Consider the following 46,611-nt stretch of genomic DNA (forward strand, 5'->3'; position numbering starts at 1 on the left):
CGTCTTCCTGCATTTTGTACTCCTCTGTGATCAGGGCCAACGTCCGCTGTTGTCATACAGCTATCATGTCGCAGCGCGCGATGGCATCGAACTATTTCCTGCCGACACGTGAGCGGCACCGAATTGCTGATTGTTTCGGCCTGCCCCTGCTGTGCTGAGACTCTTTCAATCAAGAAATAAAAATTCGAGAAGCTTCATGGAACCGCATGCGGTCTTCGTTGTTTAGCAGCGAGAGGGCTACGATCTCAAACTGATGTGGAGAGAGTCCATGAATCCCCAGGCCATCTCAAAATTTGCCGCGCTCGTGGCGGTATGCCTGCTGGCCCTGTCGACGGCTGTCTACGCCGGCGGCAATGGTGGCAAGAACGGCAACGGCAACCGCAACAACGATGGCAACAGAAATCACCAAAACAACGATTCAAGCATCCTGCTGCCGTTCCACGACAACGGGTGCGCCGTTGGCAACAAGCCGCCGCCGCCGGGCGCGAATTGTACGAATCGAGACACGTCCTGGTAATCGGCAGCGGAAATTCAGATCATCGACTCATCGAAGGAGCCATCCGCGCATTGAAGGCGAATGGCTCCGATCCAATTGATGTTGGCTATTCCAGCTAAAGCCGGCCACGCCTAAGTTCGGCCTCCGGACTAATCCAGTACCCACCAATGACGCAAGTATGGCTGAATTCTCAGGATGGCTGGAGACGGCCTAGTCGATCGGCCGCAATTCTTTTACGGCTGTTACCATCGGGTTCATCCGTTTCACGTTCATGTTATCGTGTCGGTTGAGCATTTAAGGAACTGCTATTATCCGCTATTCTTTGTTGTAGACGGCTATGTTGCCGTGACACTGGGAGAACGCTGATGAAATCCCGACCTTTCTCAAGCTGTGTTGCGCTGGCTCTTCTATCTCTTCTCGCGCTGTCGACATCAGTATATGCCAGCAACGGTTGCGCTGCCGGCAACGACCCTCCGCCGGGGGCAAACTGCTTTGGCAGATGACGGCTGGACAAAATACGAGTGATGTCTGTTCGATGCGGCTGCCATGAGTATTCTCAAGCCCTCTTGATCAACTCCATCGCAGCCGCAGGGTTCTTGTCCTTGAAGCCGCTGATGACATAGAGAAAGACGTCTCGCGGTGATGGATCTGGTTGGTCGGCACCATATGTCGTCAGTCCCGCCGGGACTTTGCCGGAAGCCCAATGCTTTGCCCGCTCTGCCCAACGGTCGAGTTCTGCTGGGGAGTAGCCGTTTTCTTCGCTTTCCGATGTGCCCATGATGCGGACATAGGCGAAGGGCGCCGTGATATCGGCAATCTCGGGAAATTTCGAATCGCAGGAGGCGATTACCGCGACGCCATATTGGCGAACCAGGGCCACGAAATCAGGCGCGCAAAAACTCTCGTGCCGGACCTCGACGGCATGCCGGATCGGCCGGCCATCCACCGATTTCGGCAGCAATTTGAGAAAGGCCTCGAAATCGTCCGGGTCAAATTTCTTGGTGGCCATGAACTGCCAGTTGATCGGCCCCAGCTTGTCCTTGAGTTCCATGACGCCGCCGGTAAAGAATTTTTCGACCGATCCACCCGCCTCGGCCAATATCTTGCGATTGGTCGCAAACCGCGGCGCCTTCAGGGCAAAGACGAAATCGGCCGGCGTTTCATCATGCCATTTGGAAAAGCTTTCGACCTTGATCGAGCCGTAATAGGTGCCATTGACTTCGATCGAGCTAAGCTTGCTGGCGGCATATTCGAGCTCCCGCTTCTGCGAGAGCTTCTCCGGATAGAAGGGGCCGCGCCAGGGCTCGAAAGTCCAGCCGCCGATTCCGATGCGGATCTTGCCAACGTTGCTCATGGGTTCCCTCCTGTCCTGCCGATGCAATTTCTAGTGCCGGATCGCCTGTACCGCAAGCAACCCGAAAAGATTTCCCGAATGCCGGACGTTCTACAGAGGGCGCCGGTCACGATATGTCAGCATCCTCGTGCGCTGCGAGGAGTCCGATGCCCTTCTTTCGGCATCGACAAATCATCGAACTCAGGCTGACACCATGACGGAATTGTGAAAGATATTTCAGTCTTGAACAATATTTCCCGTTGCGCAAAAAAAATGCTATTGCATTGCACAAAGCGCGGAGTTTTGTGAATGTTCCTGCCCAAAAGCGATGATTATGATCGCCTGATCGGCGATTTCCGGTGGGAAATCCCTGAAAAATTCAACATTGGTCGGGCAGTGACTGATGACTGGGCCGAGCGCGACCCCGCCCGTTTGGCGCTGCAACATTATTCTGCCGACGGCAACCACCTCACGATGACCTATGGTGCGCTTCGGGATCGTTCAAACGCGTTTGCAAACGGGCTGGCCTCGCTGGGCATCAAACCGGGCGATCGCGTTGCAATCCTGTTGCCACAAAGTTTCGAGACGGTGATTGTGCATGTGGCGATCTACAAGCTCGGGGCTATTGCCCTGCCGCTGGCACTGCTGTTCGGTGCCGATGCGTTGGAATATCGGCTGAGGGATTCCGGGGCGGTGGCTATCGTCACCAACGAATTCGGTCTGGCTAAGTTGGATGGCATTCGCCAAGGCCTGACTGCCTTGGGCCATGTGATTGTCACCGGCGAAGGCGGGAGAGCCGGTTCAGTGGGGTTCGACAGCCTTTGTTCCAGCCATTCCACAGATTTCGAGGTGGTGGATACGTCGAAGGACGACCCGGCGCTGATGATCTATACGTCGGGCACGACTGGGCCGCCAAAGGGCGCTCTGCACGCCCATCGCGTGCTGCCGGGCCATGTGCCCGGTGTGCAGATGGCGCAGGAATTTATGCCGCAGCCGGGAGACAAGTTCTGGACACCCTCCGACTGGGCCTGGGCCGGCGGACTGCTCAACTGCCTGTTGCCGGGCCTGATGATGGGCGTGCCCTCCGTCAGTTCGGCGGCCCAGAAGTTCGACCCCGAACTTGCCTATCGCATCATGGCCGAGACCGGCGTTACCAATGCGTTCATCCCACCCACCGCGCTTAGATTGATGGCGTCCGTCAAAAATCCGCGCGAAAAATTCGAGCTGAAGCTCAGGGCGATCGGCTCAGCAGGAGAATCACTCGGCCGGGAGACCTACGAATGGTCCAGGCGTACGCTCGGCCTGACGGTGAACGAATTTTATGGCCAGACGGAATGCAATATCGTGCTTGGGTCGATGGTATCTCTCGGCGTCAGCAAAGCCGGTGCTATCGGCAGGGTCACCGCCGGCCATGAGGTAGCTGTTATCGACGAAAAAGGCCTTCCGCGCCCGGCAGGCGTGGCGGGTCAGATCGCTGTGCGTCGCCCCGACCCGGTGATGTTTCTCGGCTACTGGAACAATCCCGACGCCACGGCAAAGAAATTTATCGGCGATTGGATGCTGACCGGCGATATGGGCGTCATGGATCGCGATGGCTATGTCGAATTCTTTGGCCGGGATGACGACGTCATCACCTCATCTGGCTACCGGATCGGTCCGGCGGAAATCGAGGACTGTCTTCTGTCCCATCCCGCAGTGCAGCTTGCCGCGGCGGTGGGAAAGCCCGACCCGCTGCGCACCGAGATCGTCAAGGCCTATATCGTGCTCGCGGATGGCAATGCGCCGTCGGAGCTTCTTGCGGCGGAGATCTCTGCCTGGGTTAAGACGCGATTGTCGATGCATGAATATCCACGCGAGGTGGAATTCATTGAAGCCCTGCCACTGACAACGACCGGCAAGGTCATCCGCCGCATCCTGCGAGACAGGGCGATAGAGGAAAGCCGGATTCCTGAACCGATGCAGGCAAATCTCGGCTGACCGGAATATTCCATTCTCAGATCGGCGGGATATGCCCGAGAGGGAGAAGGCTCAGGAAAATCGCGCCCTTGCGCACCTCAAGCTTGACGGTCACGCGGTCCTTGCCCTTGGCGAGCCCCTTCAACAGTATCGCGACGCCGGATATCGTGTCGCCAGCCTTCGGAAACAGGCGGCGCAGGTTATTCTCCCAGAGGTCGAGTTTCTCCAGCGTCGTCATGAATGTCCCCGAAATCAGCCCATCCTCGTCGATGGTGAACGGGCCACTCATTTCGCCGTAGATACCTTCCGGCGTGTCGATCTTGAAACTGGTTAGCTGACCCGCCATGGCCTTGGACGCCAGCGGCGCCCCCTGGAGCAGTTCACCCTTGCCGATCAGCGTCAATTCGATGGAACTAGACAACGGCGACAACAACGTGGTTGCCGCACCCTCTGTCAGTGTGAAATCATGCGCAAGGACGGCGACTTCGAGATCGCCGTTGTTTTGCCGCACGTGAAACTGGCCGTCTTTCGACTTGGCGAAAAACGTATTGTCCAACATCGGCGAGCTAAGCCGGACGGAGGGAGCTGCAGCTTCGGCCGAAAACGTGCTGAGGCCGGAAAGTCCGGCCCGCAACGACGCCCGCAGCGTTTGCCATTGTGCGTCCACCGCGCTGCCGTCGCCGAAACTGACTTCGGCTGGCCCCTCCAGTTCGACGACTGCCGCGCCGGGATTGTAGATTCGGGCCGCGGCACGCATTGCACCAGCCGCGAGCGCGTTGCCGGCTGGCACGTCCTCGAGCGCAGTCTTGTCGCAGGTAAAGCCGATCAGGAACGGAAAGCCGCCGGTCGAAAATTTGTCACAGCGGATGTCGACGACACCCTGTCCGGGATGATTGAGAATGCCGCCGAGAAAAGTCTCGAATTTGCTTGCAACATAGAACCAACCGGCGGAATAAAGGACAACGGTGATCGCCACGATAATTCCCAGCAGCCGAATTTTACGGGCTGCCGGAGATAGTCCGGCGCTATCGCGCGTAGCCATACATTACTCCTTTGGATGGAATCACATTTTCACATGCCAATGCCTGCGGATATGGACGAATTTTGGGTGTTTGGCTATGGATCGCTGATGTGGCATCCCGGCTTCGAGTTTGAGGAGCGGCAGCTTGCGGTGGTGCGTGGCTATCACCGGGCGCTGTGCATCCATTCCTGGGTACATCGTGGAATCGAGACCGCCCCGGGCCTGGTACTGGGGCTTGAGCGCGGCGGCTCCTGTAAAGGTGCGGCGTTCCGCATTCACCTCGACAGCCGCGATGGGGTTGTCGACTACCTGCGCGAGCGAGAACTCGTCACCAATGTCTATCTGGAGCGGTTCATCCCGGTGCGACTTCCGGATGGTCGACGCGTCACGGCCATCACCTATGTCGCAGACAGAAACCACCGGCAATTTGCCGCCGGTCTCAGTGTCGATGCCGCAGCCCGCATTGTTGCAAATGCAGAGGGAAAATCGGGCCGGAACTCGGATTATGTGCTGAACACCGTGAGCCATCTGCGCGAACTCGGTATTCGCGATCAGTGGATCGAGGATGTTGCCGACAGGATGTTGGCCTATTCGGCCGCCGGCTGACCGGCGGCGCGGATAGCTTCGAGCCGGATGCGGGTGACCTCCGGCAACGGCACATGCGGATTGATCCGCACGGTTTCCATCAGCAGGTCGTCGCTCGCCTTTTCCGTCACTTTGATCAGATGCCGGAAGAACGTGGTCGCTGACATGCCGGGTTCGATCGGTTTCAGGATTTGGATCTTCACATGGCCGGGGTAGCGGAGGAAACTGTGCCGCTGCCAGAATAGGCCGGGATGCATCACGATTGGCACAACCGGTACCTTGAGATCCGTATAGAGCCGGGCGATGCCGAACTTGTAATCGGGCTCGTCGCCGGGCGCCTTTCGGGTGCCCTCGGGATAGATGATCAGCTCACGGCCGTCGGCAAGCTCCTCGTGGGCCCGTGCGACCATTTCGGGAATGGCGCGCGCCTTGGCGGCGCGATTGATCGGGATCATCCTCTGCTTGGCGGCATACCAGCCGAAAAGAGGGATCCATAGCAGCTCCCGCTTCAGAATGTAGACCGGATCAGGCAGCGTCGGGATCAGCGCGAACGTATCCCAGAAGCACTGATGCTTTGCCGAAATGATGTAACCGCCTTCCGGCAGGTTTTCGAGGCCGTCGATTTCGTAGGTCAGGCCGATGATCTTCTCGGCCAGCCAGAGATTGACGCGTGCCCAGTTCTTCGGGATCTTGTAGGCGATCTTGCGCGGCAGGAAGAAATAGATCGGCGTGAAGATGATCATCTGGACGATGAAGCTCACATAGAAGGCGAGCTGGAAGAGGCCGGAGCGCAGGTGGATCATGCCGAAGTCCTGGGTGAAAAGGAGTTTCCTGCTTAGCGGATCATGACGCCGAGGAAAAGAGCGGTTTTAGCGGCTGATGCCGGTCCAGTCGCGGCTCTCGACGAGCAGGAACTTCACATATTCCGACGCGAGGGTTCTCAGCAGCAACGGATTGGCAGCGATGTCCGAAAGCGACAGGTCGCTTTCCACCGGATACGGAATGAAGGTCGAATGGTCATCCGCACGGCGAATTTCCGCCAGGCTACGCGGCATGTGGTAATTGTTCGTGACGAGGATGACGCTTTTGAAATTATGGGCCTTGATCCAGCGAGTCGTTTCCGAGGCGTTGCCGGTGGTATCTACCGCTTCGTGCCCGATGTCGACGCAGCATTCGAATAGATTGGTAGAGCTGCGGGTGAGCACCCGGATATGGTTGCCCGTGGTGGCCGGATTGACGCCCGAAATCAGCAGCCGGGTCGCGGCGCCTTTGGCGAGCAGCTGAACGCCCTGGTCCACGCGCTGGTAGCCGCCCGTAAGCACCACGATCGCATCGGCCTTGGGATCGGCGGGAGGTTTCATGGATGCGACATGCTGGTAGAAAAGCAGGAAACCGCCGACAAAGGCGGCGAGCGCTGTTACCAGCACATAGCCAACCGAGCGCAGGAAAAAGCGCGCGAGCCGCATTGCGATGCCGGAGGACAGCATCCGCTCGCCATTCACCTCTTCCCGCATTTCGACGCCGCTCGTCATGATTCTTTCATTTTAATCAAACTTTAGGGCGTTATATAGGCATGTCTGGTTGAATGAGCTATTGCTGATATTGATCGAGGCGGCCGGGATCGGATCTGATATGATCGATCTCGTCGATCGTGCGCATCACCGTGAAGCGGGCGGTCAGCGTCGTCAGGGCAGCAATCACCATCATGGTCAGGAAAATGCCGGCATAACCCGTCCAGTCGATGGTGAAGGAGCCGAATAGAGCGGCTGCCTGATCGCTTTCCGGGGTGGCGATGGTGCTGGTCTGCCACCCGCCCGCGACCGCAAAGCTCAAGGCCGCGAGGAAGGCGCCGGCAAGCGAGCCCTTCAGCGATATCAGCAGGAAGTGTTTCTGGAATTCCTGGGCGACGAAGGACGATTCGGCCCCGACGAAGTGCAGCACTTCGACGATGTGCCGGTTGCCGGCCAATGCCCCGCGGGTGGCGAAAATCACCGTCAGCACCATGGCAAAGAACACCAGACCCAGCACCGCCGAGCCGATGACGACGGTTGTCCGCGCCATTGATACCAGCCTGTCGACCCAGGTGCGGTGGTCGTCGAGATACGCTTGTGGGATCTTCTTTTGCAAGGCGGCGCGCATGGCCGCGAAATCGGGCGGGTTCTGCTCGTCAATGGTGATCACCACCAACCGCGGCACGGGCAACTCGTCGATGTCGAGGCCAGAGCCCAGCCAGGGTTCCAACAGGCGTGCTGTGGCTTCCCGGTCGAGGATGGTTCCGGTCTTCGTTCCCACGAAGGACAGCGCCAGTTCCCGCGCGTCGAGCAGCGCCTTTTCCATGTCGAGCTTGTCGTCCGGCTTGATCTGCAGGGTGATTTCCCTGGAGATCTCGCTTGCCCATGAAGCCGCTGTCGAGCGGATGATGCTGACCGCACCGATGGTCAGGCAGGCGAGAAACGACATGATGATGATGACAGCCAGCAACGCGCGGCCCTGAACGCTTTGCTGTGGCACGATGGAGGCGGTGCGGCGCAGCGTGATTTCGCGGCGCTGCGGCTCCTTGCGGGCAGGCTCCCTGACGGTGTTCGTATCATTCATAGAGATCGAGCCGTCCGCTTGTCAGGATCATCCGCCGCGCCTGCACCTGGTCCATCAACGTCAGGTCGTGGGTGGCGATGACCACGGCCGTGCCGAAGCGGTTCAACTCCATGAACAGCTTGAGAATTCTTTTTGCCATCGGTGGATCGACATTGCCTGTGGGCTCGTCCGCCAGGAGCAGTTCGGGCTGGTCGATGAGCGCCCGGGCGATTGCCACGCGCTGCTTCTCACCGCCCGAGAGCACCGGCGGCAGCACGTTTATGCGGTCGCCCAGCCCCACCCATTTGAGCAGTTCGAGCACGTCGCTGCGGTAGGTCGACTCTTCCTTGCCGCGGACCCGCAGCGGCAGCGCCACGTTCTCATAGGTGGTCAAGTGATCGAGCAGGCGGAAATCCTGAAACACGATGCCGACCCTGCGGCGCAGCATCGGCAGTTCGGTCCGCGGGATCGTCGACATTTCGCGGCCGAAAACGCTGATCAGGCCACGGGTCGGCTTCAACGACATGAACAATAGCCGCAGCAGTGTCGTCTTGCCCGCGCCGGAAGGTCCCGTCAGAAACTGGAACGATTTCTTCGGAATATCGAAAGTCAGATCCTTGAGGATCTCCGGCCCCATTCCATAGCGCAGGCCAACATTTTCAAAATGAATCAATGTTTTGTCCAGTTCCTGCGCACGCAAGGGGATGTGTTAAGGCGCTGATTTGCGAAGCATTAACCATATCAGTTTACTTCTCGTAAACATCAAGTTCAATGGCGGCATTTACGGGCGGTTGCCCGCAATGCCCCGTCAAGCGAGGGGTAACCCATGCAGGCACGAAAGCAAACAGTGTTTCGCACCATCGATGCTGCAGATTTCCTGGTGCCGGAACCACAACGCCGCAGAGCAGCGGCAGCCGAGGCTCGCCGCGAGACAATCGAGGACGCCGTTTTCGAAGTTGTCGCGACGGGCGTGCACCGCGCCCGCGTCAACGACAATCCACGTCGTGGCGCGTCGTCCTCGTCATCGCCGGTCATTCTGCCTGTGCTGACTCAGATCGTTGTGCGCATGACGGCCATCATCGAGCGCCAGCTGCTGAAATTGTCGCCACAGGGCTTCATGCTGTTGCTGGGGACCGTGTTTCTCATGGTGTTCTGGGCGTTTGGCGGGTTTTCGGCGCTGAGTTCCAGCAAAGTGACGGCGGCACCCGAGGCATCCTTCTCGATTCGGGGTACTTCGTTTGCGACTGAGGATGCCAACGGCATGAAGGTGCTTGTCGTACGCGGCCAACTCGTCAACGACTCGGAGACAACGCGTGACGCACCTCTGCTGAAGGTGGTAAGCGTGGATGGATACACGATGTTCGGAACAATTGTGGTGCCCGTCGATGAAATCGGCCCCGGGGCAGAAATTGCATTTTCCAGCCGCTTCAAGCTTGATGGTGGAAAATCCGGCGATATCGAGATTATTCCTGCCGAGAAATGATGCGACTGGCGCAAGCATGTGTTAACGCTGGCGACAAACAGTTACCGGAGTTCCAGCATGCATGTCATTCGCGGCAAGACAATCGAACCGCTTTTCACGGCCGAGATGATCGCCAAGCGCAACGATGAAATGGCGGCGCAGATCGCGTCCGGCCCGATCAAGGACTTGCTCGTCATTTCGATTCTCAAGGGATCGTTCATCTTCGCGGCCGACCTCATCCGCTCGCTGCATCATGTGGGTCTGGCGCCCGAGGTCGAGTTCATCACGCTGTCCAGTTATGGCACAGGCACCGTCTCCAAGGGCGTGCGCATCATCAAGGATATCGACAGCGAAGTGAAGGATCGTGACATCCTGCTGATCGACGACATTCTCGAATCGGGCCGCACCCTCCAGTTCGCCAAGGACCTGATGTTCGAGCGCGGCGCGCGCCACGTTTCGATCGCCGTGCTGCTCGACAAGCACGACAAGCGCACGACCTCAATGGAGGCCGACTATGTCGGATTCAGGTGCCCTGACCACTTCGTTGTCGGCTACGGAATGGATGTCGCCTACGCTTTCCGGGAGCTGCCGTTCGTCGGAGTCGTCACCGGCGACGCGTGAGGAAGTGTAAAGATTTGAGCAAGCATATTCCGAGTTAACGCGGCAGATATCTGCCGCGTTTACCTTTCTCAAAGTGCCTGGGGTGTTAGCTCGGCCCGTAAGTTAAAACGGGGTTTAAAAAATGGCACGCATTCTCATCACCGAAGACGAAGACTCGCTTCGCACTTTCGTGGCGCGCGCGCTGAGGATGGATGGTCATGAGACTGTCGAGGCCGCTGATGGCGCGGAAGGCCTGGAGGCATTGGACGATGGCCGATTCGATCTGCTGTTGTCCGATATCCGCATGCCCGTGATGGACGGCATCGAGCTGGCCCACAAGGCGCACGCGACCCATCCTGAGCTCAAGATCCTGCTGATGACGGGCTATGCCGAGCAACGGGAACGGGCGGACGATCTGGCCGCAAAGATCGTCGATGTCGTTTCCAAGCCGTTTTCCCTGCCTGATATCCGCAAGGCGGTGGCACTGGCGCTGGCTGCGTGAAGCGCCGACATTCCGGCAGTCGGTAACCCTCACCGGAACACCCCCTCATCCGGCGCTCCGCGTCACCTTCTCCCCGCTGGGGAGAAGAGGAAATAGGCCGATGGCCTTGCGAAATAGCAGGCGTATCAGCGTCCTGCAGGTTGCGATTTGAGTAACATTTCCACAAGCTAACTCTTCTCCCCAGCGGGGAGAAGGTGGCCGAAGGCCGGAAGATGGGCTTGCTCCCGTCAGCCTGATTCTCAACGCAGATCCAGCAAGCGCTCCAGATATTCCTTCTCGATGAGGCTAGCGGGGCCATCGCCCAGCTTGCGGCGGATCTGGTCGAGGATTTCGCGGGCCCGCTGCACATCGATCTGGTCCGGCACTTTCACCTGATCGTCGTTTTCACTACCCAACTGGCCGGAACGACGACCCAGCGGGTCGTTGCCTTCCGATTGCTGGCCACTCTGCATGGGCATCCCCGGCTGGCCATTCTGGCCGGCTTGCTGCAATTGTTGCATCAGGTCGCCTGCGCCCTTGCGAAGGGCATCGAGCGCGCGGCCCTGCGCATCCGCAGAGCGTTGGCCCTGGGATTTGCCGAGCGCTTCGGATGATTCGCCCATTTCCTTGCCAGCATCGCCAAAGCCCGGCATCGGCTTTAGCCCCAGTTCCGAAAGCTTCTTTTGCAATGCGCCGAGATCTTTCTGAAGCTGCTGCTGGCGCTCTTTCATCTCCTTAAGGGCCTGACGCAACTGCTCGGCCGTCATCTTGTCTTCGGGCGAGCTCTGCTGTTCGGACTGGTCCTGGGAATCCTCCGGGTTGCCTGCGGGCGGTTCGGTCAGCGATTGGTCGCCATCTTCGGAGAGGTCTTCGCGCTGCATGCGCTCGCGCAGCGCCTGTTCGGTGCGGTGGGTGTCCTCCATCAGCTGCTGCTGCTTCTGCATCAGTTCGCCCAGCTTGTCGATCTGCTCACGCATGGGGTTTTGCTGCTGGTTGCCGTCGCTTGGCCGCGCGGTCTGCATGTTGTTGAGCATGCGTTGCATTTCCGACAGCAGCTTGCGGGCTTCATCGCGCGAGCCGGAACGCGCGAGGTTCTCAAGCTGGTTCAACATGTTGTCGAAGTCCTGCGTCCGCATCATCCGCTGCGCCTGCCGTGACATCTGCGTGTTGTCGGGGTTTTGCATGCGTTTGGCCATCTCGGAGAGATAGTCCTTCATCGCCTGCCGAAGCTCGTCCATCAACTTCTGGATTTCGGCATCCGACGCATTGCGTGCCAGCGCCTCCGACAGCTTGTCCTGCGCGTTGCGCAGCCTCTTTTCGGCGCTGGAAAGGTCGCCGTCCTCGATGTAGCGGGCGACGTCCCAGAAATAGGTCGAAACCTCTTCCAGGCCTGCAATGCTGGAAACGAATTTCAGCCGGTTCTTCGCCGATTGGGTCAGCAGATAGTGCCGGAGATTGGGAATTGTTTCCTCGGGCCGGAAGGTGGCGGCCTCGTTCAGGTCGAGCGCGCGCTGGATCTTGTTGATATCGAGGCTGAATACCTGGCGTTGCTCGGCCACGGAACCGGCCAGCGGTTCGCTGAAGAACCGTGCGGGCAGGACGATCTCCCTGGTCTCGCTACGGCCACCAAGGCCCGCTGCATCCCTCGCAACCAGCGTCAACAGCACTTTCTTGCCGGAGAGCGGATGCTCGGTAAGGTCGCGACTGGTCGTTCCCTTCACATGCTTGGCATCGCCACCCGGAAGATCCAGGCGAAACTCCGGAGGCGCAAACAGAGGGATGGCACCTGGTTCGCTGTCGACCGGTCGTATTTCCGCATAGGCCTCGGCCACGCCGTAATCGTCCTTGATCTCGAAGGCGATCTCCAGGGCCCCGTTCAACGCACGGCTCGGCTCTTTGGCGAAAGCAATCTTCGGCGGCGTGTCCGGCGTGACGGCAAAAGCATAGTCGCGGCCATTGACCGAGACCTTGCCATCGCGCGCGAGCTTGAACTTGTAGGTGCGGCTTTCGAGTGCCTCCCTGGCTGCGTCGGCCTGCGCCTGACTACCGGCCTTTTCCGGGGTCAGCACCACCGGTTGCGCGCCGGAGGCGGACGTGAATGTAACATCGTCGGTTACGCCGCTGCCGCTGATGCGGATGGTCAGTTCGGACATTTGCGGTACGCGAACGGGACCTTCTGCGGGCTTGGCCTGGGCGCCGCTCAGATAAACAGGTGCGACCCCTGTATAGGATGGCGGCGTAACCCAGGCGTCTATCCGCTGGTCCGCAGCCAGATTGGTCGACGCCGAATAGTCGAAGGCGTCGCGGACGCGGCCGCCGTAGTTGGAGAGCGAGAAGGTCCAGGCAATCACCAGTGCGAGGACGGTGATTGCCCGCAATGCGTAGGGATCCCGCCTGGCAATATCGGGTGCGGGAAAGCCCGCATCGATCGCCTTGATGGTCTGGGCCATCCGTGTCTGATGGCGTTTCCAGAGAGCTTTCGAAAACAGGTCTGATCCAACAGGTTGTTCGGTCTGGACACTGATTGCCTGATGGGACAGGCCGCTACGGCCTTCGAGGCGCCGATCGATCGTCGATCGGTCCGGCAGCCGAAAGCCCTTGAAGCGCAACAGTGAAGCGATGAGGCCGGCCAACAGGGCTGCTGTCACCGCAGCCTTGAGGAGACCCGGCATCATGCGCCAGACGCCGAACCAGCCGAGAATCAGGAAAAGCGCTGCGATACCAAGTGCAGGCAGCGCTGCCACCAGCAAACGCTCGGCGAAAAGTACGACAAAGCCCACGGCTCGCATCCCAGCGATCCGCCGCCGCAATCCGGTCCTCTCCTGATCAGGCGCCTGTGCGCTGCTCTCTGTCATCCGGTGCCTTGTATCGCGTGATCCGAAGCCTCAAGCATAGCACTGTTTTGGGCAAAGGCGAGGCAAACGACGGCACAAACCGATTGCGCCGCGCCCAGCATGGCTCATCAGCCTTCCAGCCAGTCCGGCAGACTGTCGTTGCCGATCATGGCCTCATAGGTCGGGCGCCCACGTATCACGTGAAATTGATCGCCCTTGACCAGCACTTCCGGGATCAGCGGACGGGAGTTGTACTCGCCCGCTTGCACTGCCCCATAGGCACCGGCTGAGCCGACCGCCATCAGGTCGCCGGGCTTGGGCATCGCCATCTCGCGGTCGAGCGCCAGATAATCGCCGGTCTCGCAGACCGGGCCGACGACATCGGCGCGGATGCGCGGTGCGTTTGCCGCCGAAATCGTCACCGGCATGATTTCGTGCCAGGCTTCATAGAGTGTCGGGCGGATCAGGTCGTTCATACCGGCATCGACGATGACGAAGGTCTTTTCGCCGCCGTCCTTCACATAGATGACCTCGGTCACCAGAATGCCGGCATTGCCGACGATCAGGCGGCCCGGCTCGGTGACGATCTTGCAGTTGAGGCCGCGCAGCTGGTTCTTGACCACCTTCGAATAGGCTTCCGGATTGGGCGGCGGATTGTTGTCGAGTTTGTAGGGGATGCCGAGGCCGCCGCCGATATCGACATGTTCGATATGGTGGCCATCGGCCCGCAGCGCCTCGACCAGTTCGCGCAGCAGCCGAAACGCATCGTCGAACGGCTGCAGCTCAGTGATCTGGCTGCCGATATGCATGTCGATGCCGGTCACCTCGATGCCGGCGAGCGTGGCGGCATGCCGGTAGATCGCGCGGGCGCGCTCATAGGCGATGCCGAACTTGTTTTCCTTCTTGCCGGTCGAGATCTTGGCATGGGTCTTGGCATCGACGTCAGGATTGATGCGGAAGGAAACCGGCGCGCGCTTGCCCTTGGCGAGCGCCCGCTCGTTGAGGATTTCGAGCTCGGGCTCGCTTTCGACGTTGAAGCAATAAATTCCGGCTTCGAGGGCTAAATCCATTTCGCGTGGCTTCTTGCCGACGCCCGAGAACATGATCTTGGCAGCTGGAATGTCCGCAGCCAGCGCACGTCGCAATTCGCCTTCCGACACCACGTCGATGCCCGCACCCATGCGGCCGATTGTCTTCAGCACCGCCTGGTTGGAGTTGGCCTTCATCGCGTAGCAGACAAGCGAATCCACATCGGAAAAGGCTTCCTGGAACACGCGGACGTGGCGCTCCAGCGTCGCAGTGGAATAGAGGTAAAATGGCGTTCCGACGGCGGCGGCGATCTCCGGCACGGACACGTTTTCGGCATGCAGGACGCCGTTTCTGTATTCAAAATGGTTCACTGTGCTATTCCGTCAGAGTATCGGATCGAGGATGAAAGGGCGGTCTTCCACCTTCGGTTTTGTCTTGTCGTTCTTGGTGGTCGCCGGCGTGCCGGGCACGTCGAGATCGCCCTTTCGCCCGCAGCTGGAAAGCATCAGCCCGAGGGCGGCAACAAGCGCGAACGGCATGAAAAGCGAACGGAGCGTGGTCAGCATCTTTGTCCTCGAGCGGGTTTCCCGCCATTCCTAGCGAATATCGAAAGCCTTGTGCACCCTTATTCTGGTGAACCGGCGATCACGTCAATTGATCAGTTGCGCGCCCGCCACCAGGCGATCTGCTTGCGCACTTCATCCGGGGCGGTGCCGCCAAAACTCTTGCGCGAGGCGACCGAGGCTTCGACCGTCACGACGTCGTAAACCGCCTCGGTGATCTCTGGATGAATTGCCTTGAGCTCTTCGAGCGGCAGGTCGGCAAGATCGCAGCCCTTGCTTTCGGCAAGTGCGACAACGCGACCGGTCACGTGGTGGGCATCGCGGAACGGCAGGCCGACAGTGCGCACAAGCCAGTCGGCGAGGTCCGTCGCGGTCGAATAGCCGGAGCCGGCTGCCTGCTTCATCTTCGCTTCGTTGACGGTCATGTCGGCAACCATGCCGGTCATGGCGGCAAGCGCCAGTTCCAGGTTCTCGGCGGCGTCGAAGACCTGTTCCTTGTCTTCCTGCATGTCCTTGGAATAGGCGAGCGGCAGGCCTTTCATGATGGTCAGAAGCGCAATCAGCGAGCCGTTGATGCGGCCGGTCTTGGCGCGTACCAGTTCGGCTGCATCGGGGTTCTTCTTTTGCGGCATGATCGAGGAGCCGGTGGAGAATGCATCCGACAACCTGACGAAGCCGAACTGCGGCGTCGTCCAGATGACGATTTCCTCGGCGAAACGCGACAGATGGACGGCGCAGATTGCCGCGATAGACAGGAATTCTAGCGCGAAGTCGCGGTCGGAAACGGTATCGATCGAATTGCGGGTCGGCTCACGGAAGCCGAGCGCCTTGGCGGTCATGTGGCGGTCGATCGGGTAGGGTGTGCCGGCCAGAGCCGCAGCGCCGATCGGAGATTCGTCGAGATGTTCGATCGCGTGGCGCACGCGGCTGCGGTCGCGGCCGAACATCTCCACATAGGCCATGCAATGATGGCCGAAGGTGACGGGCTGGGCGGTCTGCAGATGGGTGAAACCCGGCATCACGGTCGCTGCATGCCGTTCGGCCTTGTCGAGGAAGGCGGCGATCAGGCCGGTCAGCATCTTCTCGGTCTTCTGCATCTCGGCCTTGACCCAGAGACGGAAATCGAGAGCCACCTGGTCGTTGCGCGAACGGGCGGTGTGCAGGCGACCAGCGGCGGGGCCGATCAGCGTTGCCAGCCGCGACTCGACATTCATATGGATGTCTTCAAGTTTGCGTGAGAATTCGAACTTGCCGCTTTCAATCTCGCTCTCTATCTGTTTCAAGCCTGAAATGATCTGGTCGCGATCGGCTTCGGTGATGATGCCTTGCGCGGCGAGCATCGTGGCATGTGCGATCGACCCTGCGATGTCCTGGGCGTAGAGCTTCTTGTCGAACCCGATCGAGGCGTTGATCTCCTCCATGATCGCGGACGGACCGGCGGCGAAGCGGCCACCCCACATCTGGTTGGAAGAAGAATTGGAATTGCCGTCAGACATGGCGCGCCTTGAGATACGAGAGTGAACCGAATGCAGGACAAGAAGCCGAGCCTCTTCCCCTCCATGAAACTGGTGGCAATCGCCGCCGTTGCAGGCCTGATTGCCGGTGGTGTCGCGGTTTACATGAAGGAGACGGCCGATGGCAATGGCAATGATCAGGTCGCGACCTCTGACTGCGCACCGGCTGCCGCTGCAATTGCCCGCCTGACGCCGTTCGCGACGGGCCAGGTCGCGGCTTTCGTTCCTGCTGCAACGCCGCAGGCCCTGACACTGCCGCCGTTCAAGAACGCCGCCGGTAAGGATATCACACTTGCCGATTTTCCGGGCAGGGTGCAGCTCGTCAATCTTTGGGCGACGTGGTGCGTGCCCTGCCGGGAAGAAATGCCGGCTCTCAATGCGCTAGAGAAGGCGTTGGGCGGCGAAAAGTTTCAAGTGACCGCCATCAACCTCGATACCGGCGACGACACGAAACCCAAGGAATTTCTCAAGGAAATCGCTGTCGATGCGCTGGCGCTCTATCACGATCCCACGCTTTCGAGCTTCAACGCGCTGAAGAAAGCCGGCGTGGCAATGGGGCTTCCGGCGACCGTGCTGGTCGATGGCAAGGGCTGCATGCTGGGCGCGATGAACGGCCCCGCCGCCTGGGAAAGCGACGACGCCAAGGCGCTGATCAAGGCCGCGATAGGCGAGGGCGCCTGATCCCGCCGGTTCAGCTTCTTGACAGCACCACGCCCGGACGCAGCCGTGCGAGCTGGCTGGTGATCAGCCCGGTCAGCGCCGCCTTGATCGTATCGCCGATCAGGAAGGGCGTCGACAGCAGGGCTGCTTCAGGCAGCGTTTTGCCGAGCACCAGCGACATGCCGACGATGCCCATCGCATAGAGAACCACGACGCCGCCGAACAGCGAGGAGACGAAGGCGGCGATACCGACCGGTGCCTTCCAGCGCTCCATCAGCCAGCCGGTGGCGAAAGCGGCGAATGGAAAGCCGATGGCAAAGCCTGCGGTCGGGCCGACGAAGACACCCAGTCCACCACGGCCGCCGGCGAGCAGCGGCAGGCCGATTGCGACAAGCACCAGCAGCAGCGCCGCGGCAAGAAAGCCGCGCTTGGCGCCGAGGACCGTTCCGGCCAGCATCACGCCCATCGACTGCGCAGTGATCGGCACACCCGACAAAAGGTCGATCTTCGGCACCAGTCCGAGCAAGGCGATCAACGCTGCAAACAGCGCGATCAGGGCAACATTGCGTTCCATTTCACTCTCCCCGGGTTTCTGACCCTAAATTCCGCCGCGGGCGCGCAGCGCCTCGGCAATCTGTTCGGCTTCATCGATGGCGGCCAGCGTCACGGGTGCGACGATCCGCCAGTTCGGCCGGCTGCTGCTGCGGGCGCGCCAGCTTTCGGCGATCTGGCCCGCGCGGCCCATCAGCACGGGCACGAAGCGGATGACAAGCGCGATCGACACGGCCAGTACACGCGGCGACAGGCCAACATGCCGCAACGGGCTTGCAACGCGCTCGAGCACGGCGATCATCTGGTCGAGCCGCGTCGTCATCGTCACCAGATTAGCGAGCGCCACTGCGGTTAGCATCTTGATGCCGATTGCCGCACCGGCCCAGACTTCGGTTGGCTGCCAGCCGCCCGAAAATCCGTGCCAGAGGACCAGCACGGCGAGAAACGGCCAGAGAGGGCGCAGCATGCGCAAGCCATGGATGGAAAAGCGGGGCCCCTCGGACAGGTAGAGCGCGGCGGCGATGGTCGCAGCCAGCAGGATCGGCCAGGGCTGGCTCAGCGGCATGACAATCAGTGTCGCCACCGTCAGCGCGGCGAGCTTGGCGCCTGCGGGAACACGATGAAAGCGGGTTTCAAAGGGCGAGGTCAGTGTCAGCATCAACAGCTCCCATGCGCGCCATCTCGGCTTCGAACTGCGGCAGCACGTCACCCGGCCGGCCGTCGGCGCGGATCCGCCCGGCCTCCAGCCACAATACCCGGTCGGCATTGGCCGCGGTGTGCGGGGCGTGCGTAATTGCAATCAGGCGCTGTGGCAATGCGTCGAACATGCGGCTCATGCGTGCGATCGTCGGCATGTCGAAGCCGGCAAAAGGCTCGTCCAGCAGGATCGTCGCGGGTTGCATGGCAAGAATGGCCAGCAGGCAGAGAAAATGCCGCTGGCCGTGCGAAAGCGTCTGCACCGGCGCCTTTTCCCAGTGGGTGCGGCCATGGCGGGCGAGCAGATCCGAAACCAGCCCGGCCGCTTCGTCGGAGGTGCGGCCCTGCTGTTTCAGCCCGAAAGCAAGCTCTTCGCCGACAGTGGGAAAGATGATCTGATGATCGGGATTTTGAAACAATATGCCGAGCCGGTCGAGCATCGCCTTGCGATCCCGGGCAGGGTCCATGCCCTCGACCTGCACCGTGCCCGAACTCGGCGCGATCAAGCCGGCCATCAGCCTCAGCAGCGTTGTCTTGCCCGAACCATTGCGGCCGATCACGGCAATGCGCCGCTCAGTCAGCGTGAAGGATAGGTTCGACAGGATCTCGCGACCGGTGACCGCGTAGGATGCCGCGTCCAGCCGGATTCCCGGCATGTCCTGTTGATCTTGTTTATCAAACGCCAAAGGCGGGGTCGCTCCCAACATTTGCTGCTATCTGGCCGCCCGACCTGTCCGGACCGCCTCCATTAGCTTGCTGGACATGTCGCGTCTATCGCAATCCGCTGGTGTCTTGCATCGGCTGCAACGCAAGAATGCACTGAATAATCCATTGCTCCCATCCGTAAGGCTTGCACGGGACAATCTGTTTCACACTGGATTTATGGGGAATGAACCATGAGAATGTACATGATAGCGATTGTCGTTGCCGCCATCGGGCTCTGGGCTTCCGGCCAGGCGCAGGCAAAGGATTTCTGCGGACAGCGTTCGGCGACCGTCTTTTCCGTGAAGAAATGGGATGCCAGTTCGCGCGATGGCAACATCCACTACACAGTCACGCTCGCCTCGGGCGAGCAAAAGGCCGTTACTCGGGTCGGCGGCACGATTGAGTTCATCGGCAAGGCAATGAAGCCGATCACCCATTCCAGGATCGAGCTTTCAGAACCGATTGAAGCCAAAGGCGAGGTCGATATTGTTTTCTCCGAGCCGGAAACGGAAGTAAACAAGCGACTGCTCGCCAATGCGAAGAATGATATCCATGTTCTGGCCTGTGTTGATAGCGTCGAGTATGCCGACGGTTCGGGAACAATCATCAACTGATTAACCAGACTCGCTGCGATCCCCGTGGGATGCATGGGGATCGCAGCGCTGCGTTTTCTGCGGCCATCAGCCGAGTTGCTGAAATTTTGTGCAGACCCGACGCGCTGCTTCGAAATAGCGGCGGCATTTGTTTCTCCCATTGAAACCCCGTCCCACTTCCGCTATGAGACCGCCGAAAACCGCCGGTGGCGGAGGTGAGAAAGCGGGCGTGCCAAGGCCGATCCATCCCAGGCGCGCAAAGGGACTGGAAACGTAAAGAGAATGGCACGTATCGTCATGAAGTTCGGCGGAACGTCGGTCGCCGATATCGACCGCATCCGCAATGTCGCTCGTCACGTCAAGCGCGAGGTCGATGCCGGCCACGAAGTGGCTGTCGTCGTTTCGGCCATGTCCGGCAAGACCAATGAACTGGTCGGCTGGACGAAAGCGGCCGATGCGATGCATGATGCACGCGAATACGACGCCGTCGTCGCGTCCGGCGAACAGGTCACTTCGGGCCTTCTGGCGATCACCTTGCAGTCGATGGGCATCAATGCCCGCTCCTGGCAGGGCTGGCAGATCCCGATCCACACCGACAATTCCCATGGCGCCGCCCGCATCCTCGAGATCGACGGCTCGGAAATCATCAAGCGTATGGGCGAGGGCCAGGTGGCCGTCGTTGCCGGTTTCCAGGGCCTTGGTCCTGACAACCGCATCGCCACGCTCGGCCGCGGCGGTTCCGACACGTCGGCGGTGGCGATTGCTGCTGCTGTCAAGGCCGACCGCTGCGACATCTACACGGATGTCGATGGCGTCTACACCACCGACCCGCGCATCGAGCCGAAGGCGCGCCGCCTGAAGAAGGTGGGCTTCGAGGAAATGCTTGAAATGGCATCGCTCGGCTCGAAGGTGCTGCAGGTTCGCTCTGTCGAGCTTGCCATGGTATTCAAGGTGCGCACTTTCGTGCGCTCGTCGTTTGTGGATCCCGATGCGCCGGGCATGGGCGATTTCCTGAATCCCCCCGGAACGTTGATTTGTGATGAGGAAGAAATCGTGGAACAGGAAGTCGTAACCGGCATCGCTTATGCCAAGGATGAAGCCCAGATTTCGCTCCGCCGCGTCGCTGACCGGCCGGGCGTTTCGGCCGCCATTTTCGGCCCGCTGGCCGAAACCCACATCAATGTCGACATGATCGTGCAGAACATCTCCGAAGACGGTTCGCGCACCGACATGACCTTCACCGTTCCGACCGGCGACCTGGAAAAGGCGCAGAAGGTGCTGGAAGACCAGAAGGACAAGGTCGGCTTCGACGTGATCCAGTCGGAATCGGGCCTCGTCAAGGTGTCGGTCATCGGCGTGGGCATGCGCAGCCATGCCGGCGTTGCGGCGACCGCGTTCAAGGCGCTTGCCGAAAAGGGCATCAACATCAAGGCGATCACGACGTCCGAGATCAAGATTTCAATTTTGATCGATGGCGCCTATGGTGAACTTGCCGTGCGTACTTTGCATTCGGCCTACGGACTGGATAAGAAGTAGTTTGAGCCAAGAGGGCTTCGGCAGGCAGTGATTCTTCTCGATCTGCGGTAAGCCCTCTTCTTGACGATGCAATTCAGAAGGGCGTCCAGTGATCAGAGACCTAGCTGCCGGTCCCCGTATCCTGCTGAGACGATTGCGCGAGCTGTCGGCCGAACCGCTCGAGCCGCAGGATCGTCTTGACCGGATCGTGCTGCAGATTGCCCGCAACATGGTCGCGGAAGTCTGCTCGGTCTACGTCCTTCGCGCTGACGGTGTGCTCGAACTCTATGCGACCGAGGGCTTGAACAAGGAATCGGTCCACCTTGCGCAACTGAAGATGGGCGAAGGGCTCGTCGGCACGATTGCAGCATCGGCTCAGCCGCTCAACCTCTCCGACGCCCAGGCGCACCCGGCCTTCGCCTATCTGCCGGAAACCGGCGAAGAACTCTATCATTCCTTCCTTGGCGTACCGATCCTGCGTGCTGGCCGTGCGCTCGGCGTTCTGGTCGTCCAGAATCGGGCGCAGCGTCATTATAGCGACGACGAGGTCGAGGCGCTTGAAACCATCGCCATGGTGCTGGCCGAAATGGTGGCGTCGGGCGATCTCAAGAAACTGACCAAACCCGGCCAGGAGCTCGATCTTTCCCGCCCGGTGACGATCGAGGGCGAACCATACGGCGATGGCATCGGCCTCGGCTATGTGGTCTTGCACGATCCGCGCGTGGTGGTGACCAACCTGCTCAATGAGGATGTCGATCTCGAGATCAACCGGCTCGGCGAGGCGCTGGGTTCGCTGAGGATCCATATCGACGACATGCTGTCGCGTCGCGAAGTGTCGATGGAAGGCGAGCATCGTGCCGTGCTCGAGGCCTACAGGATGTTTGCCCACGATCGCGGCTGGGTGCGCAAGCTCGAAGAAGCCATCCGCAACGGCCTGACCGCCGAAGCTGCCGTCGAACGCGTCCAGAGCGAGACACGCGCCCGGATGATGCGGCTCACCGATCCGTATCTGCGCGAACGGATGCACGATTTCGACGATCTCGCCAATCGCCTGCTCCGCCAGCTTGCGGGGTTTGGCGCGCATGCGGCAGCCGATCAGTTTCCGAACGACGCCATTGTCGTTGCCCGCGCCATGGGTGCGGCGGAATTGCTGGATTATCCCCGCGCCAACCTGCGCGGGCTGGTGCTCGAAGAGGGTGCTATCACCAGCCATGTGGTGATCGTTGCCAAGGCCATGGGCATTCCTGTCGCTGGCCAGGCCGAAGGTGCGGTGTCGCTCGCCGAAAAGGGCGATGCCATCATCATCGATGGCGAGGATGGCAAGGTGCATCTCAGGCCCGCACAGGACGTGCAGAAGGCCTATGAGGAAAAGGCGCGGTTCCGCGCCCGCAGGCAAGAACAGTTCCGTGCGCTTCGCTCCGTCGAACCGATGACCCGCGACGGCAAGCGTATCAACCTCAACATGAATGCCGGTCTGCTCGTCGATCTGCCGCAGCTGTTGGAATCGGGCGCCGAGGGCATCGGCCTCTTCCGGACAGAGTTGCAGTTCATGATCGCCTCGACCATGCCGCGTGGCGAGGAGCAGGAAGCGTTCTACCGCAGTGTCATCAAGCAGGCCGCAGGTCGCCCGGTGACCTTCCGCACGCTCGATATCGGTTCGGACAAGGTCGTCCCCTATTTCCAGGCGATCACGGAAGAAAATCCTGCCCTTGGCTGGCGCGCCATTCGGTTGGCACTCGACCGGCCCGGATTGCTGCGCACGCAACTGCGCGCGTTGCTCAAGGCTGCGGCCGGCACTGAACTCAAGATCATGATACCGATGGTCACCGAGGTCCAGGAGCTGAAGGCCGTACGGGTCTTGCTGCAAAAGGAAGTGCAACATCTTTCGAAGTTCGGCCATCCGCTGCCGCGCAAGCTGCAATATGGCGCGATGCTGGAAGTGCCGGCATTGCTCTGGCAGCTTGACGAACTGATGGAAGAGGTGGATTTCGTCTCGGTTGGCTCCAATGACCTTTTCCAGTTCTCGATGGCGGTCGACCGCGGCAATGCCCGCGTTGCCGATCGCTTCGATACATTGGGACGGCCATTCCTCAGGCTGTTGCGCGACATCGTGCGGGCTGGCGAACGGCACAACACCCCGGTGACGCTTTGCGGCGAGATGGCTGGCAAGCCGCTTTCGGCTATGGCGCTGCTCGGCATTGGCTTCCGGTCGGTGTCCATGTCGCCGGCGGCCATCGGCCCCGTCAAGGCGATGTTGCTCGGTCTCGACACGGCCAAGCTCGGTCATGTCATGTCTGAAGCACTGGATGGAGATCCCGCCGGCATGCCGGTGCGGGAAATCCTCAAGCGCTTTGCCGAAGCCAACAACATTCCGCTCTAGCATCGACTGGTATTGATCGTGGCCACGCTTCCGCTCGACAAGATGAAAGAACTCGAACGCCGTTTTGCGGAGGTCGAGGCGCGCATGTCCGAAGGACCTGCGGCGGATGTCTATGTCAAGCTGGCGGCCGAATATTCCGAGCTGCAGCCGGTTGTGGACAAGATCCGCAACTATTCCAGGGCGATCGATGAGCTCGCAGATCTCAAGGCGCTGCTCAGCGATAGTTCGACGGATCGGGAGATGCGCGATCTCGCCGACATGGAACTGCCTGATGTGCAGGAACGGATCGAGGCGCTGGAAAACGAACTGCTGATCGCGCTTCTGCCCAAGGATGCGGCCGACGAGAAAAGCGCGATTCTCGAAATTCGCGCCGGCACCGGTGGCAACGAGGCGGCGTTGTTCGCCGGCGATCTCTTCCGCATGTACGAACGCTACGCATCGACGCATGGCTGGAAAGTCGATATCCTCTCGGAAAGCGAAGGCGAAGCAGGCGGATACAAGGAAATCATCGCCGAAATATCCGGGCGTGGGGTGTTCTCGAAACTCAAGTTCGAATCGGGCGTGCATCGCGTCCAGCGGGTGCCGGCAACGGAATCGAGCGGCCGTATCCATACATCTGCGGCGACCGTGGCCGTGTTGCCGGAAGCCGAGGATATCGACATCGAGGTTCGCCCCGAGGATATCCGCATCGATACGATGCGTTCATCGGGTGCCGGTGGTCAGCACGTCAACACCACCGACTCGGCAGTTCGGATCACCCATTTGCCAACAGGGCTGGTGGTGACGAGCTCCGAAAAATCGCAGCATCAGAACCGCGCCAAGGCGATGGCCGTGCTGCGGTCGCGGCTGTTCGACATGGAACGCCAGAAGCTCGACAATGCCCGGTCCGCCGACCGCAGGTCGCAGGTGGGCTCCGGCGACCGTTCCGAGCGCATCCGCACCTATAACTTCCCGCAAGGGCGCCTGACAGACCACCGCATCAATCTGACCCTATATTCGCTCGACCGGATTATTGCGGGCGAGCTCGACGAAGTCGTGGGGGCATTGATCGCCGACCACCAGGCGAGTGAACTCGCCCGGCTTGGAAACGGGCAATGACCACCCTCACCGAGATCCTGCGCGATTTCCGGGCCCGGCTGGCGGCTGGGGGCGTGGAGGATCCGGCGGCAGAAGCCCGCATTCTCGTTGGTGGCCTGTTGAAACTGGAGCGAACAGATTTCATCACGCGTGGCGATATGCAAATCGGCGCGGAGGACGCTCAGCGTCTGGCCAATGCGGTTGCGCGGCGGCTTGGCGGCGAGCCACCCTACCGCATCCTCGGTCATCGCGCCTTTCATGGGCTTGAACTGGAGCTGAGCGAAGGCACGCTCGAGCCACGGCCGGATACGGAAATTCTCGTCGATACGGTGCTGGAACTGCTGAAAGGCCGGCAAAGCGAGCCGCTGCGTCTGCTCGATCTCGGCACCGGCACCGGCGCGATCTGCCTGGCGCTTCTTTCGCAGCTGCCCAATGCCCGCGGCTTGGGCGTCGATCTCTCCGAAGATGCCCTGGCGACAGCGCGGCGCAATGCGGCAGCAAATGGCCTCGGGAACCGGTTTGAGGCGCAGGCAAGCAATTGGTTCGAGGCGATTTGCGGCACATTCGACGTGATCGTGTCCAACCCGCCCTATATCAGAAGCGATGTCATCCCGACGCTTGATCGGGAAGTGCGGGAGTTCGACCCGCTGCTGGCGCTCGATGGCGGTGAGGACGGTCTCGCTGCCTATCGGGTTATTGCGTCCGGCGCGTCCGCATTCTTAAACGAAGACGGGTTCGTGGCGGTTGAAACGGGCTTCGACCAAAGGCATGCTGTTCGTGCGATTTTCGAGGAAAAAGGCTTCGTCGAGGCCGTTTCCCGCCAGGATTACGGTCGAAATGACCGTGTTCAAGTGTTTCGCAGCCGGATTTGACGCGTTTTTTCGAATTCATGTTTTTTTCTTGCTTCCGCCAAAGAAAAGGCTTGGAATCACCAGAAAAGCGGTCTAGGTTCCAACCTAGCACCGGGCGACATCCAAGGAAATCATACGATTCGAACAGGGATTGTCGGGCTTTGGGTTATCTCAAGACAAATTACCGGCTTAATCGGACCTGGTGCGGGACTCTGGATTTTTGGATTTGATTCCGGGATCAGCGGCGTCCGGCGGCGCTCCAACCAAGGAACAGGCGAGCCTGAACCAAGGATGGTCAGTCACGGTCGGGCCGCGTGTGCAAAAACGGACAATATTCGGGTGAATGATTGATGAGGCCTGGACAACAGAAGCAGCGCAGCCGTGGACGTAGTAGCGGTGGCGGTGGCAGTAACAACAACAATAACAATAACAACAACCAGCGCAAAGGCCAGAATCCGCTGACGCGGACGTATGACAGTTCCGGCCCGGATGTTAAGATTCGCGGCACGGCGCAGCATATCGCCGAAAAGTACATGGCGCTTGCGCGGGATGCGACCAGTTCCGGCGATCGTGTAATGGCCGAAAACTATCTCCAGCATGCCGAACACTACAACCGCATCATTGCGGCGGCGCAGGCGATGTATCAGGAGCGCTTCCAGCGCGACGAACGTTCTGAGTTCAATGAACGGCAGGACTACAACGAGCGCGACGACGACGATTCGGAAGTCAGCGGCAACAGCAACGGCGAAATCGCTGATGTGGAAGCGCCGGCTCCGAAGCCTGTCGCACAGCCTGTCGTGATCGACGAATCGACGCCGCAGCCTGTTTTCGAAGGAACGCCTGCTGAAGTGCAGGTCGAGGAAGAGACGTCGGCGCAGGAAAATGCCGAGCGTGCACCGGCGCGTCGCCGTAGCGCCGGACGCCCGCGTCGTGCGCCACGCCAAAGCAAGACCGCCGAAGGGGACGCCCAGCCGGATGCTGAGGCCGCGTCTGCTCCGGTGGACGAGCCAGCGGAGTAAGCACCGCAAGGACAAACAGATAAGCCGCCTCGGAAACGGGGCGGCTTTTTTTGTTGTCTTGATGCTCTCGCCATCGAGAGACCCGGATCCAAACGGATTTGCCGGATCAGGCGGCGAGGGCTTCCTGGTCCTGGAACATCTTGGCGAGGTTCAGGAAGCAGATCATGCCGTTGTCGCGGGCGATGATGCCGTCCGTGTAGGCCTTGTCGAACGAAGTGGTGATTTCCGGAGCCGGCTGCACTTCCGAGCCCTTGATTGTCAGGATGTCCGACACTCGATCCACCAGCATGCCGATGACCATGTTCTTGACTTCGGTAACGACGATGGCGCTGCGCTCGTTGGCTGCTGTCGACGGCATGCCGAGCTTATAGGCAAGATCGATGATCGGGATAACCGTTCCGCGCAGGTTCATCACGCCGATGACGTCCTTCGGTGCATGCGGGATGGGCGTGGATGGTGCCCAGCCGCGAATTTCGCGGATCGTCGTCGTCTTGACGCAAAATTCCTGGTCATGCAGGCGAAACGCGATGATTTCGATCGTATCGGATTCGAAGATCGCAGTGGAATTCGACGTGGTCATTTTCGGAAATCCTCCCAGCCTTCAGCTGATTGAGCGGTAGCGGCACGGCCGTGGCTGGCAGATGCCTCAGGAAATTCGGAAGCCGCCCGCCTCAATGGCGCTACGACAGGGCCAACGGATGCGGCGCCGTGTTCTGTGGATCTTGCGCCCTTTTCCCACGTGCCGTGAACACAGCGAGCGGGGCGGCGTATTTATCCCTCTGCCGGGATCGATGCGCTGCGGTCGTCTTTTCCATCATGGCGGCATTTTGCTGAGTGCCCTGCGTTGAGAACTATCTCAGCTTCGTTAATTTCCCTTAAATCGCCGGGCGTTGCTGCGCCAATTCGACAATCTGAAACAAGACGCCGCTCGTCGCGGTCCGCCGCAAAAGAAAACCCGGACTGTTGCCAGTCCGGGCTCGATCAATCGGAATATTTGTTACGGGATGCTTTTAGTATACGACGACCTTGGTGCGGTGGCGATAACCACGCGGGCAATCATCAACATAGCGGCGGTTGTAGCGATCGCGATAATAGCATTGGCCCGGCTGAGCAGCGACTGCACCGAGTACGCCGCCAATTGCTGCGCCCACCGCCGCGCCGCGAACATCGTTGCTGATGATGCCACCAATAACGGCGCCGGAGGTTGCCCCAACCGCTGCCCCCCGTTCGGTCCTCGTGCAGCTGACGGCCGATAGCCCGATCAGAAGAATTGCGATAGCCTTGTACATTCGTATTGCCTCCATGAGAGCGCCGTTCAAATCGGCTCAAGAGATTTTATATCGTTGTCCCGGACACTCCAGCCGAATGTCGATGTCCAGCTTCCTCCGGCTATGGCCTAAAAGAGTTCAAATTGTGAAAAGGTTTCAGTCCCACGCCACAATTATCCGGTGTCTTCTACAGTAAGCTTTGATCCGCAACCGGCACTACAACTGTCTCACGGTTGCGCCAGTTCACGCAAGCATCCGCTTGGCGTCACCAAACAATGCTTGGAACGATACATGAAAGGGAGCAACATGCTGCCATGGGCTCAACCCCAAGGGAGGTAGCAATGGCGAAAGTGACTTTGACGGTCAACGGCCGTAAGATGAGCGGCGAATGCGATGACCGTATCCTGCTCGTAAACTTCGTACGCGACAATCTAGGCTTGACGGGCACGCATGTCGGCTGTGACACGACCCAGTGCGGCGCATGCGTCATCCACATGGATGGAAAGTCCGTCAAGAGCTGCACGATACTGGCTGTGCAGGCCAATGGCTCGGAAATCACCACCATCGAAGGGCTGGCGAAAGACGGCGAACTGCATCCAGTTCAGGCGGCATTCAAGGAAAATCATGGGTTGCAATGCGGTTTCTGTACCCCGGGCATGGTGATGACGTCCGTTGACATGATCCGGCGGCACGGCGCCAAACTCGACGAGGCCACCGTTCGCCACGAACTGGAAGGCAATATCTGTCGTTGCACCGGTTACCACAACATCGTCAAATCCGTGCTGGCCGCGGCTCATGAAATGGGCGCCAAGCAGGCTGCGGAGTGAGCTAGCGGGAAACAGTCGGCCGCGCGTGCCTTTGCCGAGTTCGGATCCACGAGCCTGGCAATACCCGCATCGTCGCCAGCCACTGTTCGTCAAACGCTACCAACTATTCGTTATTCCGGGAGGAGATCGAGATGGGTGTAGAAGGCATTGGAGCGCGCGTCACGCGCAAGGAAGACAAACGCTTCCTGACCGGCAAGGGTCGATACACGGACGACATGACGGTACCCGGCATGCGGTACGCGGCATTCGTGCGTAGCCCGCATGCGCATGCGAAAATCAGGAGTGTCGACGTTTCAGCGGCAAAAGACATGCCCGGCGTCGTCGGAGTCCTGAACGGCAAGCAATTGCTGGACGACGGGATAGGCAACATCATTTGCGGCTGGATGATCCATTCCAAGGACGGCTCGCCGATGAAGATGGGTGCATGGCGTCCGCTGGCTGTCGATTCTGTGCGCTATGTGGGGGATGCGGTGGCGATCGTCGTCGCCGACAGCGTGGCGGAAGCGCGAGATGCCGCCGAGAAAGTCGTGGTGGACTACGAGGTTCTGGACGCCGTGATCGAAGCGGTTGACGCACTCGAAGCCGGCGCCCCCCAGCTTCATCCCGAAGCGCCTGGCAACCTGATTTTCGACTGGGAAATCGGCGACAGTGCGGCAACCGATGCTGCAATTACCGGGGCTGCTCATGTCACCGAGATCAAGATCTACAACAACCGGTTGTCTCCCAATCCGATGGAGCCGCGCGCCACGCTCGGGATCTATGACGAGGCGGAGGAACATTATACCTGCTACACCACGTCGCAGAACCCGCACGTCGCCCGGTTGGTGATGAGCGCCTTCTACAATGTCGCGCCGGAAAACAAGTTGCGCGTCATTGCGCCGGATGTCGGCGGCGGTTTCGGTTCGAAGATCTACATCTACCCCGAAGAGATCGTCTGTCTCTGGGCGTCGCGGAAAACCGGCGTACCGGTCAAGTGGACATCTGACCGCACGGAAGCCTTCCTGACCGACGCGCATGGTCGCGATCACGTGTCGACCGTCAAGATGGGGATGGATGCCAATCACAAGATCATCGGGCTGAAGGTCGACACGATCGCCAATCTTGGCGCCTACATGTCGCTGTTTTCTTCCTCGGTGCCGACTTATCTCTATGCGACGCTGCTGTCGGGCCAGTATGACATTCCAGCCATCCATTGCAATGTCCGCACGGTGTACACCAATACGGTGCCCGTCGATGCCTATCGTGGAGCCGGGAGACCGGAGGCGACCTATCTTGTCGAGCGCACGGTCGAGACTGCGGCGCGCGAACTCGGCCTTTCGCCGGCTGAATTCCGCAGGATCAACTTCATCCGCTCCTTCCCGCACCAGACTCCGGTGATCATGAACTACGACACCGGCGACTACGAGGCTTCCCTGGAGGCCGCTATGGCTGCCGCCGACTGGAACGGCTTTGCCGCCCGCAAGGCACAGTCACAGGCGAAGGGCATGCTGCGTGGCATCGGCATGAGCTGCTACATCGAAGCTTGCGGCATTGCGCCCTCACAGGCGGTTGGCTCGCTTGGCGCCGGCGTCGGCCTGTGGGAGTCGGCCGAGGTGCGGGTCAATGCCGTGGGCACGATCGAAGTGATGACCGGCTCGCACAGCCATGGCCAGGGCCACGAAACCACGTTTGCCCAGCTTGTCTCCGAACGGCTGGGTATGCCGATAGCCAATGTCAACATCGTCCATGGCGATACTGACAAGGTGCAGATGGGCATGGGCACCTACGGTTCTCGTTCCGGTGCCGTCGGCATGTCGGCCATCGTCAAGGCGATCGACAAGGTCGAGATCAAGGCCAAGAAGATCGCCGCGCACCTGATGGAGGCCGACGAGGCCGACATCCGCATCGAAAACGGTGAACTGGTGGTGGCGGGCACCGACAAGAAGCTGCCGTGGTTCCAGGTGGCGCTTGCGGCTTACACTGCACACAACCTTCCGGCCGGCATGGAGCCGGGCCTCAAGGAAAGTGCCTTCTATGATCCTACCAACTTCACCTTCCCGGCTGGCTGCTATATCGCCGAAGTCGAAATAGATCCGGAGACGGGCAAGACGAAGATTGTCCAGTTCGTCGCCGCCGACGATTTCGGCAACATCATCAATCCGATGATTGTCGAGGGACAGGTGCATGGCGGTATCGCCCAGGGCATCGGTCAAGCTCTGCTCGAGAGTGTCAAATACGATGAAACCGGGCAGTTGTTGACGGCGAGCTACATGGATTATGCCATGCCGCGCGCCGACGACCTGCCGTCCTTCAATGTGTCGCACCAGAATACGCCTTGCCCGGGCAATCCGCTCGGTATCAAGGGCTGCGGCGAAGCCGGCGCCATCGGTTCGCCACCGGCATTGATCAATGCGATCACCGACGCACTCGGCAACAACAATCTCCAAATGCCCGCGACCCCTGAAAAGGTCTGGGCGCTGGCTAACGCCTGAAAACCGGAGGACTGACACATGTACAACACGACCTATCATCGCGCTTCTTCGGTTGCCGACGCGGTCAGCCAGCAGGCGGCCGCAGACGAAGGCAAATATGTCGCAGGAGGCATGACGCTGATCGCAACGATGAAGCAACGCCTCGCTGCTCCGAGCGATCTGATCGACCTTCGTCACATCCCGGAGCTCAAGGGCATCTCGGTCAACGGGCGCACCGTGCGGATTGGTGCCGCAACCACGCATTTCGAGGTTGCGACGTCTGCGGCCATCAGGGCCGTCTGCCCCGCACTCTGCGAACTGGCCGGCATGATTGGCGATCCGCATGTCCGTCATATGGGAACCATGGGCGGTTCGGTGGCCAACAACGACCCGGCGGCGGACTATCCTTCCGCCGTGCTGGCGCTCAATGCGAAGGTGATCACCAACAAGCGCACACTTGCCGCGGACGACTATTTCCAGGGTCTGTTCGAGACGGCGCTTGAAGACGGTGAGCTGATCACAGCTTTCGAATTCGAGGCGCCTGCGAAGGCCGGTTATGCGAAGTTCCCTAATCCGGCGTCTCGCTATGCGATGGCCGGCGTCTTCGTGGCCAAGGCCGGTGACGGCGCCGTTCGCGTTGCTGTGACGGGTGCGGGTTCGGATGGCGTCTTCCGCCATCAGGGGATGGAGCAGGCGCTTGCCGCCAACTGGTCGCCTGACGCGGCTGCCAGCCAGAAGGTGGATGCGGACGAGATGCTGGCCGATATCCATGGCTCCTCCGAGTATCGTGCCAATCTTGTGAAGGTGATGGCCAAGCGCGCGGTTGTTGCCGCCGGCTAATTGTCGGAGCCTGTCGAAAAAGGAAAGTCCGCGATCAGTTCATGTGATCGCGGACTTTGAACTTAAGTCTCAAGGGCGAGACCCGAATAAAATTAAAATTTTTAAGAAAAGTTTAGTGGTTTTTCCCTTAATTCGGGAATGTTGTTTTCATGTCATCGGATGAACGATGACCCTGTGCGCAGAACCATGGATGATCCGTTGGCGCCCGCATTGCCAGTTCAGGGATCATACGAATGAGTGCCGCAACGACCTCCTCCGACAAAGTGCCAGATATTGAAACCCGTTTGGAGTTCATGCAGCTCGGCGCGGCCAATCGCGAAAAGCTCCGCGCCCTTCGTCCTGTGATCGAGCGCGAACTGCCGAAAGCCCTGGACAAATTCTATCAGACCATTCGGAAAACCCCTGAGACCAACCGCTTCTTTTCTTCCGACCAGCACATGTCTGGAGCAAAGAATGCCCAGGTCGGCCATTGGGGCAACATCGCCAAAGGTGATTTCAACGAACAGTATGGCATCAATGTCCGCACCATTGGCAAGGTGCACGCCAGGATCGGACTGGAACCCCAGTGGTATATCGGCGGCTATGCAATTCTGCTCGACCACCTGATCAAGGCGGCACTGGAGGAATACTTCCCCAAGGCAGGGCTCTTCGCCAAGCGGACAGTGGACGCCGAGGAGCTGGGCCAAATGCTCGGAAGCCTCGCCAAGGCGGTGCTGCTCGACATGGATCTGGCGATCTCCGTCTACATCGACGAGAAGGAAGCGGCGATTCAGAAGACCCAGGATCGCATTCTCGAAGAAGCGACGGCGGTAACCGACGTTTTCGGTCGGGCCATCTCCGCTGTTGCCGACAAGCGGCTTGACCACCGGATCGACGAGCCGCTGCCCGATGCCTATTCCGGTATGCGCGATGCCTTCAACCAGGCGGTAGCGGAACTGGGCCAGACGATTTCCCGCATCGAAAGTTCGGCGTCCGGCGTCAGCCACGCCGCCGCTGAAATCCATGGATCCGCCGACAGCCTCGCTAAGCGCACCGAGCAGCAGGCCGCCTCCGTCGAGGAAACCGCGGCCGCTCTCGAACAGATCACTGCCACCGTCACCGATTCGACCAAGCGCGCGGAAGAGGCCAACAGCCTGGCTGCCCGGGCCCGCTCAGGGGCTGAACGCTCCGGCGAAGTGGTCAACAAGGCTGTGTCGGCCATGGGTGCTATCGAGAACTCCTCGCACGAGATTTCCAATATTATCGGCGTTATCGACGATATCGCCTTCCAGACCAATCTGCTCGCCCTGAATGCCGGCGTGGAAGCAGCGCGTGCGGGTGAAGCAGGCAAGGGTTTTGCCGTGGTTGCCCAGGAAGTGCGCGAACTTGCCCAGCGTTCCGCCAAGGCCGCCAAGGAGATCAAGAACTTGATCACCAATTCCGGCGAGCAGGTGAAGGCAGGCGTGTCGCTGGTGGCCGAGACCGGCGAGGCGCTCGGGACCATCGTTACCGAAGTGACCGAAATCAGCCAGCACATCAGCGCCATTTACCAGGCGGCGCGCGAGCAGACTTCGGCGCTGTCCGAGATCAATGTCGCTGTCAATGTCATGGACCAGGGCACCCAGCAGAATGCTGTGATGGTGCAGGAAACCAACACCGCAAGCGACAAGCTCGCCGAAGAGGCGGTGCAGATCAATCGGATGCTGGCTGAGTTCCAGACAGGCTTCGAAACGGTATCCGCAAAGCCGGCAGCAACGCGCCCGGTGGCCAGGGCTGCAGCTAAGGCGCCGACTGCTGCACGCAAGCCGGCGGCACCGGCCAGGAAAATACCGCTCGTCGCAGGCAACACAGCGCTTGCGCAGGACTCCTGGGAAGAATTCTGAGCCGGTGGCGGATCGAGCTGATTTCGCTTGATCGAGGTCAATGAAACGGATTTCTGGAACGTTCAGATGTAAGATGAGCGCGTTGCCACGTGGTGATGCGCCCTAACGCCGCGGAAATGCCGATTCCTGGTGCGCGGGGGTTGACGGTTGGAATGATTCCAAACAAAACAATCGTCGAATATCTGGAGAGAATGATGGAATTCGAAGCCTTTTTCAAAGATGCGCTGGATGGTCTACACCAGGAAGGCCGCTATCGCGTTTTTGCGGATCTCGAACGACAGGCCGGCAAGTTCCCCAAGGCTATCCGTTATACGGAGAACGGCCCGCAGGAAGTGACGGTCTGGTGCTCGAACGACTATCTCGGCATGGGCCAGCATCCCAAGGTGATCGCCGCGATGAAAGAGGCAATCGACAGCTGTGGTGCAGGCGCCGGCGGCACCCGCAACATTTCCGGCACGAATCACTATCACGTGCTGCTGGAGCGCGAGCTCGCCGATCTCCACGGCAAGGAAGCTGCGCTTCTGTTCAATTCCGGCTACATGTCCAACTGGACCACGCTTTCGACGCTCTGTTCGAAGATTCCGGGAATGATCGTGTTCTCGGACGCAGGCAACCACGCTTCGATGATCGAGGGCATTCGTCATGCAAAATGCGAACGCGTGATCTTCAAGCACAATGACCTGGCCGATCTCGAGGCGCGGCTTGCCGCTGCCGATCCTTCGGCGCTCAAGATGATCGCATTCGAGTCCGTCTATTCGATGGATGGCGATATCGCGCCCATCAAGGAGATCTGCGACCTCGCCGACAAGTACGGCGCGATGACCTATCTCGACGAAGTCCATGCGGTTGGCCTTTATGGCCCGCGCGGCGGTGGCATTGCCGAGCGCGATGGTCAGATGCACCGGCTGACGGTGATCGAAGGCACGCTGGGCAAGTCATTCGGTGTCATGGGCGGCTACATAACCGGCTCGACCGCGCTGTGCGATTTCGTTCGTTCTTTCGCATCCGGCTTTATCTTCACGACGTCGCTGCCGCCCGCACTGGCCGCAGGTGCTCTGGCGTCGATCCAGCATCTGAAGGTCAGCCAGATGGAGCGCGCACGGCATCAGGAGCGTGTTCGCAAGCTCAGAGCCGCGCTCGATACGCAGGGTATTCCGCATCTCAACAATCCGAGCCATATCGTACCGGTCATGGTCAAGGACGCCGCCAAGTGCAAGTGGCTCTCGGACCTGCTGCTCGACAATTACGGCATCTACGTCCAGCCGATCAACTATCCGACCGTGCCGAAGAAGACCGAACGCCTGCGCATTACACCGGCGCCCTATCACTCGGACGGTGATATCGAGCATCTTGTGAGTTCCCTGCACGCGCTTTGGGCGCGCTGCGCGCTTGCCCGCGCGGTTGCCTGACGAACCCTCGACGATAGCTTGCAAATCTGATGCGGATCATCGACAGATGGTCCGCATTTTTGATTCATGGATTTCCGGAGCAGGCAGATGGGGTTGGGGGAGAGGGTCGATCGCGTCATCGACGAGGCGGTACGGGCCGGGCGAATTACCGGAGCCGTGGTTCTCGTCTACAAAGATGGTGAACCCGTTGTCCGGCGCGCGGCCGGTTTTGCCGATCGGGAAGCGGCGATTCCAGTCGAATTCGACACGATCTTCCGGTTGGCTTCGGTCACCAAGCCGATCGTGGCTGCCGCGGCGCTGGCGATGGTGGAGCGCGGCAAGCTTGGATTGACCGACAAGGTTGCTGATCATCTTCCCTGGTTCACACCCAGAACCGCTGACGGCAAGCCGGCAGACATCACAATGCATCATCTGCTGACACATACGTCAGGGCTCGTCTACGATCCGGCGCTGGAACTGTTGCCGGCAGATCGCGCCATCTCATGCGGACTTTCAGACACCGATCTCGATTTTGAGGCCAATTTCAGCCGCCACAACGCCATACCCCTTGCGTTTGCGCCGGGCATGCGCTGGGCCTACTCGTTCGCAACGGATCTGCTGGGTGCTGTGATCGCCAAGGTGCATGGCGGAACGCTCGAGGATGCCGTAGTTGCCTATGTGGCCGGGCCACTGGGCATGATCGACAGCCGCTTTCATATTACCGATCCGGCCCGGCTCGCCGTCCCTTATGGTGACGCCAAGCCCCTGCCAGTGCGCATGTCCGACCCCTGGACCGCGACCGACGATGCCGGCTGGACGTTGGGGTTTTCGCCTTCGCGCATCTTCAATTCCAAGGCCTTTCAGTCGGGCGGCGCAGGTATGGCGGGGACAGCTGACGACATCATGCGGCTGCTGGAAGCGTTGCGGGCCGGCGGGGCGGGCGTGCTCAGGCCGGAAACCGTGCGAATGGGTTTTGCCAACCAGATCGGGGCGCTGGAGATGGACGATCCGGGCGTGAAGTTCGGTTATTTCGGCGCTGTGGTGGACGATCCCGCGCGCGCCATGACGCCCCAATCCAGGGGAACGATACGTTGGGGCGGCGTCTATGGCCTGAACTGGTTCATCGACCCGGAAGAGAAGCTTTCGGCTGTCAGCGTCACCAACAATGCGCTTGAAGGCTGCATGGGTGCTTTTCCCGACCAGATCGTCAACGCGGTCTACGGCGTTTGAGATCCTCAGGCAGCAGCAGCGTTTCTGTCGATGATGTCAGCAGCACGATGGCGGGCTTCAGCATCGGCCTCAAAGACCGAGTCCATGGATGAGGCCATGCCGAAACCGACCATGTCTTCCATGACCTGCTCGGCAATGTCGGCCATGCTGAGAAAGCCGATCCGGCCGTCGACGAATGCCTGGAACGCAGTTTCTTCAGCGGCGTTCATGATCCCGCCCTGCAGGCCACCGCGTTCGAGCGCCGTGCGGGCCAGCCTCAGCGCCGGAAAACGCGCCTCGTCGGGTGCTTCGAAATCGAGCCGGGCGAGCTTGGCGAAATCCAGGCGTTCGACATTCAGCCGGGTGCGCGATGGATAGGTCAACGCATAGCCGATAGCGGTGCGCATGTCCGGCGCGCCGAGCTGGGCGATGATCGAGCCGTCCGTGTAGCCAACCATCGAATGAATGATGGACTGGGGATGGACGATCACCTCGATCTGATCCGGCCGCACATCGAAGAGATGTTTGGCCTCGATCATTTCCAGCGCCTTGTTGAACATGGTGGCGCTGCCGATCGAGATTTTCAGCCCCATCGACCAGTTGGGATGGGCACGAGCGAGATCGGCGGTGACGCCGGCCATTTCCGAACGCTGCCATGTCCGGAACGGTCCGCCGGATGCGGTGAGAATGATCCGCTCAACGGCATGGCGCTGCTTTTCATCCAGCGATTGGAAAATGGCGCTGTGTTCACTGTCGACCGGGATAAGCCGTCCGCCGCCGGCCTTGACGGCCTGCACGAACAGGTCGCCAGCTGATACCAGGCATTCCTTGTTGGCGAGCGCGATATCGGCGCCGCGGCGTGCGGCGGCAAGAGTCGGTGCCAGGCCGGCCGTGCCGACGATCGCAGCCATGACACAATCCGACGGCATCTCCGCTGCCTCGATCAGGCCAGCCCTGCCTGCGGCGACGGCAATGCCGGTGCCGCTGACGGCATTCTTCAAATCCTGGTAGCGGTTGTCGTCTGCCGTGACCACCAGGCGGGCTCCGGAAACGCGGGCTTGCTCCGCCAGGAGCGCAATGTTGCCGTTGCCGGTCAACGCAGCGACTTCGATCTTCTCTTCGCCGTCCAATTGGCCGATCACGTCAAGCGTGCTGCAGCCGATTGAGCCGGTCGAGCCGAGAATGGTTATCGTTCGCGCGCGCATGATCCCGGGTCCGTTTCATCTGCAAATTCTGGGCATTCTCTACATAAGCTTGCGGAACGCGGCAAGGCGGGCTAGCTCAAAACAACATTACGCCTGTTTTGGACGAATTGATGCCTGTTACGAACATGATTGCCTTCATCGGCGGCACCGGCCTGCTGCTGATCCTGCCTGGCCCGACCAACGCGCTGTTGATGACGGCTGGCGCCGAGCGAGGTTTCCGCAAGGCGTTGCCGCTTGTTGTAGTCGAACTTATGGCCTACGCGATAGCGATCTCGCCGCTCCTCGCCTTCAATGAACTGTTGGGGGCATGGCGCGCGCAGGGCGGCATGGTTCTCAAATCGGTGGCGCTGGTGCTTGTTCTCGTGCTGGCATGGCGTCTATGGAGAAGTCGACCCGGCGCCGGCAATGGTCCTCTGGTCAGCGGACCGCAAATATTCTGGATCACGCTCTTCAATCCCAAAAGCCTGATCTTCGCATTCGCGATTTTTCCGCCGGTTACGGGGGCAACCGATCTGCTGGGCAAGATTTTTATTTTCGCAGGACTGGCAATCCTCGCGGCGATGGCCTGGATCGGGATGGGTATGGTGCTCGCTTCGAAGAGGCAGGGCAACATACCGCAGGCCTGGCTCGGTCGCATGGCTGCGACCGTGCTCTGTGCATTTGCAATTTATCTCGGGATCTCGGTGGTCGCCGAGGCCGGTGCGATGTTTCTGTAGAACGGCTGCGATTCTTGTTGCTGCTTAGCCACCGAGCGACATCAGCGGCTTGTAGAGCTCCGGCCGGCGGTCGCGAAACAAACCCCAAGCGCGACGCTGTTTTTCGATGGCATCGAGGTCGAAAGTTGCAGTGAGTACCGCTTCCGTTTCACGATCTGCCTCAGCGACTTTCACTCCGGTTTGACCGCTGATGAAGGACGAGCCGTAGAAGGTGATTTCCGTGCCCTGGCGTCCCGGCTCGGTGCCGATCCTGTTGGAAGCGACCACGGGCATCAGGTTGGCGCCGGCATGACCCTGCATGACCCGTTGCCAATGGCCGGCAGAATCGATCCCCGCGTCCTGCGGCTCGGAGCCGATTGCGGTTGGATAGAGGAGGATTTCGGCGCCCTGCAGCGCCATGGCGCGGGCGGCCTCGGGAAACCACTGATCCCAGCAGATGCCGACACCGATGGCAGCATGCCGGGTGTGCCAGACCCTGAACCCGGTATCGCCCGGCGAAAAATAGAATTTTTCAGTGTAGCCGGGACCGTCGGGAATATGGCTCTTGCGGTAGTTGCCGAGTATGGCGCCGTCCGCATCGACAATTGCGATGCTGTTGAAATAGGCTTTGCCGGATTTTTCGAAATAGCTCACCGGCAACACGACATTCAGTTTGGCGGCGAGCCGCGCAAACCGTTCGACGATGGGGTTGGCGTCCAGCGGGAAGGCGAGATCGAAGAATTCGGCGATCTGGTCCTGACAGAAATAGGGTGTGGCAAACAGTTCCTGAATGAGGATTATCTGCGCGCCGTCATCAGCCGCCCGACGAACCAGTCGTTCGGCCTTGGCGAGATTGTCTTCGATGTCCCAACTGCAGGCCATCTGCGTGGCGGCGACGGTGATTGTGCGCATGGTCATTGTTTCCGATTTCGACGGCGGCACTTTATGGCCGCTCGTCGATGGAGATCAACCGGGAGAATGCGCAGGCGTCAGGAAAACAGTCCGCAGACCCAGTAGACGAGAGCGGAGATTGCCGCGGCGGCCGGAAGCGTGATGAACCAGGCGATGACGATGTTGCCGGCCAGGCCCCAGCGGACGGCGGAGACGCGCCGCGCCGCACCTACGCCGATGATGGCGCCGGTGATCGTGTGGGTGGTCGAGACCGGGATTCCGAGCCACGTGGCGGCGAACAACGTGATCGCTCCGCCCGTCTCGGCGCAAAAGCCCTGCATCGGGTTGAGACGGGTGATCTTCGAGCCCATAGTGTGGACGATCCGCCAGCCGCCGAACAGAGTGCCAAGCGCGATCGCCGTCTGGCAGGTTATCACCACCCAGAACGGCACATGGAATGTCGGCCCAAGGTAACCTTGCGAGTAGAGCAACACGGCAATGATGCCCATAGTCTTCTGCGCGTCGTTGCCGCCATGGCCGAGCGAATAGAGCGAGGCCGAGACGAATTGCAGCCCGCGAAACGAACGGTCGACCGCAAATGGCGTCTGGCGCAAGCAGATCCATGACACGATGAGAACGAGCATCAGGGCGAGGAAGAAGCCGATCATCGGCGACAGGAAAATTGCCCCGACGGTCTTGAGAAGGCCCGAGAGCACGATGGCGCTACCGCCGGTCTTGGCAAGGCCGGCTCCGACCAGGCCACCAATGAGCGCATGCGACGAACTCGATGGAATGCCGAAGATCCAGGTGACGATGTTCCAGACGATAGCGCCCATCAGTGCGGCAAAGATGACCTGCGGGCTGACGATGGCGGGATCGATGATGCCGGTGCCGAGCGTCTCGGCCACGTGCAGTCCGAAGAACATGAACGCGATGAAATTGAAGAATGCGGCCCATAGGACTGCATATTGCGGGCGCAGCACCCGCGTCGAAACGATCGTTGCAATCGAATTGGCCGCGTCATGCAGGCCGTTCAGGAAGTCGAAGAACAGCGCCACGCCGATCAGGGCGATCAGCAGCGGCAGGGCAAGGGTTGCGTCCATCAGACGTTCTCGATCACGATGCCGCTGATTTCGTTGGCGACGTCCTCGAAGCGGTCGACAACCTTCTCAAGCTCACCATAGATTTCGCTGCCGATGATGTAGGCCATCGGGTTGGACGCACCGTGGCGCCGGTAGAGGTCCTTCAGTCCCTCTTCATGCAGTTCATCTGAGCGGCCTTCGACGCGGGTCACTTCTTCGGCGATTTCGCTCAATCGGTGGGCATTGACGCCGATCCGGTCGAGAAGCGGAATGGCTTCGGCCACGAGTTTTGCGGCCTCGGCAATGCGTTCGCCCATTTCCCGCATGCCGGGATCGAAGCTCTTCTGTTCGAACAGGCGAATGGTCTTGACGGTCTTGTGCATCATGTCGATCGCATCATCCATGGACTGGATGAGATCCTTGATGTCACCACGGTCGAATGGCGTGATAAAGCTGCGCCGCACGGCCAGCAGCACTTCGCGCGTGATGTCGTCGGCCTTGTCTTCCAGCTCAACGATCCTCTGGCAATGTGCCTCGGCGTCGCCTTCCCCGGCCAGCAGGGACCGCATGGCATCGGCTGCACCGACAACGGTGCGCGAGTGCTGTTCGAACAGATCGAAAAAACGATCCTCGCGCGGCAGAAGTCTGCGAAACCAACCCAGCATCTAACGTCTCTTTCCTTTGCTTGTCACAAAAGCGTCATAGAGGAGTGCGTTTGCGCGCGAAAGGGCGAGATTGCACGAAGTCAACAGAGTTTTCGCAGTTTCTTTGCGTGAATCGACTGTTTTGCAGGGCCGAGCCAGAATACCGCGACCCTGGCATCCCTCAGATGCCCCTTGCATCCTGCATGAGCTCTTCCGGGTGCGGAGATGTGGATAGGCTGCTGGCGACCGTCGCAAGCAGGTCCGTCTGCGATATCAGCCCTTGCAACCGTTTTTCTTGGTCGACGATTATCACCGCATGGGTTTGTCCGCTGGTCAGCTTCGGTATCAGGCTGATGGCGGGATCGTTGGGGTGCGCTGTGACCGCCGGCGAGACCGGCAGGCGGGAATCGGCCGCCTGGGCAAGTTCGCGCAGGCCCACTGTGCCGATGAGCAAGCCATCTTCGGCGACGACAGGCAAGGTTCGGATGTCATGATCGAGCAGAAGTGCCTGTGCCGCTTCGGTCGTTCCGTCCGGACCGATATGGATCACGTCGCGAGACATGATATCGCCGCAGAGAAGTTCTCCATGCTTTCTTGAAAGGGTCTGCAGTTCGACCTGCCGCAACAGGCGGTCGAGATCGGATCGCTCGATATCGAGTGTCTCGTTGAACGAGGCGATGGCGGCGTCGATATCGGCATCGGTGAAGCCGGCGCGCATGGCCGGCGGAAGATCGTTGGTCTTGTGCGTGTTGACGGGTGCCGGAAGCGCGCGGTGCGGATAGTTCCTGCGGCTGAGACGGTGAAACGCCACTCCCAGGCAAACGAGAATCACCGAGTTGACCGCGACTGGCACCAGCGGAAACAGGAAACCGGCGGATGCGACAGCCGGACCACCGATTACAGCCGTCAGCGCCGCAGCGCCTCCCGGCGGATGCAATGACCGGGTTAGGGACATGACGGCGATCGCGAGCGCCACCGCCAGACCGACGGCAAGCATCGGATCGTGAACGAAACGTACGACCGCGACGCCGACCAGTGCCGAGATCGTGTTGCCGCCGATGATCGGCCAGGGTTGCGCAAGCGGGCTCGCCGGGACCGCAAACAGAAGTACGGCGGAAGCGCCTATGGGGGCGACGATCAGCGGCAGTTCCGGATGATTTCCAAAGACATAGGCGCATACCAGTCCGGTCACGAAAATGCCGATCAGAGCGCCCAGGCAGCCGATGAGCCGTTCCTTCAGCGTGGCTCCCGGAAGAATGGGTACAAAGAGGCGAAATTTGGCCGACAAGGTCGACTTTTCATCAGTATTCGACGCATTCGTCATCGCAGATCCGCAAAAATGAGCGCAAATTGTTCAAGTGCTCCCTTATCTGCATATTTTTTCGGCGTAACAAGATGAAAATCGGCCGGCGAGGGAGATTTGCGAGATCGTTCGCCCTGCCGTCCCAATGGAACCAGTTTGGTCCTGCGCGCGGAAGGGCAAGAGGCCGGCAAGCACGGAGGAACGTCATATGCACCGGGATGATGCCGAAGAAACCGAAATCGAATGCGCCTCGCCGCCATGCCTGATCAGCGAGGTGGACCCCGCTTATATGGGCCTCGAAGACCCGCAGGCACCGCAACGAATCTATGCCTGGCGCAAGATCCAACGCGAAAGCATGATCGCCGCCCGGCTGTCGTTGCGGGCGGAAGTCCGCACCCATCATGCGTCTCTGATTGCATCCGGCCTGGACCAGGCCATCGGAGAAATCGAAGGCAAGTCAATCAGCCTCTACTGGCCGTTCCGCGGCGAGCCGGACCTGCGTCCATGGATGGAAAGCGTCACCGAGAGGGGCGGCACATGCCTGCTGCCCATCGTCATTGAAAAGCGGCAGCCGCTGATATTCAAATCCTGGAAAAAGGGCGAGCCGCTCGGCCGGGGGGTCTGGAACATTCCCATTCCGGAAAGCGGTCCTGAAATGGTGCCTGATGTCGTGATCGCGCCGCTGGTGGGCTTCGATGCCGGATGCTACAGGCTTGGCTACGGCGGCGGCTTTTTCGATCGAACGCTGGCGGCGCTTCCGAACCGCCCGCTTGTCATCGGCGTCGGCTACGTCCAGCAGCGAATGCCGACCATCCACCCTCTGGCCCATGACATACCGATGGATATCATCGTCACTGAGCAGGCAACGGTCCGGCGCGGGATTGGTTAAGCCACCGGTCCCAAATCTGTAATTACCCAACCATCACGAAAAAATCGATCACCACCGCCAGGATGACGCCGGTGGCGGTCAGAGCGATGCCGGTCAGAAACAGCTTGTTGCCCCTCTCGAAATTGCGTTTCTTGACGGAATCGTGCCGCAGCATGATGCCGATCGAAGCAATCTGGGTCACAATCCCCGACGCCAGCAGTATCAACGTCGGAAGATCCCCAAAATTCCACGGAACCGGATTGCTTGCCCACTGGTTGAGAAACCCCAGCGAAAACGACAGGACGATACCAGCCACCGTCAGGTTTCCGTTGCGAAACAGCAGTTCGACGATCGGCTCTTCGTTTTTGTTCTGGTCGGTCACGTCAAATCCCCTCAGCTCGTCCGGTTCCGACAGTCATTTAGGACAACCCGTCTGGTGCACGCAACTCGCATCGCAGGCAAACGATCGCAGGATGGGACCGCGGCCAATCGGGCCTATAGCGCGAAGTCGCGCGCGCTCAACTGGCCGATGTCGATCCCGCGGACTGTCAGGACGTCTTCCTCTGCGAAGGTGAAGACCACATCCTTGCCAATCTGCTCGGCATGGGCGAGGGCTTCCGGCGCTCCCGAAAAGCCGAATGCGCGCAGCGATATCGTATCCATGCCGTCCCGGAAGTCAGCGATAGTATCCGAGCCGTAACCGATTTCAAAATTGAAGACGTCCGCGCCCTTGCCGCCGAACAGTTTGTCGTTGCCGGCGCCGCCGTCGAGAGTGTCGGCGTCTCTGCCTCCATATAGCATGTCGTCACCGGCGCCGCCGGAGAGCCTGTCGCAGTCACGCCCGCCTCGCAGCTCATCATTGTCGGCCTCTCCGAAAAGCCGATCCCGGCCATAACCGCCGAGCAGGTGGTCGGATCCTTCATTGCCGAAGAGTTGATCGTTGCCGGCTCTGCCCGCCAGCATATTGCTTGCGATGTTTCCGGCCATCGTGTCATCGCCGAAGCCACCGATCGCATTTTCGATCAAAGAACGCGCATCGCCTTCATATTGCAGGGCATTGTAGATATTGCCGCTGGCTGAATGACCTCTGCCCAACGCGGCAAGTTGTCTGTCGTTGAAGGTCGAGGACTGCCCCGGAGCAAGATTGATGTCCAGGTCAGTCGTATAGCTTCCGAGATCATAGGTATCGACGCCGCCGCCATCCCAGATGGTCGCGAAGATTGCGGTGCCGCCGGCGTTTATCGCCAGCTTGCCGTTCACGAACGTGTCGCCGGACGCCTGGCTCCACGTGTATCTGGTGTCGCCTGCATTGGTTGTGAAATCGGCGCCATATATGTGCTGAAGGGCCGCGATATCGCCCATCATGTAAGTCTGCGGTGCGCTCCATTGGGAATAGGTGTAGCCATCCGTGCTGCTGCCCTCGTAGCTGCGATAGGTCATCACGGTATATTCCAGGGCATCGTACTCGCTAGGCAGGGCGTCAAATCCGTTGACCGCGTCATTGCCGTGCTTGAGACCCAGCGCATGGCCGATTTCGTGCAGGATTGTGTGCCACGCATAGTTGCCTGCCTGGGCAGACGTGTAGTCGAACTGTTGGCCGAACCACATGTCGCCGGCCTGGTCGATGCCGTCGGGCATGTAGGTATAGGAGGTGCTCGGAGCGCTCGACTGGGCAATGCGCAGATTTGCGCTCTCGGATGCGCCCAGCGAGATTTCCACATTCGTGAAGCCCTCGACGGAAAAGCCGTCGTCGCCATCTGTTCCGGCATCCTGTTCGATGGCGAACAGTGTCGCGACGACCTGTAGCGACGAGGCCTGGGCGAACGCTGCCTGGGCTTCCTTTTGATAGCTGTAGGCCATGGGGTTGTCTGGAAAGGCGTAGGTGATCACCGGTCCGCTCCACGCGGTGCCATACAGCAGACCGTCAATGAGCGCATCGCCGGTTGCGGAAACATTGATTGGGGTCGATCCATTCCCTGCCATTTTCAGATCCCTGCCTTGAAGCTTTTTGCTTTATTTGCAGGGACCGTAGAGCCTCAAAACTTATTATATACTTAAACGTGTGCCATATCTGGAATGTATACTTAAGGATGTGCTACGGATATCACTGGATTTGTATCGATCCTTTCAACAAAATATTAGGGTAACCAATTGGTGTCGCGGTCTGGTTCGGCCAATGAAAATGGCCGGCAACGCGAGCGTTGCCGGCCATTAGTTTGTTTGAACGTGTTGTCACCCCGTCGGGGATCCCCGACATTGAGTCATGAACCCTGGTTCCAACGGCGGCAGTCCCGGGACCGCCGCCGCTATAGGCCTCAGAAGAGGAAATCGCTTTCCTTGAGGTCATCAAGCGCCATGTGCTTGATCACCATTGTGGCGCCGTTGTCGGCCGTGATGACGACATTGTCGCCGCGTTCTTCGACATGGTGCTTCATCAGGTCCCTGAAGCTGTCGATGCCTACGGCACGACCCAGGTCGATGACGTCGCCCTCTTCCGGATGGAAGTCCTTGACGACATCGCGGCCGGCAAACTTGCTGAACACGAAGGTGTCAGCGCCATCGCCGCCGATCAGACGGTCATTGCCGCGGCCGCCAGAGAGCCGGTCATCGCCATCCATGCCCTTCAGGACGTCGTTGCTTGCCCGGCCGTTGATGCGGTTGTCGAAGGCATCGCCTATCAGCCTGTCCTTGGCAGGCGTGCCCTTGGGGTTTTCGAGCACATCGTTGATATCGATGTCGAAGGTCTGCTGGTAAACAGTCCCCCCAGCATCGGTTGCTTCAACTTCGATGGTGTAGAGCGCACCGGTTTCGAAGTCGAGCTTGGCGCCCTCGGCGACGACCAGCTTGCCGTCGACGATCGCAAAGGCGGTGTCCTGGCTGTCGGTCAGGGTGTAGGTGATGGCGCCAACGGCAGCACCCGGCACGGCGAGGTCGCCGACGACCGTTCCTGCAGCCGAGTTTTCATCGACATTGGCCTCCGACAGCGTGATGTCGCCGATGCCGCCGCCGGCGGCGGTGATCGTCACGGCAAAGGTGTCCGTCACGGTCCCGCCCCTGCCGTCTGCCGCCGTCAGCACGACATTGAGCGTGCCGATGTCAGCATGTGCAGGCGTAGCGGTGAATTCACGCGTGGCCGGGTTGAATATGAGCCAGGCCGGCAAGGCCACGCCATCTTCCAGCGTCGCCGAGTAGCTGAGCGCATCGCCATCCGGGTCCGTGAACGCGCCGGCCGGTACGCCGAACGTGAAGGCGCCACCCTCGCTCCCGGACTGGTCGGCCAGAGGTGTGGCCAGTGTCGGGGCGCGGTTGGTCGGACCGGGATCGACCGGTGGGATCGGTTCGTTGGCGCCGTGGATCGTGAACTCGACAGTTTCCTCGGTGCCGTCCGCGGTTGTGATAGTGAAGGTCTCAGTCTTGGTTTGACCTGTGCCGAGATACTGAACGGCGCTGTTGGCGACTGTGTAGGTGTAGGTGTAACCACCACCTTCGACCGGCGTCAGGACAAGCGTACCAAGGGCACCTGCCGGAGCAGTGACCGTCGCGGTGTCGGCGCCGTCCACGTCATCGACAGAGATCGAGCCCG

General features: G+C 60.1%; 45 protein-coding genes (1 of these 45 running past the window's edge). 21 read left to right on the forward strand and 24 right to left on the reverse strand.

Annotated features, from left to right (window positions below; all coding sequences use genetic code 11):
- A protein-coding gene (locus JJB09_RS22080; RefSeq protein WP_201663254.1) for a hypothetical protein crosses the window boundary here: on the reverse strand, positions 1 to 13 show its 5' portion. It extends 410 nt beyond the left edge of the window; the window shows 13 of its 423 coding nt (coding positions 1-13); it begins with the start codon at positions 11 to 13; its stop codon lies off the left edge, out of view.
- Between the two features lie 255 nt (positions 14 to 268).
- Here JJB09_RS22080 and JJB09_RS22085 point away from each other — a divergent pair, with 255 nt between their 5' ends.
- Entirely contained in the window at positions 269 to 517 is a 249-nt protein-coding gene (locus tag JJB09_RS22085) for a hypothetical protein (RefSeq protein WP_201663255.1), read from the forward strand.
- A 535-nt stretch (positions 518 to 1,052) separates the two neighbouring features.
- Here the strand turns inward: JJB09_RS22085 and JJB09_RS22090 are convergent.
- Positions 1,053 to 1,850, reverse strand: a complete 798-nt coding sequence (locus JJB09_RS22090; RefSeq protein WP_201663256.1) for a DUF72 domain-containing protein — start codon at positions 1,848 to 1,850, stop codon at positions 1,053 to 1,055.
- A gap of 288 nt (positions 1,851 to 2,138) precedes the next feature.
- Between JJB09_RS22090 and JJB09_RS22095 the strand changes: the two genes are divergently transcribed.
- The gene (locus tag JJB09_RS22095; RefSeq protein WP_201663257.1) at positions 2,139 to 3,806 is read left to right on the forward strand and encodes an AMP-binding protein; all 1,668 of its coding nucleotides are present in this window, start codon (positions 2,139 to 2,141) and stop codon (positions 3,804 to 3,806) included.
- Positions 3,807 to 3,822: 16 nt separating this feature from the next.
- On the opposite strand, the gene JJB09_RS22100 is transcribed toward JJB09_RS22095, so the two are convergent.
- A complete protein-coding gene (locus tag JJB09_RS22100) occupies positions 3,823 to 4,827 on the reverse strand; it encodes a DUF2125 domain-containing protein (RefSeq protein ID WP_201663258.1) in 1,005 nt (334 codons plus the stop codon).
- Positions 4,828 to 4,866: 39 nt separating this feature from the next.
- Here JJB09_RS22100 and JJB09_RS22105 point away from each other — a divergent pair, with 39 nt between their 5' ends.
- Entirely contained in the window at positions 4,867 to 5,412 is a 546-nt protein-coding gene (locus JJB09_RS22105; protein WP_201663335.1) for a gamma-glutamylcyclotransferase, read from the forward strand.
- Here JJB09_RS22105 and JJB09_RS22110 read toward each other — a convergent pair.
- The 4 genes from JJB09_RS22110 to ftsE form a co-directional block, all read right to left on the reverse strand.
- Positions 5,394 to 6,194 (reverse strand): lysophospholipid acyltransferase family protein, encoded by an 801-nt coding sequence (locus JJB09_RS22110; RefSeq protein WP_201663259.1) that lies wholly within the window; start codon positions 6,192 to 6,194, stop codon positions 5,394 to 5,396. The genes JJB09_RS22105 and JJB09_RS22110 overlap by 19 nt on opposite strands.
- Positions 6,195 to 6,260: 66 nt before the next feature.
- Complete coding sequence (locus JJB09_RS22115) at positions 6,261 to 6,923, reverse strand: YdcF family protein (protein ID WP_246748889.1); 663 nt, start codon at positions 6,921 to 6,923, stop codon at positions 6,261 to 6,263.
- A gap of 58 nt (positions 6,924 to 6,981) precedes the next feature.
- On the reverse strand, positions 6,982 to 7,986 hold the full coding sequence (locus JJB09_RS22120; protein WP_201663260.1) for a cell division protein FtsX: 1,005 nt from the start codon (positions 7,984 to 7,986) through the stop codon (positions 6,982 to 6,984).
- Entirely contained in the window at positions 7,979 to 8,638 is a 660-nt protein-coding gene (gene ftsE, locus JJB09_RS22125) for a cell division ATP-binding protein FtsE (protein ID WP_201663261.1), read from the reverse strand. The genes JJB09_RS22120 and ftsE overlap by 8 nt, the downstream gene beginning before the upstream one ends.
- 153 nt (positions 8,639 to 8,791) lie before the next feature.
- Here ftsE and JJB09_RS22130 point away from each other — a divergent pair, with 153 nt between their 5' ends.
- The 3 genes from JJB09_RS22130 to JJB09_RS22140 all read left to right on the forward strand — a co-directional run bounded on the left by JJB09_RS22130 (position 8,792) and on the right by JJB09_RS22140 (position 10,529).
- Positions 8,792 to 9,448, forward strand: a complete 657-nt coding sequence (locus JJB09_RS22130) for a hypothetical protein (protein ID WP_201663262.1) — start codon at positions 8,792 to 8,794, stop codon at positions 9,446 to 9,448.
- Between the two features lie 57 nt (positions 9,449 to 9,505).
- Positions 9,506 to 10,048 carry a hypoxanthine phosphoribosyltransferase gene (gene hpt, locus JJB09_RS22135; RefSeq protein ID WP_201663263.1) on the forward strand — a complete coding sequence of 181 codons (543 nt, stop codon included), beginning with the start codon at positions 9,506 to 9,508 and terminating at the stop codon, positions 10,046 to 10,048.
- Between the two features lie 121 nt (positions 10,049 to 10,169).
- Entirely contained in the window at positions 10,170 to 10,529 is a 360-nt protein-coding gene (locus JJB09_RS22140; protein WP_201663264.1) for a response regulator, read from the forward strand.
- A 239-nt stretch (positions 10,530 to 10,768) separates the two neighbouring features.
- Here the strand turns inward: JJB09_RS22140 and JJB09_RS22145 are convergent, their stop codons facing one another.
- The 4 genes from JJB09_RS22145 to argH form a co-directional block, all read right to left on the reverse strand.
- The gene (locus tag JJB09_RS22145) at positions 10,769 to 13,363 is read right to left on the reverse strand and encodes a TIGR02302 family protein (protein WP_201663265.1); all 2,595 of its coding nucleotides are present in this window, start codon (positions 13,361 to 13,363) and stop codon (positions 10,769 to 10,771) included.
- Between the two features lie 107 nt (positions 13,364 to 13,470).
- On the reverse strand, positions 13,471 to 14,742 hold the full coding sequence (gene lysA / locus JJB09_RS22150; RefSeq protein ID WP_201663266.1) for a diaminopimelate decarboxylase: 1,272 nt from the start codon (positions 14,740 to 14,742) through the stop codon (positions 13,471 to 13,473).
- Positions 14,743 to 14,754: 12 nt separating this feature from the next.
- Positions 14,755 to 14,937, reverse strand: coding sequence for an LPS translocon maturation chaperone LptM (gene lptM / locus JJB09_RS22155; protein WP_201663267.1), 183 nt, complete (start codon positions 14,935 to 14,937; stop codon positions 14,755 to 14,757).
- Positions 14,938 to 15,029: 92 nt separating this feature from the next.
- Positions 15,030 to 16,430, reverse strand: a complete 1,401-nt coding sequence (gene argH / locus JJB09_RS22160) for an argininosuccinate lyase (RefSeq protein ID WP_201663268.1) — start codon at positions 16,428 to 16,430, stop codon at positions 15,030 to 15,032.
- A 30-nt stretch (positions 16,431 to 16,460) separates the two neighbouring features.
- Between argH and tlpA the strand changes: the two genes are divergently transcribed.
- Positions 16,461 to 17,129, forward strand: coding sequence for a thiol:disulfide interchange protein TlpA (tlpA, locus tag JJB09_RS22165; protein WP_201663269.1), 669 nt, complete (start codon positions 16,461 to 16,463; stop codon positions 17,127 to 17,129).
- 10 nt (positions 17,130 to 17,139) lie between these two features.
- On the opposite strand, the gene JJB09_RS22170 is transcribed toward tlpA, so the two are convergent.
- The 3 genes from JJB09_RS22170 to JJB09_RS22180 are packed head-to-tail and all read right to left on the reverse strand — an operon-like array spanning position 17,140 to position 19,012.
- On the reverse strand, positions 17,140 to 17,682 hold the full coding sequence (locus JJB09_RS22170; RefSeq protein ID WP_201663270.1) for a biotin transporter BioY: 543 nt from the start codon (positions 17,680 to 17,682) through the stop codon (positions 17,140 to 17,142).
- A 24-nt stretch (positions 17,683 to 17,706) separates the two neighbouring features.
- Complete coding sequence (locus JJB09_RS22175; protein WP_201663271.1) at positions 17,707 to 18,318, reverse strand: energy-coupling factor transporter transmembrane component T family protein; 612 nt, start codon at positions 18,316 to 18,318, stop codon at positions 17,707 to 17,709.
- Complete coding sequence (locus tag JJB09_RS22180; RefSeq protein ID WP_201663272.1) at positions 18,293 to 19,012, reverse strand: energy-coupling factor ABC transporter ATP-binding protein; 720 nt, start codon at positions 19,010 to 19,012, stop codon at positions 18,293 to 18,295. The genes JJB09_RS22175 and JJB09_RS22180 overlap by 26 nt, the downstream gene beginning before the upstream one ends.
- A gap of 240 nt (positions 19,013 to 19,252) precedes the next feature.
- Here JJB09_RS22180 and JJB09_RS22185 point away from each other — a divergent pair, with 240 nt between their 5' ends.
- From JJB09_RS22185 to JJB09_RS22210, 6 genes are all read left to right on the forward strand, one after another.
- The gene (locus JJB09_RS22185) at positions 19,253 to 19,675 is read left to right on the forward strand and encodes a hypothetical protein (protein WP_201663273.1); all 423 of its coding nucleotides are present in this window, start codon (positions 19,253 to 19,255) and stop codon (positions 19,673 to 19,675) included.
- Between the two features lie 261 nt (positions 19,676 to 19,936).
- Positions 19,937 to 21,190, forward strand: a complete 1,254-nt coding sequence (locus tag JJB09_RS22190; RefSeq protein WP_201663274.1) for an aspartate kinase — start codon at positions 19,937 to 19,939, stop codon at positions 21,188 to 21,190.
- Between the two features lie 91 nt (positions 21,191 to 21,281).
- The gene (ptsP, locus tag JJB09_RS22195; protein WP_201663337.1) at positions 21,282 to 23,549 is read left to right on the forward strand and encodes a phosphoenolpyruvate--protein phosphotransferase; all 2,268 of its coding nucleotides are present in this window, start codon (positions 21,282 to 21,284) and stop codon (positions 23,547 to 23,549) included.
- An 18-nt stretch (positions 23,550 to 23,567) separates the two neighbouring features.
- Positions 23,568 to 24,647 carry a peptide chain release factor 1 gene (gene prfA / locus JJB09_RS22200; protein WP_201663275.1) on the forward strand — a complete coding sequence of 360 codons (1,080 nt, stop codon included), beginning with the start codon at positions 23,568 to 23,570 and terminating at the stop codon, positions 24,645 to 24,647.
- Entirely contained in the window at positions 24,644 to 25,498 is an 855-nt protein-coding gene (prmC, locus tag JJB09_RS22205) for a peptide chain release factor N(5)-glutamine methyltransferase (protein ID WP_201663276.1), read from the forward strand. The genes prfA and prmC overlap by 4 nt, the downstream gene beginning before the upstream one ends.
- 329 nt (positions 25,499 to 25,827) lie before the next feature.
- Positions 25,828 to 26,496, forward strand: a complete 669-nt coding sequence (locus JJB09_RS22210) for a DUF4167 domain-containing protein (RefSeq protein WP_201663277.1) — start codon at positions 25,828 to 25,830, stop codon at positions 26,494 to 26,496.
- A gap of 106 nt (positions 26,497 to 26,602) precedes the next feature.
- On the opposite strand, the gene JJB09_RS22215 is transcribed toward JJB09_RS22210, so the two are convergent.
- Together JJB09_RS22215 and JJB09_RS22220 are read right to left on the reverse strand one after the other, a co-directional pair.
- Complete coding sequence (locus tag JJB09_RS22215) at positions 26,603 to 27,076, reverse strand: chemotaxis protein CheW (protein WP_201663278.1); 474 nt, start codon at positions 27,074 to 27,076, stop codon at positions 26,603 to 26,605.
- A gap of 430 nt (positions 27,077 to 27,506) precedes the next feature.
- Positions 27,507 to 27,785: a YMGG-like glycine zipper-containing protein gene (locus JJB09_RS22220; protein ID WP_201663279.1), complete on the reverse strand. Its 279-nt coding sequence runs from the start codon at positions 27,783 to 27,785 to the stop codon at positions 27,507 to 27,509.
- Between the two features lie 320 nt (positions 27,786 to 28,105).
- Between JJB09_RS22220 and JJB09_RS22225 the strand changes: the two genes are divergently transcribed.
- From JJB09_RS22225 to JJB09_RS22250, 6 genes are all read left to right on the forward strand, one after another.
- Entirely contained in the window at positions 28,106 to 28,591 is a 486-nt protein-coding gene (locus JJB09_RS22225; RefSeq protein ID WP_201663280.1) for a (2Fe-2S)-binding protein, read from the forward strand.
- Between the two features lie 131 nt (positions 28,592 to 28,722).
- Positions 28,723 to 31,062, forward strand: a complete 2,340-nt coding sequence (locus JJB09_RS22230; protein ID WP_201663281.1) for a xanthine dehydrogenase family protein molybdopterin-binding subunit — start codon at positions 28,723 to 28,725, stop codon at positions 31,060 to 31,062.
- An 18-nt stretch (positions 31,063 to 31,080) separates the two neighbouring features.
- Positions 31,081 to 31,881, forward strand: coding sequence for an FAD binding domain-containing protein (locus JJB09_RS22235; RefSeq protein ID WP_201663282.1), 801 nt, complete (start codon positions 31,081 to 31,083; stop codon positions 31,879 to 31,881).
- 233 nt (positions 31,882 to 32,114) lie between these two features.
- On the forward strand, positions 32,115 to 33,743 hold the full coding sequence (locus tag JJB09_RS22240) for a globin-coupled sensor protein (RefSeq protein WP_201663283.1): 1,629 nt from the start codon (positions 32,115 to 32,117) through the stop codon (positions 33,741 to 33,743).
- A 194-nt stretch (positions 33,744 to 33,937) separates the two neighbouring features.
- Positions 33,938 to 35,152 carry a 5-aminolevulinate synthase gene (gene hemA, locus JJB09_RS22245; protein WP_201663284.1) on the forward strand — a complete coding sequence of 405 codons (1,215 nt, stop codon included), beginning with the start codon at positions 33,938 to 33,940 and terminating at the stop codon, positions 35,150 to 35,152.
- Between the two features lie 87 nt (positions 35,153 to 35,239).
- Entirely contained in the window at positions 35,240 to 36,361 is a 1,122-nt protein-coding gene (locus tag JJB09_RS22250; protein WP_201663285.1) for a serine hydrolase domain-containing protein, read from the forward strand.
- Between the two features lie 5 nt (positions 36,362 to 36,366).
- On the opposite strand, the gene dxr is transcribed toward JJB09_RS22250, so the two are convergent.
- A complete protein-coding gene (dxr, locus tag JJB09_RS22255; protein WP_201663286.1) occupies positions 36,367 to 37,545 on the reverse strand; it encodes a 1-deoxy-D-xylulose-5-phosphate reductoisomerase in 1,179 nt (392 codons plus the stop codon).
- Between the two features lie 110 nt (positions 37,546 to 37,655).
- Here dxr and JJB09_RS22260 point away from each other — a divergent pair, with 110 nt between their 5' ends.
- The gene (locus JJB09_RS22260; protein WP_201663287.1) at positions 37,656 to 38,261 is read left to right on the forward strand and encodes a LysE family translocator; all 606 of its coding nucleotides are present in this window, start codon (positions 37,656 to 37,658) and stop codon (positions 38,259 to 38,261) included.
- Between the two features lie 24 nt (positions 38,262 to 38,285).
- Here JJB09_RS22260 and aguB read toward each other — a convergent pair whose 3' ends face one another.
- The 4 genes from aguB to JJB09_RS22280 form a co-directional block, all read right to left on the reverse strand.
- Positions 38,286 to 39,152: an N-carbamoylputrescine amidase gene (aguB, locus tag JJB09_RS22265; RefSeq protein WP_201663288.1), complete on the reverse strand. Its 867-nt coding sequence runs from the start codon at positions 39,150 to 39,152 to the stop codon at positions 38,286 to 38,288.
- 77 nt (positions 39,153 to 39,229) lie between these two features.
- A complete protein-coding gene (locus JJB09_RS22270; protein WP_201663289.1) occupies positions 39,230 to 40,234 on the reverse strand; it encodes an inorganic phosphate transporter in 1,005 nt (334 codons plus the stop codon).
- Positions 40,234 to 40,878: a DUF47 domain-containing protein gene (locus tag JJB09_RS22275; protein WP_201663290.1), complete on the reverse strand. Its 645-nt coding sequence runs from the start codon at positions 40,876 to 40,878 to the stop codon at positions 40,234 to 40,236. Before JJB09_RS22275 ends, JJB09_RS22270 begins: the two co-directional genes overlap by 1 nt.
- 160 nt (positions 40,879 to 41,038) lie before the next feature.
- Positions 41,039 to 42,181, reverse strand: a complete 1,143-nt coding sequence (locus tag JJB09_RS22280) for an HPP family protein (protein ID WP_201663291.1) — start codon at positions 42,179 to 42,181, stop codon at positions 41,039 to 41,041.
- Between the two features lie 187 nt (positions 42,182 to 42,368).
- On the opposite strand from JJB09_RS22280, the gene JJB09_RS22285 reads away from it, so the two are divergent.
- Positions 42,369 to 43,049, forward strand: coding sequence for a 5-formyltetrahydrofolate cyclo-ligase (locus JJB09_RS22285; protein WP_201663292.1), 681 nt, complete (start codon positions 42,369 to 42,371; stop codon positions 43,047 to 43,049).
- 22 nt (positions 43,050 to 43,071) lie between these two features.
- On the opposite strand, the gene JJB09_RS22290 is transcribed toward JJB09_RS22285, so the two are convergent.
- From JJB09_RS22290 to JJB09_RS22300, 3 genes are all read right to left on the reverse strand, one after another.
- Positions 43,072 to 43,410, reverse strand: a complete 339-nt coding sequence (locus tag JJB09_RS22290; protein ID WP_201663293.1) for a hypothetical protein — start codon at positions 43,408 to 43,410, stop codon at positions 43,072 to 43,074.
- Between the two features lie 113 nt (positions 43,411 to 43,523).
- Positions 43,524 to 45,011 carry a M10 family metallopeptidase C-terminal domain-containing protein gene (locus tag JJB09_RS22295; RefSeq protein WP_201663294.1) on the reverse strand — a complete coding sequence of 496 codons (1,488 nt, stop codon included), beginning with the start codon at positions 45,009 to 45,011 and terminating at the stop codon, positions 43,524 to 43,526.
- Between the two features lie 332 nt (positions 45,012 to 45,343).
- A partial coding sequence (locus JJB09_RS22300; RefSeq protein ID WP_201663295.1) for a putative Ig domain-containing protein occupies positions 45,344 to 46,611 on the reverse strand: 1,268 nt, incomplete at its 5' end.

The sequence above is a fragment of the Phytoamicus setariae genome (assembly GCF_016722925.1).
In the GTDB taxonomy this organism is placed as follows: Bacteria; Pseudomonadota; Alphaproteobacteria; order Rhizobiales; family Rhizobiaceae; genus Rhizobium_E; species Rhizobium_E setariae.

Excerpts from the sequence above, each read along its gene's own strand:
- prmC (WP_201663276.1), top strand. The coding sequence starts at position 24,644 with ATGACCACCCTCACCGAGATCCTGCGCGATTTCCGGGCCCGGCTGGCG.
- JJB09_RS22105 (WP_201663335.1), top strand. The coding sequence starts at position 4,867 with ATGCCTGCGGATATGGACGAATTTTGGGTGTTTGGCTATGGATCGCTG.
- JJB09_RS22260 (WP_201663287.1), top strand. The coding sequence starts at position 37,656 with ATGCCTGTTACGAACATGATTGCCTTCATCGGCGGCACCGGCCTGCTG.
- JJB09_RS22295 (WP_201663294.1), bottom strand. The coding sequence starts at position 45,011 with ATGGCAGGGAATGGATCGACCCCAATCAATGTTTCCGCAACCGGCGAT.
- JJB09_RS22130 (WP_201663262.1), top strand. The coding sequence starts at position 8,792 with ATGCAGGCACGAAAGCAAACAGTGTTTCGCACCATCGATGCTGCAGAT.
- JJB09_RS22090 (WP_201663256.1), bottom strand. The coding sequence starts at position 1,850 with ATGAGCAACGTTGGCAAGATCCGCATCGGAATCGGCGGCTGGACTTTC.
- JJB09_RS22085 (WP_201663255.1), top strand. The coding sequence starts at position 269 with ATGAATCCCCAGGCCATCTCAAAATTTGCCGCGCTCGTGGCGGTATGC.
- JJB09_RS22110 (WP_201663259.1), bottom strand. The coding sequence starts at position 6,194 with ATGATCCACCTGCGCTCCGGCCTCTTCCAGCTCGCCTTCTATGTGAGC.
- JJB09_RS22230 (WP_201663281.1), top strand. The coding sequence starts at position 28,723 with ATGGGTGTAGAAGGCATTGGAGCGCGCGTCACGCGCAAGGAAGACAAA.
- JJB09_RS22140 (WP_201663264.1), top strand. The coding sequence starts at position 10,170 with ATGGCACGCATTCTCATCACCGAAGACGAAGACTCGCTTCGCACTTTC.
- tlpA (WP_201663269.1), top strand. The coding sequence starts at position 16,461 with ATGCAGGACAAGAAGCCGAGCCTCTTCCCCTCCATGAAACTGGTGGCA.
- JJB09_RS22190 (WP_201663274.1), top strand. The coding sequence starts at position 19,937 with ATGGCACGTATCGTCATGAAGTTCGGCGGAACGTCGGTCGCCGATATC.
- JJB09_RS22210 (WP_201663277.1), top strand. The coding sequence starts at position 25,828 with ATGAGGCCTGGACAACAGAAGCAGCGCAGCCGTGGACGTAGTAGCGGT.
- dxr (WP_201663286.1), bottom strand. The coding sequence starts at position 37,545 with ATGCGCGCGCGAACGATAACCATTCTCGGCTCGACCGGCTCAATCGGC.
- JJB09_RS22285 (WP_201663292.1), top strand. The coding sequence starts at position 42,369 with ATGCACCGGGATGATGCCGAAGAAACCGAAATCGAATGCGCCTCGCCG.
- JJB09_RS22100 (WP_201663258.1), bottom strand. The coding sequence starts at position 4,827 with ATGGCTACGCGCGATAGCGCCGGACTATCTCCGGCAGCCCGTAAAATT.
- JJB09_RS22180 (WP_201663272.1), bottom strand. The coding sequence starts at position 19,012 with ATGCCGGGAATCCGGCTGGACGCGGCATCCTACGCGGTCACCGGTCGC.
- JJB09_RS22250 (WP_201663285.1), top strand. The coding sequence starts at position 35,240 with ATGGGGTTGGGGGAGAGGGTCGATCGCGTCATCGACGAGGCGGTACGG.
- JJB09_RS22275 (WP_201663290.1), bottom strand. The coding sequence starts at position 40,878 with ATGCTGGGTTGGTTTCGCAGACTTCTGCCGCGCGAGGATCGTTTTTTC.
- JJB09_RS22225 (WP_201663280.1), top strand. The coding sequence starts at position 28,106 with ATGGCGAAAGTGACTTTGACGGTCAACGGCCGTAAGATGAGCGGCGAA.
- aguB (WP_201663288.1), bottom strand. The coding sequence starts at position 39,152 with ATGCGCACAATCACCGTCGCCGCCACGCAGATGGCCTGCAGTTGGGAC.
- hpt (WP_201663263.1), top strand. The coding sequence starts at position 9,506 with ATGCATGTCATTCGCGGCAAGACAATCGAACCGCTTTTCACGGCCGAG.
- JJB09_RS22280 (WP_201663291.1), bottom strand. The coding sequence starts at position 42,181 with ATGACGAATGCGTCGAATACTGATGAAAAGTCGACCTTGTCGGCCAAA.
- lptM (WP_201663267.1), bottom strand. The coding sequence starts at position 14,937 with ATGCTGACCACGCTCCGTTCGCTTTTCATGCCGTTCGCGCTTGTTGCC.
- JJB09_RS22175 (WP_201663271.1), bottom strand. The coding sequence starts at position 18,318 with ATGCTGACACTGACCTCGCCCTTTGAAACCCGCTTTCATCGTGTTCCC.
- JJB09_RS22240 (WP_201663283.1), top strand. The coding sequence starts at position 32,115 with ATGAGTGCCGCAACGACCTCCTCCGACAAAGTGCCAGATATTGAAACC.
- JJB09_RS22220 (WP_201663279.1), bottom strand. The coding sequence starts at position 27,785 with ATGTACAAGGCTATCGCAATTCTTCTGATCGGGCTATCGGCCGTCAGC.
- JJB09_RS22145 (WP_201663265.1), bottom strand. The coding sequence starts at position 13,363 with ATGACAGAGAGCAGCGCACAGGCGCCTGATCAGGAGAGGACCGGATTG.
- JJB09_RS22095 (WP_201663257.1), top strand. The coding sequence starts at position 2,139 with ATGTTCCTGCCCAAAAGCGATGATTATGATCGCCTGATCGGCGATTTC.
- JJB09_RS22185 (WP_201663273.1), top strand. The coding sequence starts at position 19,253 with ATGAGAATGTACATGATAGCGATTGTCGTTGCCGCCATCGGGCTCTGG.
- JJB09_RS22270 (WP_201663289.1), bottom strand. The coding sequence starts at position 40,234 with ATGGACGCAACCCTTGCCCTGCCGCTGCTGATCGCCCTGATCGGCGTG.
- JJB09_RS22115 (WP_246748889.1), bottom strand. The coding sequence starts at position 6,923 with ATGACGAGCGGCGTCGAAATGCGGGAAGAGGTGAATGGCGAGCGGATG.
- JJB09_RS22170 (WP_201663270.1), bottom strand. The coding sequence starts at position 17,682 with ATGGAACGCAATGTTGCCCTGATCGCGCTGTTTGCAGCGTTGATCGCC.
- argH (WP_201663268.1), bottom strand. The coding sequence starts at position 16,430 with ATGTCTGACGGCAATTCCAATTCTTCTTCCAACCAGATGTGGGGTGGC.
- JJB09_RS22120 (WP_201663260.1), bottom strand. The coding sequence starts at position 7,986 with ATGAATGATACGAACACCGTCAGGGAGCCTGCCCGCAAGGAGCCGCAG.
- hemA (WP_201663284.1), top strand. The coding sequence starts at position 33,938 with ATGGAATTCGAAGCCTTTTTCAAAGATGCGCTGGATGGTCTACACCAG.
- JJB09_RS22235 (WP_201663282.1), top strand. The coding sequence starts at position 31,081 with ATGTACAACACGACCTATCATCGCGCTTCTTCGGTTGCCGACGCGGTC.
- JJB09_RS22215 (WP_201663278.1), bottom strand. The coding sequence starts at position 27,076 with ATGACCACGTCGAATTCCACTGCGATCTTCGAATCCGATACGATCGAA.